Annotated in this window: 50 protein-coding genes (2 of these 50 only partly in view); 23 read left to right on the top strand and 27 right to left on the bottom strand. The window is 72.7% G+C overall.

Annotation, left to right across the window (positions count from 1 at the left end; translation table 11 throughout):
• Positions 1-1255, bottom strand: the 5' portion of a protein-coding gene (locus tag M8C17_RS23165; RefSeq protein WP_252418650.1) for a gluconokinase. Its footprint begins 296 nt before the window's first position; only the first 1255 of its 1551 coding nucleotides appear in the window; it begins with the start codon at positions 1253-1255; the stop codon falls past the left edge of the window.
• Positions 1256-1555: 300 nt separating this feature from the next.
• On the opposite strand from M8C17_RS23165, the gene M8C17_RS23160 reads away from it, so the two are divergent.
• From M8C17_RS23160 to M8C17_RS23135, 6 genes are all read left to right on the top strand, one after another.
• Positions 1556-2695, top strand: a complete 1140-nt coding sequence (locus tag M8C17_RS23160) for a hypothetical protein (RefSeq protein ID WP_252418648.1) — start codon at positions 1556-1558, stop codon at positions 2693-2695.
• Positions 2696-2740: 45 nt separating this feature from the next.
• Positions 2741-3286: a hypothetical protein gene (locus M8C17_RS23155; RefSeq protein ID WP_252418647.1), complete on the top strand. Its 546-nt coding sequence runs from the start codon at positions 2741-2743 to the stop codon at positions 3284-3286.
• A gap of 95 nt (positions 3287-3381) precedes the next feature.
• Positions 3382-4155: an alpha/beta fold hydrolase gene (locus M8C17_RS23150; RefSeq protein WP_252418645.1), complete on the top strand. Its 774-nt coding sequence runs from the start codon at positions 3382-3384 to the stop codon at positions 4153-4155.
• A 129-nt stretch (positions 4156-4284) separates the two neighbouring features.
• Positions 4285-5424, top strand: a complete 1140-nt coding sequence (locus tag M8C17_RS23145) for an epoxide hydrolase family protein (protein ID WP_252418643.1) — start codon at positions 4285-4287, stop codon at positions 5422-5424.
• Positions 5425-5502: 78 nt separating this feature from the next.
• Positions 5503-6279: a PPOX class F420-dependent oxidoreductase gene (locus tag M8C17_RS23140; protein WP_252418641.1), complete on the top strand. Its 777-nt coding sequence runs from the start codon at positions 5503-5505 to the stop codon at positions 6277-6279.
• A 92-nt stretch (positions 6280-6371) separates the two neighbouring features.
• A complete protein-coding gene (locus M8C17_RS23135; protein WP_252418640.1) occupies positions 6372-7625 on the top strand; it encodes a hypothetical protein in 1254 nt (417 codons plus the stop codon).
• 27 nt (positions 7626-7652) lie between these two features.
• On the opposite strand, the gene M8C17_RS23130 is transcribed toward M8C17_RS23135, so the two are convergent.
• The 4 genes from M8C17_RS23130 to M8C17_RS23115 form a co-directional block, all read right to left on the bottom strand.
• The gene (locus M8C17_RS23130; RefSeq protein WP_252418639.1) at positions 7653-8090 is read right to left on the bottom strand and encodes a VOC family protein; all 438 of its coding nucleotides are present in this window, start codon (positions 8088-8090) and stop codon (positions 7653-7655) included.
• A 14-nt stretch (positions 8091-8104) separates the two neighbouring features.
• Entirely contained in the window at positions 8105-8473 is a 369-nt protein-coding gene (locus tag M8C17_RS23125) for a VOC family protein (protein ID WP_252418637.1), read from the bottom strand.
• A 165-nt stretch (positions 8474-8638) separates the two neighbouring features.
• Entirely contained in the window at positions 8639-8959 is a 321-nt protein-coding gene (locus M8C17_RS23120) for a GYD domain-containing protein (RefSeq protein WP_252418636.1), read from the bottom strand.
• Positions 8960-9136: 177 nt separating this feature from the next.
• Positions 9137-11272 carry an MMPL family transporter gene (locus M8C17_RS23115; RefSeq protein WP_252418634.1) on the bottom strand — a complete coding sequence of 712 codons (2136 nt, stop codon included), beginning with the start codon at positions 11270-11272 and terminating at the stop codon, positions 9137-9139.
• Between the two features lie 109 nt (positions 11273-11381).
• Here M8C17_RS23115 and M8C17_RS23110 point away from each other — a divergent pair, with 109 nt between their 5' ends.
• The 4 genes from M8C17_RS23110 (at position 11382) to M8C17_RS23095 (ending at position 17163) form a co-directional block, all read left to right on the top strand.
• Positions 11382-12686, top strand: coding sequence for a histidine kinase (locus M8C17_RS23110; RefSeq protein WP_252418632.1), 1305 nt, complete (start codon positions 11382-11384; stop codon positions 12684-12686).
• Entirely contained in the window at positions 12638-13282 is a 645-nt protein-coding gene (locus M8C17_RS23105; RefSeq protein ID WP_252418630.1) for a response regulator transcription factor, read from the top strand. Before M8C17_RS23110 ends, M8C17_RS23105 begins: the two co-directional genes overlap by 49 nt.
• 157 nt (positions 13283-13439) lie before the next feature.
• Positions 13440-15593: an MMPL family transporter gene (locus tag M8C17_RS23100; RefSeq protein ID WP_252418629.1), complete on the top strand. Its 2154-nt coding sequence runs from the start codon at positions 13440-13442 to the stop codon at positions 15591-15593.
• A gap of 229 nt (positions 15594-15822) precedes the next feature.
• On the top strand, positions 15823-17163 hold the full coding sequence (locus M8C17_RS23095; protein ID WP_252418628.1) for a nicotinate phosphoribosyltransferase: 1341 nt from the start codon (positions 15823-15825) through the stop codon (positions 17161-17163).
• A 100-nt stretch (positions 17164-17263) separates the two neighbouring features.
• Here the strand turns inward: M8C17_RS23095 and M8C17_RS23090 are convergent, their stop codons facing one another.
• Both M8C17_RS23090 and M8C17_RS23085 read right to left on the bottom strand, forming a co-directional pair.
• Positions 17264-18349: an endonuclease/exonuclease/phosphatase family protein gene (locus M8C17_RS23090; RefSeq protein WP_252418626.1), complete on the bottom strand. Its 1086-nt coding sequence runs from the start codon at positions 18347-18349 to the stop codon at positions 17264-17266.
• Between the two features lie 428 nt (positions 18350-18777).
• Positions 18778-21852: a DUF3427 domain-containing protein gene (locus M8C17_RS23085; protein ID WP_252418624.1), complete on the bottom strand. Its 3075-nt coding sequence runs from the start codon at positions 21850-21852 to the stop codon at positions 18778-18780.
• A 295-nt stretch (positions 21853-22147) separates the two neighbouring features.
• Here M8C17_RS23085 and M8C17_RS23080 point away from each other — a divergent pair, with 295 nt between their 5' ends.
• Positions 22148-23443 carry a phosphodiester glycosidase family protein gene (locus tag M8C17_RS23080; protein ID WP_252418622.1) on the top strand — a complete coding sequence of 432 codons (1296 nt, stop codon included), beginning with the start codon at positions 22148-22150 and terminating at the stop codon, positions 23441-23443.
• 158 nt (positions 23444-23601) lie between these two features.
• Here M8C17_RS23080 and M8C17_RS23075 read toward each other — a convergent pair whose 3' ends face one another.
• On the bottom strand, positions 23602-24864 hold the full coding sequence (locus tag M8C17_RS23075; protein WP_252418621.1) for a phosphodiester glycosidase family protein: 1263 nt from the start codon (positions 24862-24864) through the stop codon (positions 23602-23604).
• 416 nt (positions 24865-25280) lie between these two features.
• Between M8C17_RS23075 and M8C17_RS23070 the strand changes: the two genes are divergently transcribed.
• A complete protein-coding gene (locus tag M8C17_RS23070; RefSeq protein WP_252418619.1) occupies positions 25281-26186 on the top strand; it encodes a hypothetical protein in 906 nt (301 codons plus the stop codon).
• Between the two features lie 470 nt (positions 26187-26656).
• Positions 26657-27280, top strand: coding sequence for a hypothetical protein (locus M8C17_RS23065; RefSeq protein WP_252418618.1), 624 nt, complete (start codon positions 26657-26659; stop codon positions 27278-27280).
• Here the strand turns inward: M8C17_RS23065 and M8C17_RS23060 are convergent.
• Together M8C17_RS23060 and M8C17_RS23055 are read right to left on the bottom strand one after the other, a co-directional pair.
• Positions 27268-27654, bottom strand: coding sequence for a DUF4180 domain-containing protein (locus tag M8C17_RS23060; RefSeq protein ID WP_252418616.1), 387 nt, complete (start codon positions 27652-27654; stop codon positions 27268-27270). The two genes, M8C17_RS23065 and M8C17_RS23060, sit on opposite strands and share 13 nt — an antisense overlap.
• Entirely contained in the window at positions 27647-28102 is a 456-nt protein-coding gene (locus tag M8C17_RS23055) for a helix-turn-helix domain-containing protein (RefSeq protein ID WP_252418615.1), read from the bottom strand. Before M8C17_RS23055 ends, M8C17_RS23060 begins: the two co-directional genes overlap by 8 nt.
• Before the next feature lie 199 nt (positions 28103-28301).
• Here M8C17_RS23055 and M8C17_RS23050 point away from each other — a divergent pair, with 199 nt between their 5' ends.
• Positions 28302-31766, top strand: a complete 3465-nt coding sequence (locus tag M8C17_RS23050; RefSeq protein WP_252418614.1) for an AAA family ATPase — start codon at positions 28302-28304, stop codon at positions 31764-31766.
• A 137-nt stretch (positions 31767-31903) separates the two neighbouring features.
• Here the strand turns inward: M8C17_RS23050 and M8C17_RS23045 are convergent, their stop codons facing one another.
• Genes M8C17_RS23045 through M8C17_RS23035 form a run of 3 tightly spaced genes read right to left on the bottom strand, consistent with a single transcriptional unit; the run spans position 31904 to position 34349 of the window.
• On the bottom strand, positions 31904-32758 hold the full coding sequence (locus M8C17_RS23045) for an ABC transporter permease (protein ID WP_252418613.1): 855 nt from the start codon (positions 32756-32758) through the stop codon (positions 31904-31906).
• Positions 32755-33768, bottom strand: a complete 1014-nt coding sequence (locus tag M8C17_RS23040) for an ATP-binding cassette domain-containing protein (RefSeq protein WP_252418612.1) — start codon at positions 33766-33768, stop codon at positions 32755-32757. Before M8C17_RS23040 ends, M8C17_RS23045 begins: the two co-directional genes overlap by 4 nt.
• Before the next feature lie 26 nt (positions 33769-33794).
• Positions 33795-34349: an NADPH-dependent FMN reductase gene (locus tag M8C17_RS23035; RefSeq protein ID WP_252418611.1), complete on the bottom strand. Its 555-nt coding sequence runs from the start codon at positions 34347-34349 to the stop codon at positions 33795-33797.
• A 130-nt stretch (positions 34350-34479) separates the two neighbouring features.
• Between M8C17_RS23035 and M8C17_RS23030 the strand changes: the two genes are divergently transcribed.
• Positions 34480-34995, top strand: a complete 516-nt coding sequence (locus tag M8C17_RS23030) for a GNAT family N-acetyltransferase (protein WP_252418610.1) — start codon at positions 34480-34482, stop codon at positions 34993-34995.
• A gap of 25 nt (positions 34996-35020) precedes the next feature.
• Here the strand turns inward: M8C17_RS23030 and M8C17_RS23025 are convergent, their stop codons facing one another.
• Both M8C17_RS23025 and M8C17_RS23020 read right to left on the bottom strand, forming a co-directional pair.
• Entirely contained in the window at positions 35021-36007 is a 987-nt protein-coding gene (locus M8C17_RS23025; RefSeq protein ID WP_252418609.1) for an aldo/keto reductase, read from the bottom strand.
• A gap of 79 nt (positions 36008-36086) precedes the next feature.
• On the bottom strand, positions 36087-36839 hold the full coding sequence (locus M8C17_RS23020; RefSeq protein ID WP_252418608.1) for an SDR family oxidoreductase: 753 nt from the start codon (positions 36837-36839) through the stop codon (positions 36087-36089).
• Between the two features lie 102 nt (positions 36840-36941).
• Here M8C17_RS23020 and M8C17_RS23015 point away from each other — a divergent pair, with 102 nt between their 5' ends.
• Positions 36942-37784 (top strand): helix-turn-helix transcriptional regulator, encoded by an 843-nt coding sequence (locus M8C17_RS23015; RefSeq protein WP_252418607.1) that lies wholly within the window; start codon positions 36942-36944, stop codon positions 37782-37784.
• Here M8C17_RS23015 and M8C17_RS23010 read toward each other — a convergent pair.
• The gene (locus M8C17_RS23010) at positions 37715-38749 is read right to left on the bottom strand and encodes a winged helix-turn-helix domain-containing protein (RefSeq protein ID WP_252418662.1); all 1035 of its coding nucleotides are present in this window, start codon (positions 38747-38749) and stop codon (positions 37715-37717) included. The two genes, M8C17_RS23015 and M8C17_RS23010, sit on opposite strands and share 70 nt — an antisense overlap.
• Positions 38750-38879: 130 nt before the next feature.
• On the opposite strand from M8C17_RS23010, the gene M8C17_RS23005 reads away from it, so the two are divergent.
• A complete protein-coding gene (locus M8C17_RS23005) occupies positions 38880-39410 on the top strand; it encodes a nuclear transport factor 2 family protein (protein ID WP_252418606.1) in 531 nt (176 codons plus the stop codon).
• A gap of 77 nt (positions 39411-39487) precedes the next feature.
• Here M8C17_RS23005 and M8C17_RS23000 read toward each other — a convergent pair whose 3' ends face one another.
• From M8C17_RS23000 to M8C17_RS22990, 3 genes are all read right to left on the bottom strand, one after another.
• Positions 39488-40174 (bottom strand): hypothetical protein, encoded by a 687-nt coding sequence (locus tag M8C17_RS23000; protein WP_252418605.1) that lies wholly within the window; start codon positions 40172-40174, stop codon positions 39488-39490.
• A gap of 78 nt (positions 40175-40252) precedes the next feature.
• Positions 40253-41104 carry an aldo/keto reductase gene (locus tag M8C17_RS22995; protein WP_252418604.1) on the bottom strand — a complete coding sequence of 284 codons (852 nt, stop codon included), beginning with the start codon at positions 41102-41104 and terminating at the stop codon, positions 40253-40255.
• A gap of 133 nt (positions 41105-41237) precedes the next feature.
• A complete protein-coding gene (locus M8C17_RS22990) occupies positions 41238-42206 on the bottom strand; it encodes a LysR family transcriptional regulator (RefSeq protein ID WP_252418603.1) in 969 nt (322 codons plus the stop codon).
• Between the two features lie 51 nt (positions 42207-42257).
• On the opposite strand from M8C17_RS22990, the gene M8C17_RS22985 reads away from it, so the two are divergent.
• Positions 42258-43181, top strand: a complete 924-nt coding sequence (locus tag M8C17_RS22985; RefSeq protein ID WP_252418602.1) for a serine hydrolase — start codon at positions 42258-42260, stop codon at positions 43179-43181.
• Between the two features lie 154 nt (positions 43182-43335).
• Complete coding sequence (locus M8C17_RS22980; protein ID WP_252418601.1) at positions 43336-44313, top strand: MBL fold metallo-hydrolase; 978 nt, start codon at positions 43336-43338, stop codon at positions 44311-44313.
• Positions 44314-44362: 49 nt separating this feature from the next.
• On the opposite strand, the gene M8C17_RS22975 is transcribed toward M8C17_RS22980, so the two are convergent.
• The 3 genes from M8C17_RS22975 to M8C17_RS22965 are packed head-to-tail and all read right to left on the bottom strand — an operon-like array spanning position 44363 to position 46757.
• The gene (locus M8C17_RS22975) at positions 44363-44902 is read right to left on the bottom strand and encodes a DUF1697 domain-containing protein (RefSeq protein ID WP_252418600.1); all 540 of its coding nucleotides are present in this window, start codon (positions 44900-44902) and stop codon (positions 44363-44365) included.
• A gap of 32 nt (positions 44903-44934) precedes the next feature.
• Positions 44935-45603: a response regulator transcription factor gene (locus M8C17_RS22970; RefSeq protein ID WP_252418599.1), complete on the bottom strand. Its 669-nt coding sequence runs from the start codon at positions 45601-45603 to the stop codon at positions 44935-44937.
• Complete coding sequence (locus M8C17_RS22965; RefSeq protein WP_252418598.1) at positions 45600-46757, bottom strand: sensor histidine kinase; 1158 nt, start codon at positions 46755-46757, stop codon at positions 45600-45602. The genes M8C17_RS22970 and M8C17_RS22965 overlap by 4 nt, the downstream gene beginning before the upstream one ends.
• Before the next feature lie 169 nt (positions 46758-46926).
• Here M8C17_RS22965 and M8C17_RS22960 point away from each other — a divergent pair, with 169 nt between their 5' ends.
• From M8C17_RS22960 to M8C17_RS22950, 3 genes are all read left to right on the top strand, one after another.
• Positions 46927-47712, top strand: coding sequence for an ABC transporter ATP-binding protein (locus tag M8C17_RS22960; RefSeq protein ID WP_252418597.1), 786 nt, complete (start codon positions 46927-46929; stop codon positions 47710-47712).
• The gene (locus M8C17_RS22955) at positions 47706-50144 is read left to right on the top strand and encodes an ABC transporter permease (RefSeq protein ID WP_252418596.1); all 2439 of its coding nucleotides are present in this window, start codon (positions 47706-47708) and stop codon (positions 50142-50144) included. Before M8C17_RS22960 ends, M8C17_RS22955 begins: the two co-directional genes overlap by 7 nt.
• Positions 50145-50210: 66 nt before the next feature.
• On the top strand, positions 50211-51278 hold the full coding sequence (locus M8C17_RS22950; protein WP_252418595.1) for a hypothetical protein: 1068 nt from the start codon (positions 50211-50213) through the stop codon (positions 51276-51278).
• On the opposite strand, the gene M8C17_RS22945 is transcribed toward M8C17_RS22950, so the two are convergent.
• The 5 genes from M8C17_RS22945 to M8C17_RS22925 all read right to left on the bottom strand — a co-directional run bounded on the left by M8C17_RS22945 (position 51182) and on the right by M8C17_RS22925 (position 55782).
• Positions 51182-52660 (bottom strand): amino acid permease, encoded by a 1479-nt coding sequence (locus M8C17_RS22945; protein WP_252418594.1) that lies wholly within the window; start codon positions 52658-52660, stop codon positions 51182-51184. The two genes, M8C17_RS22950 and M8C17_RS22945, sit on opposite strands and share 97 nt — an antisense overlap.
• A gap of 88 nt (positions 52661-52748) precedes the next feature.
• Complete coding sequence (locus M8C17_RS22940) at positions 52749-53309, bottom strand: heme-binding protein (protein ID WP_252418593.1); 561 nt, start codon at positions 53307-53309, stop codon at positions 52749-52751.
• Between the two features lie 30 nt (positions 53310-53339).
• On the bottom strand, positions 53340-54089 hold the full coding sequence (locus tag M8C17_RS22935) for a hypothetical protein (RefSeq protein ID WP_252418592.1): 750 nt from the start codon (positions 54087-54089) through the stop codon (positions 53340-53342).
• A 2-nt stretch (positions 54090-54091) separates the two neighbouring features.
• Positions 54092-54889 (bottom strand): ABC transporter permease, encoded by a 798-nt coding sequence (locus tag M8C17_RS22930; protein ID WP_374558905.1) that lies wholly within the window; start codon positions 54887-54889, stop codon positions 54092-54094.
• Positions 54886-55782, bottom strand: a complete 897-nt coding sequence (locus M8C17_RS22925; RefSeq protein ID WP_252418591.1) for an ABC transporter ATP-binding protein — start codon at positions 55780-55782, stop codon at positions 54886-54888. The genes M8C17_RS22930 and M8C17_RS22925 overlap by 4 nt, the downstream gene beginning before the upstream one ends.
• A gap of 132 nt (positions 55783-55914) precedes the next feature.
• On the opposite strand from M8C17_RS22925, the gene M8C17_RS22920 reads away from it, so the two are divergent.
• Positions 55915-56452, top strand: the beginning of a protein-coding gene (locus M8C17_RS22920) for a sensor histidine kinase (RefSeq protein ID WP_252418590.1). 716 nt of this gene lie beyond the right edge of the window; only the first 538 of its 1254 coding nucleotides appear in the window; the start codon lies at positions 55915-55917; its stop codon lies beyond the right edge, outside the window.

Here is a 56452-nt window from a genome sequence, read left to right as displayed (position 1 = left end):
GCATCTGCCGCCACAGGCCGCTGCGGGCGAAGCCGCCGCCGGCCCGGACCTCGCGGACCTCGTTGCCGGCCGCGCGCACGGAGGTGAGCACCAGCGCGAGTTGCTGACAGACCCCCTCCAGGGCGGCCCGCACCAGGTGCTCGCGGCGGTGCCCGTGGGTCAGCCCCACGTACGCGCCGCGCGGCAGGGCGCTCCAGTGCGGTGCCCGCTCGCTGTGCAGGTACGGCAGCATGATGAGCCCGCCCGAGCCGACCGGCGCCCGGGCGGCCAGCGCGACGAGCGCCGCCTCGGAGTGCGCGCCCAGGTCCGGGGCGAGCGCTTCGGCGGCCCACCGGAGGACGATGCCGCCGTTGTTGATCGCGCCGCCGACCGCCCAGCGGTCCTCGGTCAGCGCGTAGCAGAACACCCCACCGAGCGGGTCCACGCCGGGCCGTTCGACCATCACCCGCATCGCGCCGCTGGTGCCGATCGAGCAGGCCACCATGCCGGGGTGCACCGCGCCCAGGCCCAGGTTCGCCAGCGGCCCGTCGCCGGCGCCGACCACCACGGGGGTGCGCTGCGGCAGCCCGGTGGCCGCCGCGGCCTGCGGGGTGAGCCCGGGCAGTACGGCGGTGGTGGAGACCAATTGGGGGAGCTTTTCGTCGGTGATGCCGGCGATGGTCAGCGCCTCGCTGTCCCACTCCAGTCGGTGGATGTCCATCAAACCGGTGGCCGAGGCGATGGAGTGGTCGGTGACCAGGAGGCCGCAGAGCCGCAGCAGCACCCAGTCCTTGATGCCGACCCAGTGCACGACCTGTTCGAAGAGCTTCGGTTCCTGCTCGGCGAACCAGAGCAGCTTGGGCAGCGGCGACATCGGGTGCATCGGCGTCCCCGTCCGCCGGTGCAGGGCCAGGCCGGAGGGCACCGCCCGCAGGCGCTCGGCCTGTCGGGTGGATCGCGAGTCGGCCCAGGTCAACGACTGGGTCAGCGGGACACCGGCCCGGTCCAGCCCGATCAGGCTGTGCATGGCCGAGCCGAACGACAGCCCGGCCACCGGCGCGGCCAGATCGGCCACCACCGCGCGGATCGACTCCAGCACCGCGTCGAGGATGAGCTGCGGGTCCTGTTCGGCGTACCCGGGTTGCGGGTCGTCCAGCGGGTAGCCGGCGGTGTGGGCGGCGAGCTGTCGTCCACTGGTGTCGTACGCGACGACCTTGGTGCTGGTGGTGCCGATGTCGACCGCGACCACCACTCCGGGCCGGCTGTCCTGCGGCACGACCCTCACCCCCTCCGTACGGCGATGCGGCGGCATCGCCACCCGGCTGCGGCTGACGTTACCGAGGCAGCGGCCACCGCGTACGGCACGCCAAAAAGGTGGGTCTCCGCCGGCGGGTCGGTCTCCGCGCCGCGCGGCGACACTCCGAACCGCATGAACGTCGGCAGCAGTATCGCCCTATCGTGTGGATTGCTCCGCCGATCGGCCACTTCGCCCCGTTCTGGCGTGTCCGGGCGGCGCGTCGTTGCTGTTAACACGAGTGACACCCCGGTTGGTGGCCTGCGCGACGGAGGAGTCGGCGTGGCAAAGACTGATTCGACGGGTTCCACTTGGCGGTACCGGTGGGCGCGCCGGCAGAACGTTCGGCGGGTCAGCACGTTCCGCGGCGCTGAGGCGGCGTGGCGGCGACGCGACGACGAGCTACGGCGGCTGCGTGCCCTGGCCGCCGACTTCCAGGGCTCCGCGGCGGCCGGTGCCGGCCTGCCGCTGGAGCTGGCGGGCGACGAGGTGGTGCTCTGGGTGCTGCCCGCCGCACAGTTGGTCGAGGTGCGGCACACCACGGTGCTGCCCGCGCCGGACCTCACGGTCGCCCCGCCGGCCGGGCCGCTGCGCCCGCGTCGCCCAGACGGGGTCCGGGTCACCGACGCCGGCATGGCCGTGATCACCAGCCGTCGGCTGGTGCTGCTCGGCGGACGCGGCCGGCGCGACTGGGCGTACGGCCGGATGACCGGCCTGGGCCACGACCCGGCGGCGCCGGTGACCCTGATCCAGGTGCTGGACCGGCGGGGTACCTCCGGGTTGATGCTGCCCGCCGACGCGGCGGCGGACTTCCGGTTCACGCTCACCCTGGCCTTCGCCGACGCGATCGAGCAGCGGGCCGCGGTGCTCGCCCAGCTCGACGAGTTGATCGCCGAGCACGCCCAGCTCAAGCCGTTCCGGCCGGCGGCGGCCACTCCCGCGCAGGCCCGGCTCTCCGCGCTGGTGCCGGGCGGCCGGCGAACCGTCGCGGTCGCCGCGGCCGTCGCGCTGCTGGTGCCGGCGGCGCTGCTGGAATCGGACCCGTCCGACCCGACCGGCCGCTCGGAGGTCGCCGTCGCCGCCACCCCGGCGCCCACTCCCAGCGCGATCCCGGCGCTGGTCCTCCCGACGCCCGCGCGCAGTACCCCGTCGAAGTCGACGAAGTCGCCGCGCCCGTCGCCCACCCCAAGCCGGGACCCGCGTTGCGGCGCGCCGCAAAACCCGCTGGGGTACGACTTCTGCGGCGGAACCCGGATCCGCCGGCCCGCCACCGAGGTCTGCGACTGGTTCGACTGCGCGCCGCAGTTCTGGTCGGGTCGGGGCTACCTGGTGCAGTGCCGCGACGGCGCGGTCAGCCTGACCGGCGGCCGGTCGAACGCCTGCGCCGAGCACCGTGGCGTGCGGCGGACCATCTGGAAGTGACCGATTTGGGGGTGAACGTCCGCTTCGGTGAGCCAGAATGATCGGGTGGAGATCCGGTCCGACGATGGTGCCCGGGTGCGGATCCGCCCGATCGGCTACCAGCCCGGCATCGACCCGCCCGACGACCCCGACCGAGCCGTGCCCGGTTGGCGCGACTGGCTGCTCATCGAGGTGGACGCCCGCACCGCCGACGGTCAGACCTGGTCGCACCACTACCCGAGCCTGATGGTCGAGGAGGCCCGTGCGCTGGGCAGTTGGCTGCGCGGGCAGGCGGAGGCGGCCGTCGGCCCGAACCCGCCGGCCGCGGTTGTCCGCTTCACCGAGCCCAACCTGACCCTGCGGACCCGGGTCATCCGCCGTCGCCGGCTGGAGTTGACCGTCGAGTTCTCCGCCGAGTCGCTGCCACCGTGGATGCGCCGCCCGCCCACCGCGATCTACCCGCTGATCCTCACCGTCTCCGCGGACGCCCTCGCGGTGGCCGCCGAGCAGTGGGCCGGGCACTGCGAGGCGTACCCGCCGCGCACGCCGTCGCGGTTTCCGGCCCGAGGTCCGTCGCCAGGCCCGATGACGCACCGGAAGCGGGCCGGCTGACCGGCTCGGTACGCCGACAATGTCGGACGAGCGTGATACCTCTGCGGTGTCGATACGCCCGGGTGTGGGCGGTACCTCCGCTCGGAAGGAGCCCGATGTCCGGCTACGTGCAGCTCGGCGAGGTCAACACGTTCTACGAGCGCGACGGCGCGGGAGATCCGCTTGTGCTGCTGCACCCCGGCTTCGCCGACTCCCGGGCGTTCGGGCAGAACGTGCCGGGGCTGGCGGAACGGTTCACCGTCTACCGGCCCGACCGGCGCGGGCACGGTCGTACCCCCGACGTGGACGGCCCGATCAGCTACCAGCAGATGGCAGAGGACACCATCGCGTTCCTGGAGCAGGTGGTCCGCGGGCCGGCGTACCTGGCCGGGCACAGCGACGGTGCTCCGGTCGCGCTGCTGGTGGCGCTGCGCCGCCCCGACCTGGTCCGCCGGCTGGTGCTCGCCGCCGGCGTGTTCCACCACGACGGCTGGATCGACGGCGCCGTCGACCTCGACGAGGAGACCGTCGCCTTCTTCGTCCAGTACCACGGCGAGGTGTCACCGGACGGGCCGCAGCACTTCCCGATCGTCAAGGCCAAGCTGGACCGGATGCACCACGAGGAGCCCACGCTGACCGTCGCCGACCTGGCCGGATACCCCGGCCCGGCGTTGGTGATGGTCGCCGACGACGACGAGGTCCGTGTCGAGCACACCGTGGCGTTGCGCGACGGGCTGCCGCAGTCGCAGCTCGCCGTGGTGCCGGGCACCACCCACGGCCTGCTCGCCGACAAGCCCGACCTGTGCAACCGGCTCATCATCGACTTCCTCACCGAGCCGATCGGTTCGGCGGTCGCCCCGGCCGGGGCGGGCGGCAACGGGCAGGGGTAAGGTGACGTCCGTCAGCCAAGAGAGGAGGTGAGCCCGGTGACCACCAATCGTCATTCCTGGGCGCTCCTCTCGGCCGTCCCCCTCAGCTGACCTTTCGCGTCGGGGAGCGCCCTCCTTATCGGAGGATCAATGTCTTTCTCCCCGTTCCGCATCGACGTGTCCGATGCGGTCCTCGACGACCTGCGGGCCCGACTGGCCCGTACCCGATTCACCGACCGAAGCGGCAACGAGCCGTGGCAGGGCGGCGTCGACCCCGACTACCTGCGGGACCTGGTGTCCTACTGGCGTGACGGCTTCGACTGGCGGGCCCGCGAGGCCGAACTCAACGCGTACCCGCACCACCTGGCCGTCGTCGGCGGCCGGAAGCTGCACTTTCTGCACGTCCGCGCCGCCCGCCCGGCCGGCGCGCCCGCGCCGCTGCCGCTGATCCTCAGCCACGGCTGGCCCAGCAGCTTCGTCGAGATGCTGCCGCTGGTCGACCGGCTGACCGACCCCACCGGGCACGGCGGCGCGTTCGACGTGGTGGTGCCCTCGCTGCCCGGCTTCGGCTTCTCGGACGTACCGGACGAGCCGGTGACCCGGGCGCTCCTCGCCCGGACGATGCACGAGTTGATGACCGACGTGCTCGGCTACGAGCGTTACGGAGCCTTCGGCGGGGACGTCGGCGGGGTGGTCACCGGCTGGCTCGGTGCCCTGTACCCGGAGCAGGTCGCCGGCATCCACATGATCCACCCGCCGTTCCCGGCCAGCTTCGACGACCGACCGCTGTCGGCGGCCGAACAGGCGTACCTGGACGCCGAAACCGCGTACGACCAGACCGACGGCGGGTACAGCGCCATCATGGGCACCCGACCGGACACCCTCGCGGCGGCGCTCGCCGACTCCCCGGCCGGGCTGGCCGCCTGGCTCGTGGACAAGTACCGGGACTGGAGCGACAACCACGGAGACCTGGCGAACAGCGTCGATCGCGACACCCTGCTCACGATCATCACGCTGTACTGGGCCAGCGGAACGATCGGCTCATCGTTCCGGCAGTACGTCGACTTCGACCACAACACGCCACGACCCGACATCACCGTGCCCGCCGCGTTCACGGTGAGCACCGAACCCGCACTGGCCAGCTTTCCCCGCTCGATCGCCGAGCGGGCCTGCACCGACATCCGGCACTGGAGCGCGCCGGGCCGGGGCGGGCACTTCATGCCGCTGGAGGAGCCGGACCTGCTCGCCGGCGAGATGAGGCAGTTCTTCACGTCACTGCGCCCGTCGTAGGCAATGGTGGAGCCGGGCCGGTCGCCGGCCCGGCTCCACGGCGTGTCACGCCCGGGCTCGCCGTCTCGTCACGGGCATATGAGAACCATCGTGCGACCCGCCGCCGCCCTGCTCGGCCTGGCCACCGTGATCGTCGGCGTGTGGGCGCTGCTCTCACCGGCCTCGTTCAGCGACTGGGCGGGCTTCCCGCCACACCGGCACTTCGTGCACGACATCGGCGCGTTCCAGCTCGGCATCGGGGTGACCCTGCTGCTCGCCACCATCTGGGCCGACGCGCTCACCGTGGCCTTCGCCGGCTACGTGGTCGGCGGGACGGCCCACACGGTGGTGCACGTCGCCGACCGTAATCTGGGCGGCACCACCGGGCAGACCGTCGCCATCGCCGGTGCCGTGGTGGTGGCCGGAGCGGCGTTCGTGTACCGGTGGCGCGAGCAGGGCTGGGTGCTCGGCACGGTCTCGCCGACCGGTGTGCCGGCCTTGGCGCCGTTCGGCCGGCAGAAGACGGTGCTGCTGACCACGTACCGCCGGGACGGGCGACCGGTCGCAACGCCGGTGAGCATCGCGGTGGTCGACGACCGGGCGTACGTGCGCAGCTTCGAACGGGCCTGGAAGACCCGGCGGATCGGCAACAACTCGACGGTAACCGTGGCGGCCTCGACCGCGCGTGGCGTGCCGACCGGCCCGGCCGTGCAGGCCACCGCCCACCGGCTGAACGGCACGGAGTACGACGTGGCCGCCCGCACGCTGCGCCGCAAGTACCCGCTGCTGCACGGCGTGCTCGTGCCGCTGCTGCACCGCCTCGGGCGGCGCAGGACCGGCCGTACCGTGCACTTCGCGCTCGTGCCGAAACCCTAGTCTGTCAAATCTCTCCTTTCGGGAACAAAGGGAAGCATCGATCCCTCCGGCGTTCCCTGTCACGTACATGAGCGGTTGTACCGCGTGTGACCGTGACCTCACGCCCCACCGCTTTCGGGCCGCACTGGCGGATCGCCTGGGCCGAGCGCGAGAACGAACGGCGGCGACGCGCCTACCGCAGCGCGACCGACGCCTGGCTGCGACGCAACGACCACCTGACCCGGCTGCGGATCGAGGCCGCCGGGTTCCTCGGGTGCACCCAGCCGCGTACCGGCCTGCCGGTGGACCTCGCCCACGACGAACTCGTCTTCCGGGTCGTCCCCCTCGCGAAGCTGGTCGAGGCCGAGGCGCGGCACGTCACCGGCCTGCCCACACCCGGCCCGCTCACCTGCGCCGACACACCCGGCAACACCCTGCCGACCGGCCTGCGGGTCGTCGACGCCGGCCTGGCCGTCGTGACCAACCACCGAATCGCCTTCGCCGGGCGCGACCATCGTCGGGAGTGGAGGTACGCGGACCTGACCGGCCCCGCGCACCATCCCGACGTCCCCCTGACCCTGCTGCACGCCGACGACCGCGGTCCGCTCGCCGGGCTGCTCGTGCCGGCCACCGCCGCGGTGAACTTCCGCTTCTACCTGACCCTCGCCGTCGCCGCCCTCGCCGGAGAACGCGCCACCGTCGTCGCGCGACTCGACGCCCTGCTGGACGCCCACCGTCGCGCGCGGCCGACACCGCTGCCGTTCGTCGGCCCGGACGAAGCGCCCCTGACGGCCGTACGCCCCGATCGCCGGGTGATCGCCGTGGCCGCCGTCACGGCGATGGTGGTCGCGACGCTCGGTCCTGGGGCTTTCGGGCCGGAGACGGGCGGCCCGGTGCAGCGGGCGGATGCCGGAGTCATCGGCACGGTAGATCTGCCGCTGGACGCCGATGCCGTCCTTCCCGTCCTTCCCGTCGGGCCGGTGGTGCCGGAACGGGGCAGGGCCGGGTCGGTTGGCCGTGCGGCGCAGCCACCCGTAAGCGGGGCGCCGTCCGGGCGGTCGGCGTCAACGATGGGTGTGCCCGTGCGGCCGGTGGCTCCGTCGTCGTCTTCGGCACGGTCGACCGCTGTGCGCTCGTCGACCGCTCCGGCCCCGTCCGCCAGCTCGGCACCCGCTGCTCCGGCTCCGACCACGGAACCGCCCCCGGCAGCCCGCCCGACCCTGCCGACCGCATCGGCCTCGCCGACTGCACCGGCCCCGACGACGACGAGCCCGGCCTCGTCGGATCCCGCCCTGCTGAGGGTCTGCCTGGATCCCCTACAGCTCCCGCTGGTGGACCGGCTGCTCTGCCCACCAACCGGCGAGTGATCCGTTCCCAAGCCGATTTGAGCAGCGTCAGCCCGTGGTGCCGAAGTCGGGGACGGTGATGGAGCCGTCGGGGCCGAGCGGGAAGCCGGGGTTCCAGGCAATCTCCCAGACATGACCGTCCGGGTCGATGAAGTAGCCGGCGTAGCCGCCGTAGAACGTCTCCCGGGCCGGTTTGGTCACCTCGGCCCCGGCGGCCACCGCTGCGGCGATCACCTCGTCGACCTCCGCCCGCGAGCGGACGTTCTGCGCCAGGGTCACCCCGCCGAACCCGTCGGTGCCCGAATCGTCGACGCCCCCGTCCTCGGCCAGCTTGTCCCGCCCCCACAGCACCACCGCCAGGCCGCCGGCCTGGAAGAACACCGTTTCCTCGACCTCCTGGCCGCGCCAGCCGAGCTGTTCGTAGAACGCCTTGGACCGCGCTACGTCCGCGACGCCGAGGGTGACCAGGCTGATTCGCTGTTCCATGCCGGTGGATCCAATCACTCGGGGGCGTGGCAGACGGCTTCGACGTTGTTGCCGTCCGGATCGCGGACGAACGCGGCGAAGTAGGTCGGGTGGTACTCCGGCCAGACCCGGGGCGGGTGCAGCACCTCCGCGCCAGCCCTCATAGCGGCGTAGTGGAACGCCTCGACGGCGGCGCGGTCGTCGGCGGTGAAGGCCAGGTGCAGCTCGCGGGCCTCGCCGGGGGTTTCGGTCGGGCCCAGCCAGAAGTCGGGACGCTCGCGGCCGTAGCCGATGACGTTCGGGAACTCCAGCAGACGGCGGCCGCCGAGCGGGGCGAGCACGGCGTCGTAGAAGCCGGCGCTCGCCGCCACGTCGCGGACCTGCACCGACAGGTGGTCGATCATCGAGGGCTCCTCTGAGCGACTCCGGGCAGGGATGACGCCACGCTAACGGTGGGGTATGACGTGCCCCCGCGTTCGTAGCGGCCGCCACGGGACGGCGCCAAGTCGTTCCGCCCGGATGCACCCAGCCGCGCTGTCAACCGGCAGGTGCGCTGGATCGGCGGACGCTCACCTCCCCGGAGGCTGGTACTCGGCCTTCCGCTGGGTCGCCTCGTCGACCTCGCTCGGGGTCAGCACCGGCGTGATCTTCGTGTCCACGCCGCCCGCCGCCCGGATCGCAATGGCCAGCCCGGCCGCCGCGGCATTGTCCGGGAGGTCGCACAACACGTAGGTGTCGTGATCACCGAACCCGAAGTACAGCGACTCCATCTGCCCGCCGGCCGCCTCGATCGACTTGCGGACAACCTCGGCGCGCTTCGTGCCGCCGTCGTTGGCCAACCCCTTGACCCCGTCGACGGTGTAGGTCGACCTCAACAGGAACTTCGCCATCCGGATGTCTCCTCCCAAGAGGGATCGGCGCCTGCCCGGCCGCCACCACGATCGCGCGTACCCGGCGGCGGAGTGGCTAGTCATGAGCCCAGGGCCGGATCCGCGCCGGCGGGCGGAGCAGGTCGGCAGCCCGGCCCAGCGCGCGACCTGGCCGGGCTGCCGACTCCCGCGAGACTCCTACGACGCCGCCGGTGCCCGCTCGGTCGCCGGCGCCGCGACCGGCCGGAACGTTGTCCGCGCCAGGGCGCTCGGCCACCAGGTACGAGGGCCGATGTGCAGCGCCAGCGCCGGGACGAGCAGGCTGCGGATCAGGAACGTGTCGAGCAGCACCCCGACGCCGATGATGACCGCCGTCTGCACGGACGGCACCAGCGGCAGCACGCTGAGCGCGCCGAACGTGGCGGCCAGCACCACGCCCGCGCTGGTGATCACCCCGCCGGTGACCGTCAGCGCGTGCAGCACGCCGTTGCGGTGCCCGAGCAGCGCCGCCTCCTCCCGCGCCCGTGTGCTCAGGAAGATCGTGTAGTCCACGCCGAGGGCGACGAGGAACAGGAACGTCTGCAGCGGGATCCCGACGAACAGGTTCGGGTAGCCCATCGCGTCGAGGATCAACCCGGCCGCGCCCATCGCGGCGACGTAGGACAGGACCACGCTGGCCAGCAACACCAGCGGCGCGACCAGCGCGCGCAACAGCAGCACCAGGATGACGAAGACGACCGCCAGCACCAGCGGCACCACGACCCGGTTGTCCCGGCTGACGGTCCGCTCCTCGTCGATCAGGTACGCGGTGTCCCCGCCGACCAGCGCCTGCGCACCCGGCACGGCATGCACCGCCGCGCGGAGCCGCTCGACCGTGTCCAGCGCCGCGTCGCTGTCCGGTGTCTCCGCCAGGACCGCCGCGATGCGTACCCAACGGCCGTCCGGCGAGCGTTCCGGCTCGCCCACCTCGGCGACCCCCGGAACGGTACGGGCGGCGGCCACGACCTGCTCGGCCGGGCCGGCGGCCGCCAGGATCTCGGCGGGCGCGACCGACCCCCTGGGATAGTGCGCCTCGATCATCCGCTGGCCGGTGACGGAGCCGACCTCCTTGGTGAACGACTCGTCGTGCGGCATGCCGATGCTGAGGTTCACCATGCCGAAGCTCAGCGCGACCAGCACCGCCGTCGTACCCAGCCACACGGCGCGGGGTCGTCGGCCGACGAACCCGGCGATGCGGCGCCACAGCCCGTGCTCGGCCGCCACGTCGAGCCCGACCGCGTCCGGCGAGTACCGGGGCACGAACGGCCAGAACAGCCACCGCCCGAAGATGACCAGCACGGCCGGCAGCAGCGTGGTCATGGCCAGCAGCGCCGCGACGATCCCGACCGCGCCGACCGGCCCGAGCCCCCGGGTGGACGGCAACTGCGCGGCGAGCAGGCACAGCAGACCGAGCGCGACGGTCGCCGCCGACGCCGCGATCGCGCCGATCGACCGGCGCAGCGCCACGGCCATCGCCGTGTGCCGGTCGGCGTGCCGGCGCAGCTCCTCCCGGTAGCGGGCGATGAGCAGCAGGGCGTAGTCCACACCGACACCGAAGACCAGCACCGTCAGGATGCTCTGGCTCTGGAAGTCCACGGCCAGCCCGGCGTGTCGGGCCAGCAGGTACACCACCGCGCTGGCGAGCTGGTTGGCCAGCGCCACGGTGATGAGCGGGATCAACCACAGGATTGGGCTGCGGTAGGTGATGAGCAGCAGCAACGCGACGGTGGCCGCGGTCGCCAGCAGCAGCGCGGTGTCCATGCCGGCGAACGCGTCGAAGACGTCGTCCTCCCCGCCGGCGGGGCCGGTGAGCGCGGTCCGCAACCCATCCGGTACGTCCGCGGTCAGGCGGTCCTTGATGGCGGCCACGGCGTCGGCGCGCTGGTCGGCGTCCCCGGCGACGGGAAAGGAGAGCAGCAGCGCCTGCCCGTCGTCGCTGGGCACCGGCGGGGACACCTGACCGCCGTCGGCGTGCGGGGTGAACGCCGCCCGGTCGCCGTCCACCTTGGCGCGGTCGGCGTCGGTGAGCCCACCCTCGCGGGCGTAGACGGCGACCGCGAGGGGCTTCTGCGAGTCCGGGAACGCCTCCTCCGCCCGCTGCGTCGCCCTGCTCACCTCGGCGGTGGCGGGCAGCGCGCCGAGGCTGTCGTTGTCCTGCACCTCGGTCAGCTTGATCGCCAGCGGCCCGGCCGCCGCGACGAGGACGAGCCAGAAGACGAGCATCATGTACTTGCTGCGTCGGCCGGACGGCATTGCGGCCAGTCGGTGCCGCGCGGTTTCCTTGTGCCTGGTCATGCCTTCGATCCTTCGGCCGTCGCAGGTGGAAGGCAGGGGTGGCAGGTCCCGAAGGCAGGTGGTGGTAGCACCACCGATTCCGGTGGCGCATCGGGCGGAGAATGACGCCGTGGACAGCTCCGTACGCTCGACCATCTGGCAGCAGCTCCGGCCCGGCGCCCTCGCCGCCGTGCAGGGCCTGGCCGTGGCCCTGCTCAGCCTGGGCACCAACGTGGCGCTGTTCGCACTGTCGGTGGTCTCCCTCGCGCTCATCCCCGCACTCGGCATCGGGTTCGCGCTCTTTCCCGCGGTGACCGTGCTCGTACGGCTGTCGCTGACGGCGCAACGCCGGCTGAGCCGGTGGGCCGGCACGCCGATCGCGTCGCCGTACGCGCCGGTGCCCGCCGGCGCCCGGCTCGGCACCTGGCAGCGGTTCCGGTGGGTGGTCTCGGACCCGGCGACCTGGCGTGACTTCGCCTGGCTGATCCCCGGCACCATCACCGGCGGCGTCTGCCTACTCGCGTTCGCGCTGCCCGCCTACGGGCTGGAGGGCGCCCTGTTCGTGCCGCTGGTGCTCTACCTGACCATCGACTGGTACGGCTACGGCGTGTTCTGGCCGATGGACAACTTCGCGAAGGCGTGGCTGTCCGCGCCGCAGGGCTGGCTGCTCCTCGCCGGCGGGCTGGCCGTCGCGCACTGGCTGGTGTGGCTGCACTTCCGCTTCGCCGGCTTCTTCCTCGCCCCCACCCGGGCGCAGGAGTTGGCCCTGCGGGTCCGGCACCTCGCCGCCACCCGCGCCGACACCATCGACACCCAGGCCGCCGAGCTGCGCCGCATCGAACGCGACCTGCACGACGGGGCGCAGGCCCGGCTGGTCGCGCTGCGGATGAGCATCGGCCTGGCCGAGAAGCTCATGGCCGACGACCCGGCACGGGCGGCGCGACTGCTCAGCGAGGCGCAGGAGACCAGCGGTCACGCCCTCGCCGACCTGCGCAACCTCGTGCGCGGCATCTACCCGCCGGTGCTCGTCGAACGCGGCCTCCCCGGAGCGGTGGAAGCCCTCGCCCTGACCGCACCGCTGCCCGTGGACGTCGACGTGCAGCTGCCCGGCAGCCCACCCGCGGCGGTCGAATCCGCGGCGTACTTCGCGGTGGCCGAGGCACTGACCAACATCGCCAAACACAGCGGCGCTCGGCGTGCCTGGATTCACGTCGTGCACCGCGATGGCGTGCTGAGTCTGGTGGTCGGCGACGACGGCCGGGGCGGTGCGTCGCCGGACGCGGGGACCGGCCTGGCGGGTGTGCGACGCCGACTGGCAGCCTTCGATGGCACGATGACCGTGCAGAGTCCGCCCGGCGGACCCACCGTCGTGACCATGGAGCTGCCGTGCGAGTTGTCATCGCCGAGGACCTCGCCCTCCTCCGGGACGGGCTGACGCACATCCTCGACGCGTACGGACACCAGGTGGTCGAGGCGGTCGCCGACGGGCCGTCCGTCCTGCCGGCACTCACCCGCCACCGCCCCGACATCGCCGTCGTCGACGTACGCCTCCCGCCCACCTTCACCGACGAGGGCCTGCAGGCCGCCCTCGCGGCCCGTGTGGAGATGCCCGGGCTGCCGGTCCTCGTGCTGTCCCAACACGTCGAGCAGCTGTACGCCCGGGAACTCCTCGCCGACCGGAGCGGCGGAGTCGGCTACCTGCTCAAGGACCGGGTGTCCAACGTCGGCCAGTTCATCGACGCGCTCCGCCGGGTCGCCGACGGCGGCATGGTGATGGACCCCGAGGTGGTGTCCCAGCTCCTGGCCCGCAACAGCGGCGTTCAGCCGCTGCAGGACCTGACCGCCCGGGAGCGGGAGGTGCTGGGACTGATGGCCGAGGGACGGTCGAACGCGGCGATCGCCGGGCGGCTGTTCGTCACCGAGAAGGCCGTCAGCAAGCACATCAACAACATCTTCAGCAAGTTGGGCATGCCGCCGTCCGATGACGACAACCGGCGGGTGCTGGCGGTGCTCGCCTACCTGAACAGTTGAAACTCGCGCAACCCCCGGAGCCCAAGCATCCGAAAAGGAGTACCGGGCGACGGTAGTCTGCACAGCGGGTAGCGAAGACTGCCGGCAGAGTGACGGGCGGGTGCCCTGGGCGCTCCAGGCCCCAGACGTCGGTGGTGCCGAACACACGGGGGAAACCATGTTCGAGCGGCTGGGCAGATTCGTCGTGGGCAGAGCCTGGTGGGTGATTGCCGGGTGGGTGGTTGCGGCAGCCGCCATCATCGCCACCACACCGTCGCTGAGCGACATCACCTCCGCCGACCAGGAGAGCTTCCTGCCCCGCTCGTACGAGTCTGTGCAGGCCACCGAGCTCGGGCAGAAGGCGTTCCCGCAGCAGGCCACCGCGACGGCGATCATCGTGGTCAAGCGCGCCGACGGGCAGAAACTCACACCGGCGGACGAGGCGAAGGTGGGCCAGCTCGCCCAGGCGCTCAAGGCAAAGAACATCCCGCACACGTCCGGCTACCTGACCGGTCCGCCCGCGGTCGCGCCGGACAAGTCCGTGCAGATCATCAACGTCGGGCTCGACGCCCCCACCCCCGACGACCCGGCGCTGCTCGACGCCGTACGCGATATGCGGGCGGACATCGGCCCGGAGCTGGCGAACAGTGGGCTGACCGCGGGCGTGGCCGGCGACGTGGCGAGCTTCGTCGACAACGAGGACACCTTCAACAACGCCTTCGCCGTGGTCGGCATCGCGACGATCATCCTGATCATCGGACTGATCCTGATCATCTTCCGCAGCCCCATCGCCGCGCTGCTACCCGTGGTGGTCGTCGGCGTCGTCCTGAGCATCACGACGGGTCTCGTCGCCGCCGCCGGTAAGGCATTCGATCTCAGTGTCAGTCAGGATCTGCAGACGATCCTGCTGATCGTGCTGTTCGGCATCGGCACCGACTACATCCTGTTCCTGCTCTTCCGCTACCGGGAGCGGCTGCGCGCCGGCGACGACAAGCGCACCGCGATGATCGTCACCGTCCAGCGGGTCGGCGAGGTCATCACGTCGGCCGCCGGAGCGGTCATCGTCGCGTTCCTCGTGCTGCTCCTCGCCTCCCTGGGCTTCTTCGGCTCGCTCGGCCCGGCGCTCGCCATCGCCGTCGGCGTCATGCTGGTCACCTCGCTCACCCTCGTCCCGGCGGTCGTCTCCCTGCTCGGCCGGTACGTCTTCTGGCCGTCGAAGGCGTGGCAGCGTGCGCCCAAGGCCACCATCTCGCACCGACTCGGCACGGTCGTCGGGCGCAGGCCGGCACTCGTCGCGGCGGCATCCGGCGTACTCCTGGTCGCGCTCGCCGCAGGCGTGCTCGGCTACAAGGCCGACTACGACTTCAGCGCCGGCTTCCCGCAGGACACCGAGTCGGCGAAGGCCGCGCAGGACCTGCAGCGCGGGTTCGCCGCCGGTGCGCTCGCCCCTACCGAGGTCTACCTGACCACCAGCAACGGGTCGCCGCTGACCGAGCAACAGGTCAACGACTTCGCGGCGGCCGTAGCGAAAGCCCCGGGTGTGGGCCAGGCGCAGCCCCCGGAGCGCAGCACCGACCCGGGTGTGGCCCGGGTCAACCTGCTGCTCAACGAGAACCCGGTCTCCAACGAGGCGATCAACCTCGTCCGCGAGGACCTGCGCGATGCCGTGCACGCGGCGGCACCGCCCGGCACCCGGGCGCTGGTCGGCGGAACCACCGCGATCTTCGCGGACATCAACTCGGCGAACAACCGCGACCTCTCGGTGATCCTGCCCGTCGCGGCCGGCCTGATCGCGCTCATCCTCGCGCTGCTGCTGCGCAGCCTGGTCGCGCCGATCTACCTCGTGATCGCGGTGCTGCTCAACTTCGCCGCCACGCTGGGCGCCACGGTCTACCTCTTCCAGGGGCTGCAGGGCGAGCCCGGCGTCACCTTCCAACTGCCGATCATCCTCTACCTCTTCGTGGTGGCGATCGGGACCGACTACAACATCCTGATGATCGCCCGACTACGGGAGGAAGCGCGGGAAGGCAACGAACCACGCAAGGCTGCCGCCATCGGCGTGGAACACGCCGGCCCGACCGTCTCGGCAGCAGGATTGATCCTGGCCGGGACGTTCGCGGTGCTGCTGCTCGCGCCGATCTCGTTCCTGCAGCAGATGGGCTTCGCGGTGGCGATCGGCATCGTGCTGTCGGCGTTCGTCATGTCGATGTTCTTCGTTCCGGCGCTGACCGCGCTGATCGGGCACAAGGCGTGGTGGCCGGGCCACGGCGACGAGCGGCCGGCCGGCGGGCCGCACACCCCGCAGGAGCCGGCGACCATGGCGAACGGATAGCGCGAGTCGTCAACGAGGAGGGTCTCGACGCGGTGCGCCGAGCGGCGGACGGCGGCATGGTGATGGAGCCACCAAGCCTCGTAGCGGCGCGGCGACCTCGACAGTCTGATCGGCCAGGAGTGAGCGGACCCCGGCGAGGCGGCCGGCCGGCGTGTTCACCGCCGTCAGGTGTACCGGCGACCGGAAAGGGTAGCCGCGCCCAACTGCGCCCAGTGCCGATGGAGGAACCGTGACCGGGCTGCGTACCGACCTGTACGAGCTGCGGATGGCGGCCAGCTACCTGCGCCGGGACATGGTGGAGCGCGCGACGTTCAGCCTGTTCGTCCGCCGCCTACCGCCGCAGCGTGGCTTCCTGGTGGCCGCCGGGCTGGCCGAGGCGCTGGCGTTCCTGGAAGGGTTCGCGTTCGACGAGGGCGAACTCGGCTACCTGCGCGACACCGTCGGGCTCGACGAAGCGACGCTGGCAGCGCTCGCGGGGCTGCGGTTCACCGGTGATGTCTGGGCCGTGCCGGAGGGCCGCGTGGTGTTCGCCGACGAACCGCTGCTGGAGGTCACCGCGCCGATCGCCGAGGCGCAGCTCGTGGAGACCGGCGTGCTGAACCTGATCACCTTCCACACCACGGTCGCCAGCAAAGCCGCCCGATGCCGCCTCGCGGCCGGCGACGCGCAGCTGATCGACTTCGCGTTCCGCCGCACGCACGGCATCGAGGCCGGCGCGGCCGTGGCCCGGGCGTCCGCGATTGCCGGCTTCGCCGCGACCAGCGACGTCGAGGCCGCTCGACGCTACGGACTGCCGCCGTCCGGGACCATGGCCCACTCGTACGTCGAGGCGTTCCCGGACGAGCGCGCCGCGTTCCGTGCGTTCGCGACCGACTTCCCGACGAACCCGGTGTTCCTCGTCGACACCTACGACACGCCCGCCGGAGTGCGAGCCGCCGTCGAGGTGATCGCGGAGCTGGGACTGACCGGCCCGGTGGGCGTGCGGCTCGACTCCGGAGATCTCGCCGCGCTCGCCGTGCAGACCCGCGCGATCCTGGACGACGCCGGGCTGACTCAGGCCCAGATCGTGGCCAGTGGCAGCCTCGACGAGGATGTCATCGCGGCGCTCGTCGCCGCGGGCGCACCGATCGACGCGTACGGCGTGGGCACCCGCATGGGCGTCTCGTTCGACGCGCCGTCCCTGGACAGCGCCTACAAGCTGGTGGCCGTCGGCGACCGGCCGGTGCTCAAGCTGTCGCCCGGCAAGGCCACGCTGCCCGGTCCCAAGCAGGTCTTCCGCGATCCCGCCGGTGCCAACGGCGACGTGGTGGGGCTGCGCGACGAACCGCCAACGGGTGACCGCGAGCCGCTGCTCGTGCCGGTCATGCGCGGCGGCCGTCGCCTGGCCGTCGCCGACCCGGCCGGTGAGGTACGCGCCGCGCGCGGCCGGTTCGACGCGGACCTCGCCTGGCTACCGGAGCCGGCGCGTCGGCTGGCGGACCCGACGCCGCTCACCGCCGCCGTCAGCCCAGCCCTGGCCGCGCTGCACGAGCGGGTGGCCGCGCAGGTGGCGCGCGGCGGGACCTACTGACAGCCGGGCCGGGCGGACGCGTCGGGGCGGCGGTCATCGCGGCGTGTCTGTGGCAACCCCCGGGCTGGCGCGTCGGCGCCAGCCCGGAGCAGCGTTCGCGCTACCGCAACGCCAGCACGGCCAGGTAGCCGAGGTGGTCCGAAGCCCACCGGCCGTCGGGGGTCTGCCGCTCGGTGCCGAAGATGAGGCTCGAGACGGGCACGATCGCCCCCCGGAACAAGACCATGTCGATGCGGTGTTCGACGGCGTCGGCCGGTTGGTTCAGGTCGTCGCCCAGACCCGCGGTGTAGCCGGGTTCACCGGGATGCAGGATCTGCCACGTGTCCCGCATCCCGCCGGCCACCAGCGCGGCGTAGGCGAGCCGGTTCTCGGCGACGGGCAGGTCTGGGCCCGTGTTGAGGTCTCCGGCGAGGATGACGTCACCCGGCGCCGTGGCGAGGGGGCCGGCCAGCAGCTCGCGCGCCTGCAGCACCCGGACACCAGGGTGGAAGGCCTCCAGGTGGGTGTTCACGAACCGGAACGGGCGTTGCCCGTGCACCACGTCCACCGCGGTCCAACCGCGGGTGCTGGTCACGGTCCCGTTCGTTGCCGCGAGCGTGAAGGTGAGGTTGTTGACGAAGGTGCCGGACGAGGAGTCGGTCACCTTGACCCGGCCGCCGTGGCGCACCAGGATCACGTCGCGCATCGTGAGCCGTACGTCGAGGAAGTGCGGCGCACCCGCCGGCGCCTCCAGATCGGCCTCGGCCTGTACGACCGCGACGTCGTACGCGTGACCGGAGCGGCTCAGCTCGCCCATGAGCAGGGCCAGGTAGTCGTACCGGATCTCGGTGGCTGGTGCGGGGTCAGCGAACGTGCCGGTGCGCCACAGGGCGACCTCCTGCAGTCCGACCAGGTCCGGCTTGTTCTTGGTGATCTCCCGGGCGAGCAGCTTCGCCCGGGCGGGAAAGTCGACCAGGTCGACGTGGCCCAACAGCGCGGAGTTCGCGGCCAGGAACGCCCCTGGTGTCGGCGCGCCGATGGATGGCGTCAGATCGCCGCCCAGATAGAGGTTCCGGGTCATCACGGTGACCTTGGACTGTCCTTCGGCTTGGGCGGGTGCGCCGACAATGCCGAGGCTGACCAGAGCGATGGCGGCTGCGAGGGTGGCCCTCGCCGTTCGCCGGGAGGTGGTGGGTGTTGGGAGCATCCTCTTCGATCCTCTCTCCCGGCGACTACGCCGGCGTCGGACGTGAGATCGATCCGGTGGTGCGGATGGGGACGCGTGAGGCGGCGTCGCGACCTGTCGGCGGGGCGCGGCCCGGGGCGGTGCGTGCACCGTATCGCCGCGAGGCGGTCGGAGACAGCCGTGGATATCGGCGGTTCGGCCCCACCCGCCAACCGGTACGGGTACTCGACGGATCCACGGAACCCTTGTGGGCAGCGAACGCCGCGCGTCGTATGGCCCCGGCCGGACAGGGGCGCGGGCCGTAGGTCGGCAGTGCGCCCGGCGTACCTCAACAGCTTTCACGGACCTGTCCGGGTCGGCCTCCGGCGAGGGAACCGGCGACCGCCCCTGCACTCACACCAGCCACCCTGCGCAATGCCCGGCGTGGCGGAGAGGCCAGCCGGTCGATCTCAGGCGGCGATGGCCCGAGCGGCGGCGTACATGTCGGCGGGGAGCGGATTCTGCAGCCGCCAGATGATGCGCATGGGTCGATCGCCGCTGTGCTCCTGGTACGTCATCGGCCCGGCGTATAGGTACGGCGGCGCGCCCAGGTCGCGGTCGGCGAGCTTGGTCTCCCGGACGAACAGGTGCACCGTCGACCCGCGCTCGACGTGCTGGATGTAGCGCTGCCCGGTCCCCGACGCCGACGACGTGGTGCTCTGCGACTCCCACTGGAACAGGCTGTCGGTGATGGCCCGGTCGGCATACATCGTGGTGGGAGAGTAGTGCTCCTCGGACTTCACCAGGGTGACGAAGAAGAGGTCGGCCCGCTCGTCCGGCAGCCACTTCACGCCCTCGCGCAGCGACCCCGGGTTCGCCATCCCGAAGGCCGCGCACGCCTCGTTTCGGCTGTAGCGGGCGTGCACCCGCAGTGGCACCCGGTCCGACGCCGGCTCCGGTGTGACCCGGTGGATCCGATCCCGTAGGACCTCGACGACCTGGCGCAGTTCGGCGCAGCGCGCCGGCTCCGCCCAGAGCCGCTTCAGCCGGGCGTCGCGCTCGGTCAGCGACGCCGACGGCCCCCAGAGGCTGAAGTGCAGCATGTCCAGCAGTCGGCCGCCGCCGCGGTGTTCGCCGCCTGCGACCCGGGCCAGCAGGGACAGCCGGTCCACGTCGTCGATGTGCAACATTCGCCCGATGGCCCGGCCGAGCTCGCGGTCGTCCGGCCCGGCGGTCGAGGTCTCGATGCCAGCCAGGCGCCGCAGCCCGGCCCATCCGCCGATGCTCGCCGACCGGTAGATGTCCTCGATCTCCAGGCCGGTCTCCCGCAGCAACTCGGCCAGGCGGACGTCCCCGAGCTGCCGCAGCTCCGCCACCAGGCCGTTCTTCGAGATCGGTAGCGCCGACTTCAGGTTGGCGAGCACGACCTCCTTCGCCACCCGGTCCAGCTCGACGTGGCAGCCACTCGGCAGCGACGGGAAGTCATCCCGGACGGCCGCCTCGACGGCCCGCCGGCTGACTCCGGTCAACGCCCGCCACCGCAGGTCGAAGCGGAAGTTGGCGTGCTGCCCGCCGATGAAGTCGAGCACGGTGAGGCAGGGCTTATCGTCGTCGAGCCGCAGGCCACGACCGAGTTGCTGAAGGAAGATCGTCGCGCTCTCGGTGGGGCGCAGCATCAGGATGGTGTCGACCATCGGCAGGTCGACACCCTCGTTGAAGAGGTCCACGGTGAAGAGCACCCGCAGCTTGCCCGCTTTGAAGTCCCGCAGCAGCTCGCGTTGTCGCGGACGGTCGACTCCTGAGGTCACCGCCGCCGACGGTACGCCGTGTTCGGTGAACCAGTCGGCCATGAACGTGGCATGCGCGATGCTCACGCAGAACCCGAGCGCCCGCATTCGCCCGGGATCGACGGTCCTCTGGACCGCCCGCAGCACCGCCCGCGCCCGAGCATGGTTGCCGGTGTAGAGGCCGTTCAGCTCTGCTAGGTCGTACCCCTGTCCGCGCTTCCAGGACACCTGCGACAGGTCCACGTCGTCGTGCAGTCCGAAATACTGGAATGGCGCCAGCAACTGGCGGTCCAACGCCTCCCACAGGTGCAGCTCCACGGCCGCCCGGCCGTCGAACCAATGGCGCACGTCGCCGCCATCGGTCCGGTCGGGGGTCGCCGTCAGCCCCAGGAGTACGCGGGGCCGCAGCCGCTCCAGCAGCCTGGCGTACGTCGGCGCCTCCGCATGGTGGAACTCATCCACGATGACCACGTCGTACGCCTCGGGGTCGATCTCCCGCCGATGCAGGGACTGGATGGAGGCAAAGACGTGCCGCCAGTGCTGCGGCTCCTTACCCCCGACGAGCGTTTCGCCGAAGCTGCCGTCCCCCATCACCTGCCGGAACGTCGACAGGCTCTGCCGCAGGATCTGCTCCTGATGGGCGACGAAGAGCAGCGAGTCTGCCTGCCCCGCCTTGTGTAGCCGGCGGTAGTCGAGGGCGGCGACGACGGTCTTGCCGGTACCGGTCGCCATCACCACCAAGTTGCGCCAGCGGCCGTGCACCTGTCGCTCGGCGTCCAGGTCGGCCAGGATCTCGGCCTGGTACGGGTAGGGGCGCACGTCCAGATTCGAGATCTCAGTGGGCGCCTCGTCGCGCCGCTCGCCGCTGAGTGCCTGCCGCAGCCGCTCGGCGTCCCTGGCCGCGTCGTACTCCTCGAACGCCGGATCGTTCCAGTAGTCCTCGAACGTCGCCGTGAACGTGTCGATGACGTGCGGCTGCTCCATGTTCGAGATGCGGACGTTCCACTCCACGCCGTCTACCAGCGCGGTCTTCGACAGGTTCGACGAACCGACGTACGCGGTGGTGGTGCCGTTGCCCCGTCGGAAGAGCCACGCCTTGGCGTGTAGCCGCGTGGTCCTCGTTTCGTACGACACCTTGATCTCGGCGCCCAGCTCGGCGAGCCGGTCCAGGGCTCGCTGATCGGTGGCGCCGAGGTAGGTCGTGGTGATGACCCGGACACGGCCGCCACGCTCGATCAGGTCGCGGATGGCCGGCTCGACGATGCGCAGGCCGTACCACTTGATGAACGCGCAGAGCAGGTCGACCTGATCGGCGGAGGCCATCTCGTGGTTGACCTCATGGCCGATGCGGGGCTGGTGGCGGCCGTTGACCAGCAGCGCGCCGGTGGAGAGCGGCGTGGTGGGGCGCTGCGGGAACGCTGGCAGTGCGGGTGGCGTGGGCGGTGCGGCGATGGCGTGAAGCAGGTGCTTGGCGTCGGTTACCTGGTCCTGTTCCGTCGCTGCCTTCGGGCTCAGCGTGGCAATGGCTTCGGAGATGCGATTCGCCATCTCGACCTGGTGGTGGAGCTTGTCGTCGCCGTTGGGAAGGGCTTGCAGGGCGCGGGCGGCCAGGGTGGCGATGTGGCGGGCGAGGGTGTGGTGAGCGTCGGCGGGGTCGAGTCTGATGCGTTGGATCAGGGCGGCGTCAACCTCCTGGAGGCGGTCGGCCAGCTCGCGGGTAATCAGGTGCTCGTAGACACCCCGCTCAAGATCCGTCATGGCGGGCACGTTAGCTGGAATGGGCGGAGGGCGGCGCCCTCGACAACACGTGTGCATGTCGTTTGTCAGGTGCCCGACAGTTCGCCCAGGCATCCTGGCTCGCAGCCTCACCCACCACGCACATCCACTCGTCCGAGGGCTTCATCCGCTGATGGAGAGCGCCTCGCTGGATCCCACAGTAGTGAAGCTTCTTTTCAGCAAATGACTTACGCTTGGCGATCCTCTACATCAACAGTTTGCCCGGGTGTCAGGTGATGTCGGGTAGCTCGTTCCGTGCCGTCGCGACAGTCAGGGCATGACTGTTTCCCACTCTGGCCTCGCTGGCTTCCGCCGCGCCGGGGCGCTCGCCGCCGCCGCGCTGGCCGCGGTCACTCTCGGTGTCGTTCCGGGGGCCCAAGCCGAGGCCGCCGGCAGCACCCTGCCGATCGGCGACGCCGACCTGACCGAGGTCCGCACCAGCAGCACCCTGGCCGCCGGTGTCACCCTGACCCGGATCGTTCGGGGCGCCGAGCCGGCCCCCGCCGACCAGATCAACACGACCACGCGCGGCCCGTGGGTGGTCAACGTGCTCACCATCGACCCGCGCCGCGCGCGGGGGCACCTGAAGGCGACGTACGGCCCGGACCTCGGTCAGGTCGAGAAGACGACCGAACTGGTCCGCGCCTCGGGCGCCCTGGCCGGCGTCAACGCCTCGTTCTTCACCTTCACCGCCAGCCAGCAGTACCCAGGTGACCCAGTGGGCCTGGGGCTCTATGGCGGGAAGCTGCTCAGTGAGCCGACCACCGATCCGGCCGAGGTCAACTTCATCGTCGACGCCAACAGCAACCGGGCCCTCACCGGGAAGGTGGCGTGGTCGGGCAGCGTTCGGAATCGGCGGACCAACGCCACTCTGCCGCTGGAGTTCATCAACCACCCGCCGGTGGTCCCCGCCGACTGCGCCGCCCTCACCGACCAGACCCAGTGCGGTGTGCCCGGCGACGTCGCGCAGTTCACCCCCGAGTTCGGTGCGGCCACCCCGGCCGGCGCTGGCGTGGAGGTCGTACTGAACCGGCTGAACTGCGTGGTCCGCACCGCGACCACCCGGGGCACCACCCTCACCGCCGGCCAGACCTCGTTGCAGGCGACCGGAAAGGACACCGTTGCTCTGCTCGGCGTCGCCGGCAAGGGGTGCGTGGACCGGGACTCGACGCTCACCGACCAGCAGGGCCGGAAGCTTCCGCTGCGGCCCGGGCTCTTCGGCGTGAACGGCCGGTACCCGCTGACGGCGGACGGCCAGATCGTGGTGCCGGACGGCGCCCCCGGTGACAGCTTCTTCGCCCGCAACCCGCGCACCATCGCCGGCACCACGCGGGACGGGAAGATCGTGCTCGCCACCATCGACGGGCGGCAGACCACCAGCGTCGGCACCACCCTGGCCGAGACCGCCGCGGTCGCCCAGGCGCTCGGCATGGACGACGCGATCAACCTTGACGGCGGCGGGTCCACGGCGATGGCCGCCGCTGGCGCACTTGTCAGCCACCCGAGTGGGGCCGAGCGGGCCGTCGGTGACGCGCTCGTCTACGTCGCCGGCCGGTACCGCAGCGGCAACTGACGGATGTCGCAGCAGGCGTCCCGGTCCTAACCAGATCCGGTGCGGCCGGTCTCCGTGCGTCGGGGGCCGGGGCCGGCCGCATCGGCGGGCCGGAGCTGGAACGGCAGGAGCCTCGCCCAATGTCCGGGCGAGGCTCCTGCCGTTCAGCGATTGGCCGGTCAGTGGCGGCCGACGAAGATCCCGACGCCGTTGGCGACCGCGCGTTCGGTGCCGTCGGAGGGGTTGTTGCGGGCGGTGGCGGCCTGCTGGCCCGGCTCCCGTACGGCGATGGTGGTCGAGCCGCCCCCGTCGAGGTTCACCGCGTCGTGCGCACCGAGCGAGCGCATCAGGTCGGCCAGTTCGGCGATGGTGAAGCCCGCGCTGGCGGGCGCGCGGCCGGCCAGCGCGACGAGGTACACGGTCCCGCCGTCGGCGCTCGCGCCCGCGGAACTACGTACCGCGGCGGTCTTGGTGTCCAGGCCCGCCAGCGGTGCGCCGTCGCGCAGGATCGGGGCGCCGCCGACCGCGAACGTCAGCTTCGGCTTGCCCACGGAGACGAGCTTCTCGTCCACCTTCACCCGGTCGCCGACGACGAGGTCGTCGAGCTGGTCCGCGCCGTCCTCCCGGCCGACGAGCACCTGGGTGTCGCTGGGAATCTCACCCGCGCCGGGCGTCTGACCGACCGAGGTCACCACGCCGCCGCGGACGGTCACCTCATAGGTGTGGCTGCTGCACGGGGCGTCGCGGCTGGTGTCGCTGCCGCAGGTCGAGCGGACTCGGGAGGCGGTACCCCAGACGGAGGTGAAGAGGCCGATGCCGCCGACCGGCAGCGCGTACTGGTTGAGGCCGTCGAGGGTGATCGTGCCCTTGGCGCTGCGCACCTCGCCGGTCAGGCTCAGGGTGTCAACGCGCGCCCTGCCGTTCACCCCCACACCGAACACGTCGCGGGTCGAGGTGCCGGGGGCGAGTCCGGGGCCGAAGCGCTGCTTGTTCGGTACGGCGAACTTCAGGTCCTCGCCGTCCGCGACCTCCGGACCGGAGGCGGAGCCGGTCGGTGCCACCCCGGCGTGCGTCTCGCTGATGTTGAAGAAGTCGCCGTTCACGCCGGCGACGGCACCCTGCTCGTTCGTCATCGCCGAGACGACCTTCCGCTGTGCGACGGCATCGGGGTGCAGCAGGTCCACCGAGACCTGGTTCTTGTGCAGGTCCGCGGTGAGCAGGTAGCCGACGGTGACGCCGCGTGGCGTCTGCACCTGGAACGAGCCGTACGTCACGCCCGGCGCGAGTTGTTCGGTCGAGGTGACGGTGATCGCGGCGTCCGCCGTGGACGCCGCCGGTGTCGTGACCGCGGCCTGCGCGGTGTCGACGGGCGCCATGAGTGTGCTCAGTCCGGCGGCGAGCACCAGTGCCAGACTCGAGCGTACGAGCTTCGATGACCTCATCGTCGCTCCTTTCCTGGGGCGGTCCCGAGCCTTGCGCTCGGCGGTTCGAGCGGATCCGACGAAGGCCGGACCAGCGAAAGTTTCCTGGTCAGCCGATCACGCCGGGGTGAACGGGCGAGATGATCAAGCTGAACCGCCGGCGCGCGATGGTTCACCTGCCCGTCTCCCGAAGCTGACGGCCAGAGCCCGCATTCGACTGCGCTCTGGCCGTCAGCACGGGTGGAGCAGTGTGTGTTCGGTGGTCGCCAGGCCGCGCAGACCGATCGGAACGATCGATGACATGGTCCGTTACGCGACGTAGTCGGTTGGAGATAATGCCTGGTCAGGCCACTACCTACCGTCAACCCGTCATTACGAACGGCCTTGGCGTCGGCGTCGTAACACCTGCCGCCCAGGGCCTCAGACGGGAGAAATACATGCGTGCTCAGAAGGAATCCCGGCGGTTCGGTGCCCGAGCCTCCGTACTCGTGCTCGGTCTCGTCGTGGCCGGTGCGGTGATCGCCCCGGCGAGCCCGGCGTCCGCCGCGGTCCCCGGCCTGGTGCGGATCGCCGCGACCAGCGTCAGCGACTCCGCCGACTTCCACAGCGCCACCGCGACCTGCCCGGTGGGCAAGGTCCTGACCGGTACGGGCTACGAGCTGAACGGGGTGACCGGTGAGGGTGTCGTCGACGACCTGCGCCCCAACGGCGGCCCGGCCACCGCGCCAACGGCTGTCACGGTGGGCGCCTACGAGACGGAGGCGTTCGCCGGCAACTGGTCGGTGACGGCGTACGCGATCTGCGCCAACCCGGTAGCGGGCCTAGTGCGGATCGCCGCGACCAGCGTCAGCGACTCCGCCGACTTCCACAGCACCACCGCGAGCTGCCCGGTCGGGAAGGTCCTCACCGGTACGGGCTATGAGCTGAACGGTGTGACCGGTGAGGGCGTCGTCGACGACTTCCGCCCCAACGGCGGCGTCGCCGCAGCACCGACCTCAGTGAACGTCGGCGCCTACGAGTCGGACGCCACCGCCCTGAACTGGTCCGCGACCGCGTACGCCATCTGCGCCAACCCGCTGCCCGGCCTGGTGCGGGCATCCGCGGTGGGCGCCAGCAACTCCCTCGACTTCCGCAGCGTCGTCGCTACCTGCCCGGTCGGGAAGGTGCTGACCGGCGCCGGCTACGAGCTGAACGGGGTCACCGGCGAGGGCATCGTGGACGACTTCCGCCCCAACGGCGGTCCCGCGACCGCCCCGACGTCGGCCGCCTCGGGTGCGTACGAGGAGGACGCGTTCGCCGGCAACTGGTCCGACACGGCGTACGCCATCTGCGCAACCGCGTAGCAACCACTCATCCGGTGCAGCCGCCCCGCGAACGCGCGGGGCGGCTGCACCGGTGACGCGTCAGGTCAGGAGCCGCCCTGGCGCTGAATCCGCCCGTCGCCCGAGACCTTTGCCCGGCCCAGGTCGTGCTCCGTGCCGGCAGAGCCGGTCGCAGTACGGCGGTGCCGTTGGTCGGGCGAGTGCTCCATGGGCGAGCCCTGGCGGCCCGGAGCGCCGCTGCCCGCATGCCGCCGGCCTCGCGCCGACTCGCCGCCGCTGTCGTGTTTGTTCTGCTTGTGGCTACCCATGCATCGCGCGTACCCGGTCACCCTGCGACTAGTCGTGGGCCCAGGCCAGATGCCGCTCCACGGGGCCAAGTACAAACGTGGTGGAGGCGCAATACCCCGATATGGCGTCCTCGGGCAGTCGGGCGGAAGTGCCCGGCCATAGCGTGCGGAGAACTCCAAGCCCGTGACCTGAGGGAGGTAGCCGTGCAGAAACCGATACCGGGAGAGCAGGCCCCGATCACCGTGAACGTGGACCGGTGGCGGGCAGGCCTACCGCCGGACGCCTGGCCCGAGAGCTTCCCGTCGAGCGGCGACGTCTGGCGGCGCGACGTCTTCGCGGTGGCCGACGCGTACCGGGCCGGTTCCGCGAGCGCCCGCCAACTGCTGACCGCCGTGCTGATCTGGGGTTACGGACCCATCGGGTACGGGCCGTGGCGCGCCGCGAAGTCGCTCGGCGCCGACCCGGACGGCAAACGCTTGACGTACGCGCTTGAGGCGGTGTCCACATCGGAGCACGATGAGGACGCGCTACGCACGGCGTACCGCCGCTTGGGCGACCCCGACCACGCTCGCCTGCCGTGGTTGGGGCCGGGGCTTTTCACGAAGGTCCTCTATTTCGCCGGCTACCGCCGAGGGGTGGGTGGTGTACAGCCCTTGATCCTCGACCGCGTGGTGGCCAGCCGCCTCCCTGCCGAGGCCGGCGTCGGCCGTGCATCCGGCTGGTTGTCCGAGGAATGGCTCGCCTATCTGCGCTGGGCGGCTGAGCAGGCGCACGCCAGAGCCATCGAACCGGACGCGGTGGAGATGGCGGCCTTCTACGACCGGTGACGGGGCTGCGCCATGGCGCGCAGGCGGGCGTCGAGGGCGTCGAAGTCGGGCACGAACCAGATGTGCTCGGCCCGGTTCGACTCGTGCACCAGGGCGCGCAGCGCCGAACTCTCCGCGAGATGCGCCGAGATGTCGCCGACGACGGCCAGTCGCAGCCGGTAGTTGACGAACTTCTGCATCACCTCGCCGGCGAAGCGGGTGCCGAGCGAGAAGAATCGTTCGTCGAACCGGTTGGCGGGTACGGCCACCACCTGCGCACCGAGGAAGGCCGCGCCGATCAGGTCCAGTGCGTCCTGCTCGGTGGCCACCGGCGGGCCGGCCGGGTCGCAGACCAGCACCTGCACGCCGGCGCGTTCCTGCAGTTCGTCAGGCATGGGGGACCTCCCGGTCGAGCAGGCCGTTGTCGGCGTTGAGTACGGCGTCGAGCAGGTGCAGCAGCTCTGCGGTGGAGGCCGGGTCACCCAGGATGATGATCTTCATCCGGTGCCGTTCCTCGTCGTGCACGGTCTGCACCCGTAGCGGGTTGGCGGGGTCGTGGCCGGTGTTGGCGCTGGCGAGCACGAGCGTGCCGAGCCGGTCGGCGGCGGCCCGGTCGACGCCGTCGATCTGCACGATGCTCGACACCTCCGCCGCCCCCGTGAGGGTGCCGGTGGTGTCTCGGGTCTGACCGGTGAGCGCGTCGAGGTCGCTGGCGGCGATCCGGTACTGCTTGCCGATCCGCACCGCCCTCAGCCGCCCGGAGCGGATGTAGCCGCGCACGGTGCGGACGTGCAGCCCGAGCTGGTCGGCCACCTGCTCGACCGAGTACATGTCTTCCTTCATCACTCCCTATCCTACCCACACAAGGATGGTTGGGGAGCGATGGGGAAGGCGCACGACGTGAGTCGTTGACGACATCAGCTCCAAAGCGCCTGCACACCCCGGTGACGCCGCCCGCGACGGCATACGGCTTGAACTGCCAGGCACCGAGCGCCGCTGAAGATCCCCGGGTGTCAGACGGGTCCAGTACCGTCTGGAAACCATGGACGCGCGGCACGGCGACGCCATCATCGGGCGGGATCACCCCGCCGGTCTGCTGCGCGCTGAGCTGGACCGGGCCGCCACCAGCCACGGCGGTCTCGTCCTGGTCACCGGCGAACCGGGCATCGGCAAGACGACACTGGTCACGGCGGCGGCACGGGAGGCCCGGCAACGCGGGGCGCTGGTGCTCGGCGCCGCCTGCTGGGATTCCGACAGCGCCCCCGGCTACTGGCCGTGGGTGCAGGTGCTGCGCGGCCTGCAACGCTCTGCCGACGACTGGGCGGTGGCGGGGCAGACCGCGGAACCGGCCCTTGCGGCGCTGCTCGGCGAGGTTGGCGCCGCCGCCCAGCAGGCCGGCCGTGCCGCCGGCTGGGCCGGCGTCGACACGGGCCGGGACGCCGCCGACCGCGACGAGTTCGCCCTGTACGACTCGGTGACCGCCGCGCTGGTGACGGTCTCCCAGCACCGGCCGGTCGTGGTCGTCCTCGACGACCTGCACTGGGCCGACCCGGCATCGCTGCGGCTGCTGGCCTTCGCCGCGCAGCACACCTGGTTCGAACGGCTGCTGCTGATCGGCACCTACCGCGACGCGGAGGTCGAGTCGGGCGAGCATCCGCTGCGCCCACTGCTGATGCCGCTGGTCGCGAAGGCGACCACCATCACCCTCACCGGCCTGTCCCGGGACGACGTGGCCGCGCTGATGGCGCGTACCGCCGGGCGGGAGCCCGAGGCCGGCCTGGTCGACGAGGTGCACCGGCGTACCGGGGGCAACCCGTTCTTCATCGAGCAGACCGCGCGGTTGTGGCGCGCCGACGGCACCGGCGGCACCATCGCACCCGGCGTACGGGAGGCGGTGCGGCGCCGGCTCGCGCAGTTGCCCGCGCCGGTGGTCGAGGCGTTGACCGTCGCCGCCGTACTGGGCCGGGAGTTCCACCGTCAGGTCCTGGCGGCCGGCGCCGCTGCCCCGGCGGCGCAGGTCGACCGGCTGCTCGACCGGGCGGTGACCGCCCGGCTGGTGGTCGCCCGAGGCGGGGGCCGGTTCGCGTTCGCCCACGACCTGGTTCGGGAGACGCTCTACGACGGGCTCACCGAGGAGGACCGCCAAATCCGGCACGCGACTGTCGTCCGGGCGGTCGACACCTCGGCGGAGCTCACCGAGCGGCTGATCCCGGCCGACCTTGCCCGCCACGCCTACCTGGCCGGCCCCGCGCTCGACCCCGCCCGGGTCACCGAGCTGCTGGTCGCCGCCGGGCGGGACGCGTTCGCCCGGATGGCCACCGACGAGGCGGGCGTGCACTTCCAGCGGGCGTTGGAGGTCGTCGAGGACCGGACACAGCGGGTCCGGATTCTCGTCGATTTCGGCGAGGTGTGCTACAACCACGCCGGCCGGGACGAGGCCGCGCAACTCCTTGCCGAGGCGGCGGCGCTGGCCCGCACACTCGACGACCCGGTGCTGCTGGCCCGCGTCGCCCTCACCGTCCACCGCTCCCGCCAGGTGGAGACCAGGCGCTCGGTGCACGCGGCGGACCTGGTGCGGGAGGCGTACCGGCGGCTGATCGGGGAGCCGGACGTCGACGCCTCGGTGGGCACGCTGATCGCCGACCTGATCACCGCGACCGAGACGATCGCCCGGCGGGGCAGCGACGACGAGACGCTGACCTTCAGCCTGTGGGCCCGCCACGACACCACCTGGGGGTTGGGCACCGCAGCGGCCCGGGCGGCCCTCACCTCCGAGATCCGGGACGTGGCCCGCCGTACCGGCGACCGGGAGACGGAGCTCTGGGCGACCTCGCTGCGCTGGGTGGCGCTGCTGGAGCTGGGCGACCCCCGCTTCGTCGAGGAGTTCAGCACCTTCGTCAGGGTGGGTCAGCAGGGCGAGTTGGCCCGACCCCGGATGGCGGCGGCCGTCGACGGTGGGATCATCGCGGCGTTCCGGGGTGACTTCGCCGAGGCCGACGAACGGTTCGCCGTCCTCACCGACCTCGCCGACCCGGGTCACGCCGAGTTCGCGTTCATGGGCCATCACCTGCGCTGGTCCCGCCTGCTGCTCCAGGGGCGGTTCGACGAGGCCGACACACTGCTGGACGGGTTGGCCCCGACCGACTACCCCTATCGGGAGCTGCTGCGAGCGATCACCGCGGCGGAGCGCGGCGACGACGAGACGGCGGTCCGGCTGACCGCCGGCATCGAAGCCGCCGACATCAGATACCCACGTCCCGTGTCGCCGCTCTGGCTGCGGCTGCGCGCTCAGACCGCCGCCGCCTCCCGTGACCCGCAGCGCTGCGACGACGCACGGGCAGCGCTGGCCCCACACCGTGGAGAGTGGACAGTCGGGCTCTTTGGTTGTGACATCAGCGGTCCCGTCGACCACTGGGTGGCGGTGGTCGACGCCGCGCAGGAGCGCTGGGACGACGCCATCGCCGGTTTCACGGCGGCCCGCGACGCCGCCGAGCGGATGGACTCCCGGCCCTGGTCACTCATCGCCCGCGCCGGGCTGGCGAACGCCCTGGCCGGCCGTGGCGACCCTCGCGACGCCGCGACACTGGCCGCGCTGCGTGTCACCACCGTCCGGGAGGCCATCGCCCTCGGCATGGCCCAGGTGCTCGACCGGCTGGCCGTCCCGACGTCGACCGACCCCGCCGCGCCAGCCGCCGCGCCAGGCCAGGTCACCGCCCCGGTCGCCGAGCCGGACACGGTCGCTCGGCCGAGCCAACTGGTCCAGGCGGGCGGGAGCGTTGCGTCACGCCAGACCGTCGTGCCGAGCCGGGCCGCCCAGGCTGGCCATGCCGTCGTGCCAGGCAGCGCCGCCCAGTCGCGCCAGATCGTAGTGCCGGGCAGCGCCGCCCAGGCGGACCATGCCGTCGGGTCAGGCCATGCAGTCGGGAACCGCCAGGTCGCGCCGGCCGGAGCGCCGGTTGAGGGGTACGAGTTCCGCCGCGACGGCCTGGTCTGGCAGCTCACCTACGCCGGTGCCGTCGTGCACCTGCCCGACGCCAAAGGGCTGCACGACCTGCATCTGCTGCTGAGCCGGCCGGGCAGTGACGTGCCGGCGGTGGAGCTGCTCGACCCGGCGGCCGGGCCGGAGCTGGTCGCCGCCCGCCGGATGGGTGCCGACCCGGTCCTGGACGACGAGGCGAAGGCCCGCTACCGGCGGCACCTGGCGCGCCTCGACGAGGAGATCGACCGGGCTGCCGCGCGCGACGACGACCGGAAGGTGGCGGCGCTGGACGCCGAGCGCGGCGCGCTGCTCGACGAGCTTCGCGCCGCGGCGGGACTGGCGGGCCGGAGTCGCCGGCTGGGCGACGAGGCAGAACGCGCCCGAAAGACGGTCACCGCGCGCATCCGTGACTCGCTCCGCAAGCTCGACGAGCGGCACCCGGCACTCGCCGGCCACCTGCGGGAGGCCGTCTCGACCGGCAGCACCTGCCGTTACCTGCCGCCCGAGCCGCTGCCCTGGCGGCTCTGAACCACCCCACCCCCGCGATCTTGCACTTCCGGTCTCCGGTTGAGGCGGATTCGCCTCTTATGCCGGGACAGCAAGTGCAAGATCGCGGGGGAGAGCGGGGCGGGGACGGGGGTGGGGCGGGAGGTGAGCGGCAGGGGTCAGCGGCGGTTGTAGCGGTACATCGTGAGTGTGCCGAAGACGACGACGAACCCGGCGCTCCACGCCAGCAACCACATCACGCTGGACGGGTCCGACGAGCCGGACATCGAGGCGCGGACCGCGGCCACGAGCTGCGTCACCGGGTTGACGTTCACGAACGCCTGGAGCCAGCCGGGCATGGTGCTCGGCTCGACGAAGACGTTGCTCAGGAACGTCAGCGGGAACAGCACCATCATGCTGACGCCCATGACCGACTTCTCGCTGCGCAGGATCAGCCCGAAGAACGTCCACACCCAGGAGAACGCGAACGAGAAGACCACCAGCAGCCCGATCCCGGCGGCGACGCCGGCCACCCCACCGTCGGGGCGGAAACCGAGCGCCAGCCCGACGCCGAGGATGACCAGGGCGGCGAGGATGTAGCGCAGCACGTCGCCGAAGATCATGCCGACCAGGGCGGCCGGCCGCCAGACGGGCAGCGTCCGGAACCGGTCGAAGATGCCCTTCTCGATGTCGGTGTTGAGGCCGATGCCGGTGTACATGGTGATCATCACGACGCTGGTCACCATGATGCCGGGCAGGAAGAACTGCAGGTAGTCACGCGGGCTGTCGGCGAGCGCGCCGCCGAACAGGTACGTGAACATCAGCACCATGATGATCGGGAAGGCGGTCACGTCGAAGAGCTGCTCCGGCACGTGCTTGATCTTCAGCATGGCCCGCCAGCCGAAGGTCAGTGACGCTCCCAGCGCGCTCGGTCGGGGCGGTCGCGCACCGGGCGCGAGCACGGTCGCCAGCGCCTCGGCGGACGGGACGTAGACGGACGGCGCCCGTTCGGTCGTGGTGGTGGTGTCGCTCATCGGGCTGCCTCCAGCTGGTCGTCGCGCTCGTCGGCCGGCACGGCGGGGTGGTCGGTCAGGGCCAGGAAGACCTCGTCCAGGCTGGGCTGGCCGAGGGAGAAGTCGTCGACGACGATGCCGGCGCGGGCCAGGTCGCCGAGCGCGCGGGCCGCCTGCGCGCTGGCGTCGAGGTTGCTGCCGGCCTCGCCGACGCGGGCGAGCAACGCGACCGGATCGGGTTCGAGCTGCACCGGTACGCCGAGTGCCGCCTGGAGCACCTTCTCCGCCTCGGGTCGCTGCCCGGGGTCGCGCAGTCGCAGGTGGACGGTGCCGGAGCCGACCGACGACTTCAGCTCACCCGGGGTGCCCTCCGCGATCACCCGGCCGTGGTCGACAACCGCGATCCGTCCGGCGAGCTGGTCGGCCTCGTCCAGGTACTGCGTGGTCAGCAGCACCGTCGTGCCGTGTGACACGACCGCACGGATGATCTCCCACACCTGGTTGCGGCTGCGCGGGTCGAGCCCGGTGGTCGGCTCGTCGAGGAACAGCAGGTCGGGGGTGTTGAGGATGCTGGCCGCGATGTCGATGCGCCGCCGCATCCCACCCGAGTACTTCTTCACCTGGCGGTCGCTCGCCTCGGTCAGCCCGAACGCGGCGAGCAGGGCCGCCGCGCGCTCCCGGGCGGCCGGCTTGCGCAGGCCGAGCAGGCGCGCGAGGAGCACCAGGTTCTCCGTGCCGGTCAGGTCCTCGTCGACGGAGGCGTACTGGCCGGTGAGGCTGACCCGGCCGCGGACGGCGTCGGCCTCGGTGACCACGTCGTGGCCGAAGACGCGGGCCCGGCCGCCGTCGGGTCGCAGCAGCGTCGCGAGCACCCGCACGGCGGTGGTCTTGCCGGCCCCGTTGGGGCCGAGCAGGCCGTAGACGGTGCCGGCGGGCACCTGCAGGTCGATGCCGGCCAGGGCCTTGGTGTCCCCGAACGAGCGGGTGAGCCCTTCGGCCTCGATGGCCAGGCCGGTGGTGCGTCTACTCATCGTTCTTACCTTTCGTCGGACGTTTCTCAGGAGGCGTAGGGCCGGGCGGCGCGGGCGTCGCGCAGCGCCAGACCCCACCAGCGGAGCTGGTCGAGCAGGGCGCGGGTGTCGCGGCGCAGCTCGTCGGTGCAGTGCGGTGTCGGCTCACCGGCCAGCAGGTCGATGCCGACGACGTCGCGCACCGTCATCGCGTGCAGTGCGGTGAAGACGGTGCGCAGCTGGTCGACCGCGTGCATGCCGGTGGAACGGCAGCCGTACGACACGAAGCCGACCGGTTTGGCCTGCCACTCGTCATACGCGTAGTCGATCGCCTGTTTCAAGGGTGCCGGGAAGCTGTGGTTGTACTCGGGGGTGACCACGACGAACGCGTCCGCCCGCCCGACCTCGCGGACGAACGCCCGGATGGACGCGGTCGGCGCGGCCGGGTAGCTGGCCGGGAAGTCGTACTCGGTGAGGTCAACGACCGTCACCGTGAGGTCGTCGTGCCGCTCGGCCTGGTCGACGAACCAGCGAGCGACCCCGTCACCGGCCCGCCCCTCCCGGGTGCTGCCGATGATCACGGCGATCCTGAGCGGCGTCATCGTTCCCCCTCCCGGCTCGTGGTCTCAACCGTGAGGCGCGAGAGCGCGGCCGGCGGCCCGCTAGATCGGATCTAGCGGCCCGCGATGTCGGTGGCGTCGGCTTGAATGGGGTCGACGAACAGGGGGCGGGATGACGCAGGTACGCATCGAGCCGTGGCACGAGGGCGACCTCGACCTGCTGCAACAGCTCAATTCACCGGAGACGCGTCAGCACACCGGCGGCCCGGAGACCGACGAGCAGGTGCTCGCCCGGCACGACCGCTACGTGCACTTCGCCGAGGGCGGCCAGGGGTGCATGTTCACCCTGGTGCTGCCCGACGGCGCGCGGGCGGGCAGCGTCGGCTACTGGACCCGCGAGTGGCGCGACCAGCCGGTGTACGAGATGGGCTGGGCGGTGCTGCCCGCGTACCGGGGGCAGGGGCTGGCGACCGCGGCGGTGCGCGCGGTGGTCGACGTGGCGCGCGCCCGGCGGACCCACCGCTACGCGCACGCCTACCCGTCGGTCGACAATCCCGCCTCGAACGCGGTCTGCCGCAAGGTCGGCTTCACACTGCTGGGCGAGACGGGCTTCGAGTACCCGCCGGGGCACCTGATGCGCGCCAACGACTGGCAGCTCGACCTGACCGCCCCGCCGGCCGAGGGCTGACGCCGGCGGGGCGATCCATCGCAGGTCACCAGGTGGTGTCGAGGCGGTGCCGCTGCTCGTCGGTCAGTTCCAGGTCCACGGCCGCCAGGCTCTCGTCGAGCTGGGCCACCGAGGAGGCGCCCACCAGCGGGATCGTCGGCAGGTCGCCGCCGAGCAACCAGGCGAGCACCACCTGGTTGACCGTTGCCCCGGTCTGTCCGGCCACCTCCCTCAGCGCGGCCAGCCGGCGTGGCGCGCTCGGCAGGTCGTACTCCGGGCCGAGCGGCTTGTCCGCCCGGGTGAACGCACCCTTGAGCAGCGGGGAGTACGCCACCAGGGTGAGCTCGGGCTCGACGCGCAGGTAGCTGAGCAGGTCGGGGCCGGCGGAGCCCGGGTCGCCGTCCGGGTCGAGTGCGTTGGCCATGTCGGACCGCCGAGCCAGGTAGGTGTGGTGGTACTGGAGCACCTCGTACCCCGGCAGGCCGGCGGCGGCGGCCAGCGCCCGGGCCCGCTCGACCCGCCAGGCCCGGTGGTTGCTCGCCCCCAGCAGGCCCACCGTGCCCTCGGCGACCAGCTCGGCGAAGCCCTCGACGGTCTCCGCCAGCGGCACCGCGCGGTCCTCGATGTGCGCGTAGAGCAGGTCCAGCCGCTCCACGCCGAGCCGGTCCCGGCTGCGCTGCGCCGACTCGCGGATCACCTTCGCCGACAGGCCCTCGGCGTTGTCCAGGTAGCTGGTCCCCGGGGCCAGCGGGCGGGCGCCCAGCTTGGTGGCGATGACGATCTCGGCGCCGACGCCCCGGCTGCGCCGCCAGCGCCCGAGCAGCTCCTCGCTCTGCCCACCCTGGCCGCCGTCCACCCAGAACGCGTAGTTGTCCGACGTGTCGATGAAGGTGCCGCCGGCCTCGACGTACCGGTCGAGGATCGCGTACGAGGTGGCCTCGTCGGTGGCGCTGCCGAACAGCATCGCGCCGAGGCTGAGCACGCTGACCTCGCGCCGGGTCGCCGGGTCGGCGCCGATCGTGCGGTACCGCATGAGGATCTCCTCTCGTGCGCCCTACCGGTGGGCGCCCGCACACCACCCTGCCGGCTGGAGCGCACTCGAGGTCAAGCGTTCACCAGGGCAGCACCCCGTATCCGCCGCCGGCGTCCATCTGGAAGCCCCACAGCAGCCCGCTCGGCCCGTCCGCCGGGAGCGTCGCCAGGTGCACGCTCACCTCGGCGCCCTGCTCAGGGGTCCGGAAGCCGCTGTTGCCGTTGAAGTCGGTGGCGCAGTAACCCGGGTTCGCGGCGTTCACCTTGATCGGGGTGTCCCGCAGCTCCTTGGCGTACATGGCGGTGAGCATGTTCAGCGCCGCCTTCGACGACGGGTACGGCACCGAGGTCAGTGCGAACAGCGCACCCGCCGGGTCGGTCATCACCGCGATGGAGCCGACCTCGCTGGAGACGTTGACGATCCGCGCGGCCGGCGCTCGGCGCAGCAGCGGCAGCATCGCGTTGGTCACCGCCGCCACCCCGAACACGTTCGTCTCGAACACGCGGCGCAGCGTCGCCACGGTGGTGTCGCTGGGCAGTGCCCGCTGCCCGTCGCCGAGCACGATGCCGGCGTTGTTGACCAGCACGTCCAGCCGGCCGTGGTCCCGCTCGACCAGCTTCGCGGCGGCCGCCACCGATTCGGCGTCGGTGACATCCAGTGGCACGAACCGGGCGTCCGCCCCGCCGTCGCGCAGTTCCCGCTCCGCTGCCTGGCCTCGCTCGGCGTCCCGGGCGCCGACGAGCACGGTCATGCCCCGCGCGCCGAGCTGCCGGGCGGTGGCCAGGCCGATTCCCTTGTTGGCCCCGGTGATCAGGGCGATCATGTTCGTCATGCCCCGAGGCTGCCCACCCGGCCGAGCCGGCGGGAGAGACCGGCTGAGGCTGGGACCGGTGGTACCACCCTCACCGGCGGTGGCTGAGGCAAGCTTGAGGACATGACCCGCCCCTGCCTGCGACGCGACGAGCTGGCGGCGTTCCTGCGCAGCCGTCGCGCGCGACTGCGCCCCGCCGAGGTCGGCCTTCCCGACGGGGTACGGCGCCGCACCCCCGGGCTGCGCCGGCAGGAGGTGGCCCAACTGGCTGGCATGTCGGTCGACTACTACATCCGCATCGAGCAGGGTCGAGGGCCGCACCCGTCCCGGCAGGTGCTGTCCGCGCTGGCCCGGGCACTGCTGCTCAGCCGGGACGAGCGGGAGTACCTGTTCCGGGTGGCGGGGGAGAGCCCACCACCGGCCGCCGGGCCGAGCCGGGAGCTGACCCCGGGCCTGCGGCACCTCATCGACGCGATGACCGAGACCCCCGCGTACGTGGTCGACGCCAGCTACGACGTGCTGGCCTGGAACCGGCTGGCCACGTACTTCGTCGGGGACCTGGCGAGTGTGCCCGCCACGGACCGCAACATGATCCGCTGGATGTTCCGCCGGCCCGCCGACGACAGCCACTGGACCGACCCCGACCTGATGCGGTTCGTCCGCACCTCGGTCGCCGACCTGCGCGCCGCCTACGGCCGCTACCCCGGTGACCGGCAGGTTCAGCAGCTGGTCACCGAACTGCTCGGCACCTCGCCCCGGTTCGCCCAGCTCTGGGCCGAGCACGACGTGGCCGAACGGCGCCCGGTCGTCAAGCGGGTGCCACACCCCGAGCTGGGGCCGTTGGAGTTCGAGTGCCGGGTGCTGTACGTGCCGGAGACCGACCAGAAGATGATCGTCTACGTACCGGAGCCGGGCTCGCCGACCCAGGCGGCGTTCCGCCGGCTCGCCGAGCGCGTCGCTTCCTGACCCGGCCGGCAGCCGACCAGCGCGTCCCCGTGGGCGGATCGCCGGTAGAGCACGCTGTGCCGCTCCCGGCTGCGTGCCACGAGGCCGGAGCGCAGCAGCACGCCCAGGTGGTAGGAGACCGTGGCCGGGGCCAACTGGTGCCGCTCGCTGAGCTGCGCGGTGGAGCGGGGCACGTCCAGGTCCGCCAGGATCGCCGCCCGGCTCGCGCCGAGCAGGTCGTCCAGCCGGCCCGCCCGGCGCTGCTCCGCCCGCCCCACGCCGAGCGGATAGACCAGCACCGCGTTGCCCTCGTCGCAGAGCTGGGTGGACACCTGCGGCCAGGCCAGCGCCGACGGCGCGAGCACCAGCTCCGCACCGGTCAGGGCAGTGGTGATCCGGTACGAGCTGTCGATGGTCAGCGACCCGCCGGTCCAGCCGACCTTCGGGTGCAGGTTGTTCAGCATGCTGCCCACACCGACGGTGGCCATGGCGGTGGCCCGGACGGCCAGCTCGGCCTCCAGCGTGGCCCGCACCGCTGGCCACTGCTCGGCGAGCGCGGCCCGCCAGAAGTGCAGCAACCCGTCGGTGACCCGGCGGGCCAGGGTGCCGTCCTCGACCGCCGCGCGGACCCGCGCCGGCATCCCGCCCGCCCGGAACCGCTCGTTCACCTGCGTCGCCACCTCGTCGTCCGGTGTCGCCGCCATGGCCGCCAACTGCTGGTCGAAGACCGCGTCGAGCGGGCCCAGCGGCGGTTTCGGCGTGAGCAGGTCCGGCGTGTAGCCGACCCGGCCGGGCGGGGTCACCAGCTCCGCGACCAGGGCCACGTCGGGGTGCCGCAGCGCGGCGCGGGCGGCCGGGCCGGGATCGCCGTGCACCGGATGCCCGAACCGCGAGAGCGCGGCCCGCAGCCAGGACGTCACCTCCCAGGCCGGCGAGATCGCCAACCGGAGCCGGGCGAGGCTCGGGCCGTCCAGATGCGCGACCATCACAGCGCGGATCGTACAAGCGGTGGCGTCGACGCGCGCTCCGCATTCGAGCTGGTTCGAATCACTACCCGGTGGCGCGGCGGGTCGGGTTGGCTGCGACGGCAGAGCCACTCGACCCGAGGAGAACCCGATGCGCCCACCTGCCTCCGCCCGTCCCGCCGGCCGGCTCGGCCGCACGATCGCCCTGGTCGGGCTCACCGCCGGCCTGCTGGCCGCGGCTCCCGCAGCGGTGTCGGCCGCCACCCCCGGCGCGGATGACACACCAACCGGTGACGCGGCGGCCCGGGGCTGCGAGCGCGCCTTCGACCGTGCCGTCCGGGCGTACGTGGACACCACGGCCCGGCGTGACCTGGACGGTTTCGCCGCGCTGCTGCATCCCGACGTCACCAGCGTCTTCGCCTCCGACGGGGAGGTGCTGGACGGCAAGCGGGCCACCGTCGACTGGCTGCGGCGCTTCTTCGCCGACGACTCCTGGACGCAGTCGTTCAGCGTGGCCAAGCAGACCGTGGTGGGGTGCCAGACCGGCTTCGTGTTGTTCGACTCCGTCTACGCGGTGCCGGCCACCGGCACCAGGGTGCCGCTGCTGATCGGGGTGAGCTACACCTACCAGCACGGCCGGTGGCTGGTGCTGCAGAACCAGGACTCCGTGGGCCGGATCTGACCACGGAGGCTGGCGTGGGGCCGCCAGCCGGGGGAGGGGCGGGCGCGGCAGCAGCGGCGTCCGCCCCGCGGCGGCGTTCAGGCGATCTTCTCCATGGCGGCAACCGCGAGCGGGGCGATCTTCGCGATCAGCGCGGTGCCGGCCGCCAGGTCACCGTCGCTCGCCGAGGCGTCGACCTCCATGACGAAGTTGCCACGCACCAGGACCAGCGTGCACTGGTGGCGGGTCGTCTTGCCCTTCAACCGCTCGCAGAAGGTGATCACGTCGGGGCCGTTGGGCACCGGCGGGGGCGAGGGCCGCAGGACCGTCGACGTGCGCCCGTCGTCGGGCACCTCGTACTCCTTGCACGTCGCGAGGACGGACCGCAGCTCGTCGGCGAGCTTGCGGCCGGGCACCTTCAGGTAGCCGACGACGTACTGCCGGATCCACACGCTCTCGCCGTCCCAGGTCCGCTCCCGGTGCGCGGTGCGTTTGATGTCCGACGGCAGGCTCGCTTTGCACAGGGAGATCAGCTTCCACGCGTCGGTGTTCTCGTCGGTGTACTGGGCGGTCTCCGGGTGGAACTCCGCGTTCAGGTCCAGCATGGCTTTGCCCACCAGGCTGCGTACCTCGGCCGTGGAGGTCGGCGCGGGACGCGGCTCCGGTGGGGCCGACGTGGCCGGCGCGGACCAGCGGGGGGTCTCGGCGGCCTGGCTCGGCGCGCAGGCCGCGGGCACGAGCAGGAGCAACGACAGCAGAGCCGGGGTGGTACGGCGGAGCGACATCGCCGGGGGCGGTCCTTTCACACGGAAAGGGGGCCCGGTCGGGCCCCCTTTCTGTGTGCGCCGTCGCCGGCCGTCGCGTTACTCCGGCAGGTAGGCGAACGTGTCCGGGTTCGGGCCCTGCCGGCCGGCCTCGCCCTTGTCCAGCGCGGTGATCCGCTCCATCGCGGTGTCGTCCAGCTCGAAGTCGAAGATCCGGGTGTTCTCCTCGATCCGCTCCGGGGTCGTGGACTTCGGGAAGATGATGTCGCCGCGCTGCACGTGCCAGCGGAGCACCACCTGCGCCGGGGTCCGGCCGAGCTGCTCGGCGATGTCCACCACCGTCGGGTCGCCCAGCACCTTGCCCTGCGCGATCGGCGACCACGCCTCGGTGAGGATGTTGTGCTGGCGGCCGTAGGCGCGGACCTCCTCGTTGCCGAAGTACGGGTGCGCCTCGATCTGGTTCACCGCCGGCACCACGTCCGCCTCGGCGGCCAGCCGCTGCAGGTGCGACACCTGGAAGTTCGACACGCCGATCGAGCGGGCCCGGCCGTCGCGCTGGAACTCCTCCAGCACCTTCCAGGTGGAGACGAAGTCGCCGTCGTACAGGGTCGGCAGCGGCCAGTGGATGAGGAACAGGTCGATGTAGTCCATCTTCAGCGCCGCCAGCGTCGAGTCGAACGCCTTGCGGGCGTCGTCGGGGCGGTGGAAGGCGTTGTTCAGCTTGCTGGTCACGTAGACCGCGTCCCGGTCCAGGCCGGACACGCGTACGGCCTCGCCCACCTCGGCCTCGTTGCCGTACATCTCGGCGGTGTCGATGTGCCGGTAGCCCACCTCCAGCGCCTTGGTCACCGCCTCGACGGTGTCCTTCGGCTCGATCTGGAACACCCCGAAGCCGAGCTGCGGAATGGTGGTGCCGTCGTTCAGGCTGATGTCGGGAATCGTGTTGGCCACTGCGGCTCCTTCGCGTCTTCGTCCGAGGCACCCAGGCGTGCGATCACGTCCACGCGTGCCACCTGTTATCCCTACCCGAGCGGGAGGTGGATTCACCGCCGTTCTCAGGGTGACGAGCGCAACGTGGACCCGCTCACCCGGTCGTGTCGAAGAGCACCGGCCAGGGTCGCGCCGCCGGCACCGACGGTGGGCCGGCCGACGTGTGCGGTGCGGGCTCGGCGGCGGCCAGCACCTCGGCGGCGAGCTGCCCGAACATCGGCGCAGCCGGGTGCGCCGAGCGGTCCGGCCAGGCCGCCGAGGTGCGCTTGGCCAGGGGCGCGTCGGCGATGGGCCGCCACGCGATCCGGGGCTCCCGACGAGCCACCGTCGCCGGCTCCACGGCCACCGCGCCACCGGCCAGCACCAACCCGAAGAGGAACTCCGGGTTGCGCGCCGGGCGGACCCGGGCCGGCCGGTAGCCGTGCCGCCGGCACACCGCCAGCAGGTGGTCGTGCCAGCCCGGTGCGGTGGCCCGGGGCGCGGCCACCAGGTCCAGGCCGGCCAGCGCGGCGAGCGTCACCTCCCGGCCGCGCGCCAGCGGCGAGGTTCGCGGCAGCAGCACCCCCAGGGGTACGTCGACCGGGGCGCCGAAGCGCAGTCCGTCCGCCGTCACCGGGTGGTGTACCAGGCCCACGTCCAGGTTCCGTTCGGTGAGCATCCGCACCTGTTCGCCGGTGGTCAGCTCGTGCAGCTCCACGTCCAGCCCGGGTGCCCGGCTGGCGAGCTCGTCCAGCAGCGCCCGCAGGGTCACCGCGGGTGTCTCCGGTGGCACCCCGGCCCGCAGGACGCCCAGCTCGCCCGCGCGGACCTGCCCCATGAGGTTGCGCAGCCGACCCTCACCGGCGAGCAGTTCCTCCGCCTCACCGAGCAGCAGCTCACCGGCGGTGGTGAGCCGCACCTGGCGGCGGGACCGGTCGAACAGCTCGACGGTCAGCTCCCGTTCCAGCCGTTGGATCGACTGGCTCAGCGGCGGCTGGGCCATGCCGAGCTGCTCGGCCGCCCGCCCGAAGTGCAGCTCGTGGGCGACCACCACGAAGTGCCGCAGGTGCCGGAGCAGGTCCACGGCCGGACCCTACGCCAGCGCCGGCATCGCGCTGCTGGATACCGTGCCGGGGTGGACGTGGGGGAGCGCATCGAGGCCATCTTCGCCGGAGCGGGTGTGACGGCCAGCCTGCACGCCGTCGACCTGGACGCCGTCGACCTGACCGACGGTCCGGTCGACGGGTTGATCGGCGGCCGGGGGGAGGTCGGGTTGCGTGCCGACGAGCAGGTGGTGATCGCCTCGATCTTCAAGATCCTGCTGGTGCTGGAGTTCGCCCGGCAGGTCGTCGCCGGTCAGCTGGACCCGACCGAGCGGATCCTGGTCACCGCCGACGACCGGCTCGGCGGGTGGGGGCTGGCCGGCTGCACCGACGACGCCGAGGTGTCGCTGCGCGACCTGGCGTACTTCGCCATGTCGGTCAGCGACAACACCGCCGCCGACCTGCTGCTGCGCCGGGTCGGCCCGGACCTGCTGCCGATGCTCGCCGCCGAGTTGGGGCTGACCCGCACCCGGGTTCTCGGCGGCCCCCGGGACCTGGTCGAGGCGATGCTCGCCGACGTGGGCGCGCGGACCGAGGCGGAGTTCGCCCGGGTCTTCCCCACCTTGCCGGAGGACCGGGTCTGGGCCATGCGGGTGTTCGACCCGTCGCGCACCACGTCCAGCACCGCCCGGGAGATCACCCGGCTGCTCGCCCTCATCTGGCGCGACGAGGCGGGGCCGGCGGCGGCCTGCGCGATGGTCCGCACCTGGATGGCCGGGCAGATCTTCTGGACCCGGCTGGCCGCCGGGTTCCCGCCCGGTGTGCGGGTGTCCGGCAAGACCGGCACCCTGCCCGGGCTGCACCTGGAGGCCGGGGTCGCCGAGTATCCCGACGGCGGCCGGTACGCCATCGCCATCTTCGCCCGCGCGGACCGGCTCGCCCCGCGCCGGATCGACGTGGACATGGCGATGGGGTACGCGGCCCGGACGGCCGTCGAGGCGCTGCGCGGCGAGTGATTTTCCGAGCGCCGGAGCTTCGGGGCACCACCGCTGAGCTGGCCCGATATGCGCGGGCGTATCGGAGCCGACGGTGATGGATCTTGGACCTGGGCCGGGTGACGCTGATTGGCTCGTGTCGACCAATCGCCCGACCACGGGGAGCAGAACCGTCATGCCCAGTCTCGACCGCCGTCGCTTCCTCCGCGACGCCGCAGCCACCACCGCCCTCGTCTCCGCCGGCGGTCTCGCCGCCACCTCCGCCGCCCCGGCCCAGGCCGCGCCGCCGGCCGCCGCCCCCGCACCGACCAGCGGCCGCCGGGGCGCGGTCAGCTTCCGCTGGTGGGGTACGGCCGGCTGGCGCATCGACATCGGAAGCCGGACCGTGCTGGTCGACCCGTACCTCAGCCGGATCGACACCGGCCTGTTCACCGGCGCGTTCAACCAGGCGACCGCGCTGACCGTGCGGACCGACGTGATCGACCCGCGCGTCGACCGGGCCACGACGGTGCTGGTCACGCACACCCACTGGGACCACTTCATGGACGTGCCGTACATCGCCGGGCGCACCGGCGCGCGGGTGTTCGGCACGCTGACCGCGTACCACCTGGGGTTGGCCTACGGGATGCCGTCGACGCAGCTCAGCCCGGTGAAGGGCGGGGAGGTGCTGGACTTCGGCGATCACACCGTCGAGGTGGTCGGCTCGCTGCACAGCCGCAACCCCTCGTACTCGGTGGCGTTCCCCGGGGTGCGGGTGAGCCAGCCGGCGCTGCCGGCGACCATCGCCGACCTGCCCGAGGGGGACACGCTGAGTTACCTGCTGCGGGTCGACGGTGGCCCGTCGGTCTACCTCACGGGGGCCAGCGACGTCGCCGAGCGGAACCTCACCGGTCTGGCGCCGGACGTCGCCATGGTGGCCATGCAGAGCGCCACCACCACCGGCGACTACCTGCCCCGGCTGCTGGCGGGTCTGGACTACCCGAAGGTCGTGGTGCCGGTGCACTGGGACAACTTCGAGACCAGGTTGCAGAACCCGCCGGTCGTCGCACCGGCCGACCGCCCCCGACTGGACGACATGATCGCGGCGGTGCGCCGGATCTCGCCGCGCAGCCGGGTGCTGCTGCCGGAGTACGAGACCGCGTACCACTTCTGACCGGCCCGGCTGGGTGGTCGCGGCCGGGCCGTCGCGGCCACCTGCCGGCTCAGCCGGCCGCCAGCTCCGCGAGGGCGCGCACCGACTTCCAGTTGCGGGTGGTGGCCACCACGCCGAGCTTCTTCTCCAGGTACGCGTTGGTGAACTTCGACCGCCCGTAGCCGCCGTCCGGGAAGTGCAGGTAGACCTCCCGGCCGGTCACCGTGAACGCCACGTTCTCACCGCCCGGCACGGTCAGCGCGCCCACCGCCGACTGCTTCGGGGCCGTGGCCAGGAAGGCCACCAGCAGCCTCGTCGGGTCGTCCTCCCGCTCGGCGTACGGGTTGCCGCCGGCCACCGCCGCCAACTCGCGGGTGCTGCGGACCAGCACCGGCACGGTCAGCCCCAGCTCGTCGGCGAGCGCCCGCTCGATCCCACCGGCGAGTTTCCCGGCGTCGCGGACGCTGCTGCCGAACACCACGTTGCCGCTCTGCAGGTACGTCTGCACGTCGTCGTGCCCGAGGTCGGTGACCAGCCGGCGCAGGTCGGCCATCGCGAGCCGGGTGGAGCCGACGTTGACCCCGCGCAACAGGGCGACGTAGCGGGTCATGTGCTCCTCCTCAGCGCGCCGGGCCGACCCGCTCAGCCTAGGCCGCCCGGCCCGACCAGGCCCGTCTCGTAGGCGACGATGACGAGCTGCGCCCGGTCGCGTACCGCCAGCTTGGTCAGCAGCCGCCCGACGTGCGTCTTCACCGTGGCCAGGCTGAGGTTGAGGTGCGCGGCCAGCTCCGCGTTGGACAGGCCACGGGCGATCAGCGCGAGCACCTCCCGCTCGCGCTCGGTCACCCCGTCCAGCCGTCGCGGCAGCGGCCGGGCCGGCTCGGGCCGTCGGGCGAACTCGTCGATCAGCCGGCGGGTCACCGTCGGCGCGAGCAAACCCTCGCCGGCGGCGACCACCCGGATGCCGGCCAGCAGGTCCGCCGGTGGGGTGTCCTTGAGCAGGAAGCCGCTGGCCCCGGCGCGCAGCGCACCGTAGACGTACTCGTCCAGGTCGAACGTGGTCAGGATGAGCACCCGGGTGCCCGCCGTCGCCGGATCCGCGCAGATCCGCCGGGTCGCCTCGATGCCGTCCATCTCCGGCATCCGGACGTCCATCAGCACCACGTCCGGGCGGTGCTGGCCGGCCAACGCGACGGCCTGGACGCCGGTGCCCGCCTCGCCGACGGTCGTGCAGTCCGGGGTGAGGTCGACCAGCAGCCGGAAACTGCCGCGCAGCAGTGCCTGGTCGTCGGCGATCAGCACCCGGATCACGCGGCCACCCGGTACGGCAGCCGCGCCCGCACCGCGAAACCTCCGCCGGCCTGCGGTCCGGCACGGAGGTCCCCGCCGTGCAACGCCACCCGCTCCCGCATGCCGGTCAGACCGTGCCCGTCCCCTCCCGGCAGGACCGGGCGCCGGCCGTCGTCGGTCACCTCCACGCGCACCTCGCCGGGCGTCACGGTCACCGTCGCCCGACAGGACGCCGGGGCGGCGTGCTTCACGACGTTGGTCACCGCCTCCTGCACGATCCGGTACACCGCGAGGCCCACCGACTCCGGCACCGCGCCGTCCGTCTCCTCGCGTCGGACGTCGAGCCGGACGTCGACGCCACCGATCGCCGCCTGCTCGGCGAGGCCGGGCAACTCGTCCAGCCCGGGTGCCGGCGCGTACGGGGTGCCCTCGCGCAGCACGCCGAGCACCCGGCGGATGTCGGTCAGCGCGTTGCGGCCGGTCTCCTCGATCACCCGCAACGCGGCTCCCGCCTCACGCGGGTCGGCCTCGGCGACGTGGTTGGCGACGGCCGCCTTCACCACGATGAGGCTCATCGTGTGTGCCACCACGTCGTGCAGCTCCCGGGCCACCCGCAGCCGTTCCTCGGTGGCGGCCTGACGGACCAGGTGCTCGCCCTGCCGGGCGGCGAGCGCGCGTCGCTCCCGGATCAACCAGCCGGTCAGCCAGGCCGGCGTGATCATGACGGCGGCGTAGACGACCCCACCGGTCCGCGACCAGAGGTCGCCCGCTGTCAGCACCAGGGCGACGCTCACCAGAGCGAGACAACCGGCCGCGCAGAGCATCGACCGGCGGGTGGCCGTCGACACGGCCACGGTGTAGAAGGACAGGCCGATGGCGAGCGCCGGCGCGGCAGCGGCGTAGTTGGGAATCACGCCGGTGACCAGTGCCCCGGTGGTGCTGCCGCTGATCACGACGGCGACGGCGATCGGCCACCGCCGCCGAACGGCCAACGGCAGCCCGAGGGCCATCCCGACGAGCACGGACACCCAGAGCGGCTCGCGTACGCCGCCGTGCAGCGGCGACTCCAGCGCCGCGTACGGGCAGAGCAGCCCGCCGACCGCCACGGCCAGCACGGCGTCCACGATGTACAGATCCACCGGCCGCAGCCGCCGGGTCAGCAGGAGAGCGGTCACCTGTCAGACGGTATCGGCCGGCCGGGCTGGCCGCGTCCACCTGCGGGTGGTCATTCCCGAGGACGAGGTGCCGGCGCTTGCGGGCCTCCGACTCCACCCGTGGGATGGCCCGAAAGTGTCCGCGCCGGCACGACGCGCGGCACCCGCCCGAGCCGGCACCGTGGCGGTCATGACCACTGACACGGTGACCCTCACGGGGCTGCGCGCGGTGTACGGCACCGGAACCCGGCGGGTGACGGCGCTCGACGGCGTGACGACCAGCTTCGCCAGCGGCACGTTCACGGCGGTGATGGGCCCCTCGGGCTCGGGGAAGTCCACTCTGCTGCACTGCGCGGCGGGGCTGGACAGGCCGGCCGAGGGGACCGTCACGATCGACGGCACCAGCCTGAACGATCTGGGCGAGGACGCGCTGACCCGGCTGCGGCGCGACCGCATCGGCTTCGTGTTCCAGGCGTTCAACCTGGTGTCCACGCTGACCGCGGCGCAGAACGTCGAGTTACCGTTGCGCCTGGCCGGACGCCGCCCGCCGGCCCGGGACGTCGAAGCCGCGCTCGACGCGGTGGGACTGGCCGACCGGGCCCGGCACCGGCCGAGCGAACTGTCCGGCGGCGAGCAGCAGCGCGTCGCGGTGGCACGGGCGTTGATCACCCGTCCGGTGGTCGTCTTCGCCGACGAACCGACCGGGGCGTTGGACAGCGCCGCGTCCCGGCAGGTCCTGCGGCTGCTGCGAGGGCTCGTCGACGACCACGGGCAGACGGTCGTCATGGTGACCCACGATCCCGCCGCCGCCGCGTACGCCGACCGGGTCCTCCTGCTCGCCGACGGCCGCCTCGCCGACGAACTGACCGGCGGCATCACGGCCGCGGTCGTCGCCGCACGGATCGCCGAGCGGGACACCGATCCGACGGGTATCTCGCGGCCGGCGGCGGACGCGGCCGTGGAGCCGTCGTGCTGAGCGTCCGGCGGTCCGCTGGCGCGTTCGTGGCCGTCGCCATCGGGGTCGCGCTGGTCACGGCGGCCACCCTGCTGCTCGCCTCCGGGCGACCACAGGTGCCGGACCGGCTGGCGCGGGCGGCGGTCGTCGTGCAGAGCCCCGAGGCGGGTAGGGCCGACTCGTTCGCGCCGACCCGCCCCTGGTCCGCCGCGAGGGCGACGGAACTCGCCGGACGGCTGGCCGGCCTGCCCGGCGTCGCGGCGGCGATCCCCGACCGGACCTTCTACGCCCAGCCGCTCGTCGACGGCCGGCCCCCGGCCAGCGACGGCCAGCGGGAGGACGCCCACCAGGGGCATGGCTGGTCCAGTGCCCGGCTGGGTGGACTGCGTCTGACGGCCGGCGAGCCGCCCCGCCGGCCCGGCGAGGTCGTCGTCGACCGTGCGCTCGGGCTGCGGCCCGGCACGCCGGTCACCCTGCTGACCGCGGCCGGTCCGGAGCCGTACACGGTCACCGGTCTCCTCGACGCGCCGGGCGTCCACGTCGCGGACGACGTCGCCGCCACCCTCGCACCCGGCGTCCGGGCCATCGGGCTGATGCTGGCGGCGGGCGCCGACCCGGAACGGGTCGGGGCCGAGGCACGCGGAGTCGTCGGCGGTGACGGACGAGTGCTCACCGGCGACCGGCGCGGCGCGCTGGAGCCGCGTGGTGATGCCCGGACCCGCTGGATCGGGATGCAGGTCCTGACCGCAACGGCGGCCCTCGCCGGCTTCGTCACGGTCTTCGTGGCCGCCTCCACCTTCGCGTTCACCGTCGCGCAGCGCCGCCGCGAGCTGGGCCTGCTGCGTGCCGTCGGCGCCACGCCCCGCCAGATCCGTCGAATGGTGCACAGGGAGGCGCTCACCGTCGGCGGTGCGGCCGGGCTCGCCGGCCTCCTGGTCGGAGCGGCGCTCACCCCCGCGCTGGGCCGGGTGCTGGTCGACGTCGGCCTGGAGCCGGCGACCTTCCGGGTCCGGTACGTCCTGTGGCCGCTCGCGGCCTCGCTCGCCGTCGGGCCGGTCGTGGCGCTGCTCGCCGGGTGGTCGGCGGCGCGCCGGGCAGCGCGGATCCCCCCGTTGGAGGCGTTGCGCGAGGCGGCGGTGGAGCAGCGACCCATCGGGCGGCTGCGTGTCGCCGCCGGGGCGCTTCTCCTGGCGACCGGGGCCGCCCTCAGCCTCGGTACCGCCACCTCCGACGACGCCCGCGACGGTGCCACCTACGCCCTGTACGCGGTGATGGCCCTGGTCACCGGATCCACCGTGCTCGCACCGGCGATCGTCGGGCCGGCGGTGCGGCTGCTGCGTTCCCCGGTGCGGCGGCGCGGCGGCGCGATCGGGCTGCTGGTCCGGGCCGGGGCGCTGACCGCGACCCGACGGACCGCGTCGACCGCCGCGCCGGTGCTGCTCACGGTCGCCTTCGCGGTGCTGGTGTCCGGGATGGTGCTCACCACGACCGCGGCGTACACGGCGGGCCGGGCGGACAATGTGAACGCCGGCTGGATCATCGCGCCCGACCGGGCACCCGGCCTGTCGGACCGTGCCGTCGCCGCCACCGGCGGCACCGCGCTCCTGCCGACCACGGTGTTCGTCACCGAACCCGAACCGTCGACGGGGATCCGGCCGCTGAACGCGCTCGGCGTGGACCCGGCCGGCTTCGCCGAGGCGAACCGGGTGCTCGACGTCGTCGCCGGCTCGCTCGACGACCTGCGCGGCGACGACACGGTGGCGCTCACCGCCTCGGCGGCGCCGGCGCCCGGTCTGCCGCCGGAGCCGTACCCGGTGGTCTTCGCGGACGGGGAGCGGGTGCCGCTGCGCGTCGTCGCCGTGGTCACCGACATCTCGGTCCCCGGGGACCTTCTCCTGCCCCGTGCCGTCGTGCGGGCCTACGACCCTTCCGCGCTGACCTCCACGGTGTACGTCCGGGACCGGGTCGATCCTCCGCTCGGGGCGCGGATCATCGACGTCCCCGCCTGGGCCGCGGAGGCGGACCGCGCCGAGGACCGCCTCGTCTGGCTGTGCACCCTGCTGCTGATCGGTGTGTCGGCCGGCTACGGCGCCATCGCGGTGGCCAACACGCTGCTGTTGGCAGCCGCCGGCCGGGCAGCCGACCTGCGGCTGATCCGGCTGGCCGGCGCGACCCGCCGACAGGTCCTCTGGCTGGTCACGGCGGAGTCCGCCCTGGTGGTGCTGATCGGCGCGGTGCTCGGCGGCGCCGTCGCGTTCGCCGGCCTGCTGAGCATCCGCGCCGGCCTGGCCGAACAGGTCGGCGCCACGGTCGACCTGGTCGTGCCGTGGCCGGTGATCGGCGCGGTGGTGGGGCTCTGCCTGCTGCTCGCGGTGCTGGCGAGCGTGCTGCCGACGTGGCGGCTGCTGCGCCACCGCCCGGCCCGATCGGCGGTCGGCATCGTCGCCGGGTGACCCGTGTACGGCCCGACCGCCTCCCGAGGGCCGACGAGGGGGCGATCGGGCCGCTACCGTCCACGGATGCGATCCGCGCGCCCGGTCGGGCTGCTCCTCTCCGCCGCCGCCGTGCTGCTCTGGGCGATCGGCATGACCGTGCTGCAACCGCTGACCGAGCCGATCGGCCCGTGGTCGGAGCGGCTGCCGGGCAACAACACCTACTGGGCGCGGGATCTGCGGTTCGCGGCGATCGTCGCGGTGGTCCTCGGGCTGGTGCTGGCCGGCCGTGGGCACCTGAGGTGGAGCGGCCCGGGGGTGCTGCTCGGCGGTCTCTGGGTCGCCGCCGACGTGGCGATCGACCGGGCCGACCCGAGCGGTGTGGAGGCGACCGTGCTGCTCACCGCTGGCGGCTGCGCGGTGCTCGGCGCGGTGGCGGCGGTCCTGCTCCGCCGGGATCGGCGCGTACGGCCGGCCGCGGCGGACCGGTGGGCGCTGACCGGCGCGGCCTGCGTGGCGGGGGTGCTGGCGATGGTGGCCGCTGGCATCGAGTCACCAACCGACCGGGAGCCGGAGCTGAATCCGGCCGCCTCCGCCACCGGCGCGCTGCTGGTCGTTCTGACCGTCGGGGCGGCCCTGGCGGCGGCCCCGGCCCGCGGCCGGACCCGCTGGCTGCTGGCGGCGGGGCTCGGCGTGGCGGCGGTGTCCGGCGTCGGACTGGTCCGGGCCATCCCGCCCGGCCCGCGATCCCTGCCGCAGCTCGCCCTCGGGGCGGTGCTGCTCACCGGGGTCACCCTGCTCGCCTGGGACTGGCCGGGCGGTCGGCCCGCCTGGCGACACCACGCCCTGGCCGCCGTCGCCGCGCTGGTCGGTCCGGTGGCGATGCTGCTGGTCGTGGGCATCACCATGATGGTGCTGGTGCCGATCGGCGCGACGTTCACGGCGCTGGCCGGCAACAGCCCGATCAACGCGGCCGACTCCGACCTGCTGGTCTCCCTGGGCGGGGTGCTCGCCGGGCTCGGGATGGCGCTCCTGCTGGCCTGGCCGCCCGCGCTCGGCTACCGCCCCGATCCGCCGTCCCCGTCCGGGCCGGTCGGTCCGGACGGGCCGGACGGGGTCGCCGGTGGGCGGCCGGCCAGCGCCGAGCGCCGGTAACCGTAGAAGGCGTAGATCAGCGCGCCGATCAGGAACCAGACGGCGAAGCGCAGCCAGGTCTCCGGTGCCAGGTAGGTGATCAGCCACAGCGAGAAGAGCGCGCCGACCGCCGGCACCACCGGCATCCCCGGCAGCCGGAACGTCCGCGCCGCGTCCGGGCGGCGGTAGCGCAGCACGATCACCGCGACGCAGACCACCACGAAGGCGAGCAGGATGCCGATGTTGGTCAGCTCCGCCGCCTCCCGGATCGGCAGGAAGCCGGCGATCAGCGCGGAGGCCACCCCGACGATCCAGGTGACCCGGGTGGGCACCCGGCGGACCGGGTGGAGCTTGCCGAACCACGCCGGCAGCAGCCCGTCGCGGCTCATCGAGAACCAGACCCGCGTCACGCCCAGCATGAAGGTGAACATGACGGTCAGGATCCCGATGATGGCACCGACCGCGATCACGCTGGCCAGCCCGGACAGGCCCACCGACTCGAACGCCGAGGAGAAGCCGCTCTCCGCGTCGATGTTGCGGTAGTTCTGCATCCCGGTCAGCACCAGGGTGGCCAGCACGTACAGCACCATCGAGATGACCAGCGACCAGATGATCGCCTTCGGCATGTGCCGACGGGCGTCCCGGGACTCCTCCGCGGCGGTGCTCATCGCGTCGTAGCCGAAGACGGCGAAGAAGACCGTGGCCGCGCCGGTGAACGCCCCGCTCAGCCCGAACGGGAAGAACGGCGAGTAGTTGGCCGTCCGGATGTGGAAGAAGCCGACCACGATCACCAGCAGCACGACCGCCACCTTCAGCCCGACCACGAAGGTCTCGAACCGGGCGGCGGTCTTGATGCCCTGATTGAGCAGGTACGCGATGAGCAGGCAGAGCACCACCGCGAAGAGGTCCACGACGTGCCCCTCACCGGTGCCCGGGGCGCCGAGCATCCAGGCCGGCAGTTCCGCGCCCAGCTCGCCGACGAGGAAGCCGAAGTAGCCGGAGATGCCGATCGCCACCACCGCGACGATCGCGGTGTACTCCAGCAGCAGGTCCCAGCCGATGAACCAGCCGACCGCCTCGCCGAGCACCGCGTACCCGTAGGTGTAGGCCGAGCCGGCCTTGGGGATCATGCCGGCGAACTCGGCGTAGGACAGCGCGGCGGCGGCACTTGCCAGGCCGGCGATCAGGAACGACACCAGCACGGCCGGGCCGGCGGTCTCGTTGGCCACCGCGCCCGCCAGCGCGAAGATCCCGGCGCCGATGATGCCGCCCACCCCGATGGCGGTGAGCTGCCACAGACCGAGGGAGCGGGACAGGCCCTCCTCGCTCTCGTCCGCGATCTCCTCGACCGGTTTGCGGCGGAACACCCCGCTGCCACCGGGACTGGCGCCCGTGGAGGTCATCGTCGTCCCCCCTCTCGACCGCGCCCCGCGCGCGGTGCGTACCGCCACTGTTACCCATGCAGCGACAGAGGTAAATACCTCCGCCGGCTCACTCCACCACCGGCAGCACGACCTCGTTGCGGCGCAGGAACCACGGCTTCCACGGGGGGTCGAACCGGGCGTACCGGATCGCGCCGGTGGGTTGCAGCCCGGCGGCCGTGACCGACCGGCCGAGCGCGGTGGCCCGCTGCCCGAACGCCTTCTCCGTCCACCGGCCGGAGAAGCGCATCGCCGCCGCGAGCTGGGCCGGGATCTCCCGGATCCGCACCCGCGCGTCGACCGGCTCGGGGAGGGTGGCGGCGGTGGAGCCGGCGGGCATGACGAACTGCACCAGGTACGCGCCCGGCCGCTCACCCTCCTCCTGGACCACCGGCGCGGTCATCGGGATCTTCGTCGTGCCGGTGGCGTCCGGCGTCGCCGGTCCGGCCCCGATCGGGTGCCGCACCCGGTTGGCGCCCCCGATGTACGCGGCCAGCGGCCGGAACGCCTCCAGCGGCGCCCGGGTGAACGACGCCTGGACCTGCACCTCGGCCACCAGGTGGGCCGGGTACCGGCGCAGCTCGAAGCCGGGGTGTCGGGACACCACCCGGTACGGCTGCCGCTCAGTCATCGCCCGCTCCCAGGGTCTCTGGGACAGACGCTACCGCCCGTCGGGCCCCCGCTCGGCCGAAGTCGGCTCCTGCTGCCCGGGCGTGACGGCGCGCCCGTTCAGCCGCCAGTACTGCCGCTTCTCCTCGTCGCGCAGCACCACCCCGAGCCGGCCCAGCTCCCGGCGCAGTTCCCGGGCGTCGTCGCGGCGATCCTTCTGGACGGCCCGCTCCCGGGCGCGCAGCAGCGCGTCCGCGCCGGTGGGCAGCCCGGGCAGGTCGGGCACCCAGAGCCGGTACGACGACCGGTGCGGGTCGCCGTCCGCCCAGCCCCAGCCGTGTGTCCGGAACGCCGCTGCCAGCCGGTCGGCCGGCAGGTCCGTCGGTTCCCGGGTCAGCTCGGCGTTGTCGGCGTCGAGCAGCACCAGGTGCCCGTCGTCGACGAAGACCACCCGCGTCTCGGCCCGGCTGACGTGCCGGTCCTTGCCGGCGCGGCGCAGGCGGACCTGCGCCGCGTCGACGGTGACGATCAGCCGTTCGGCGGTGCCGATACCGGCCACCACCAGCCCGGCCAGTGCGCCCACCCCCGCCGTGCCGGCGGTGGCCTGCGGCTGGGGCAGCCGGTCCAGCAGCTCGAACAGCCCCTGCAGGGGCGCCCAGGGCAGACCGGCGACCCAGCCCGCCGCCAGCGCGAGCAGACCGCCGGCGGCGGCGCCGAGCAGTGGGAAGCCGCCCCACATGACCGCCAGCTCCACGCGGCCGCCGCTGACCACGGTGTGCGGGCGGCTGCCGGCGACGTCCATGGTCAGGACACCTCGCGGCGGAGCGTCCGGACCAGGCCGGCGGCCAGGGGGAGGACCATCCAGACCAGCAGGGACACCGCCATCCGCCCCCACTGCTCGCCGGTGACGGCGTCGCTGCTGAACAGCGGTTCCATGGTCTTGCTGGTGTCCAGCCACTCGGACGGGCCGCGCAGGGGTCGGACCATCTCGCCGAGCACTCCCCACAGGGTGGGCAGCAGCAGATAACCGACGATCGCCAGCGGCGGGTTGAGCAGCAGCAGACCGAAGGCGGCGCCCATCAGCACGCTGGTGACCTGGAGGATCACCGCGTTCACGATCAACGACGCGTCCATCCCCCACGTGCCCGCGCCGCCGGTGGCGGACGCCACCAGCGTCCCGACGGCGGCGACGGCGAGGCTGGCCAGCACCGAGGCGAGCGCGGTCAGCATCACGGCGATCAGCTTCGCCGCGACCACCCGCTCCCGGCGGGGCACCAGCGCGTACGTGGTGAGGGCAGTCCGCTGCGACCACTCGCTGGTGATCGACAGGATGCCGAGCACCGGTAGCAGCACCCCGACCGGCAGCAGCGAGGGGACGAAGAAGTTGACGAACGTCTGCTCGACGTCCTTCGCGTAGATCAACTGAAGGGTGACGATCACGGCGGCGACCAGGCCGATGGTGATCAGCAGCCAGCGGCCGGCTCGGGTGTCGACGAGCTTGCGCAACTCCACGACGGTGAGGCGGAGCATCGACGGGCGGCGTACCGGGGCGTGTTGCCGGGGCGCGACGGCGCCGGCGGTGGGTGCGGTGGCGGTGGTCATCGGACGGCCTCCTTGGTGGATTCGCCGGCGGTCAGGGTGAGGAAGAGCTGTTCCAGGCCACCGCCACCGGCGGGGCGTAGCTCGGCCAACGCGACACCGGCGTCCGCGGCGGCCTGGCCGACCGCTTCGGCGTCGGCCTGCACCAGCAGCCCTTCGGAGCTGTCGGCGGCGCTCAGGCCGGCCGCCTCCAGGGCCCGGCGCAGCGCCGCGCCGTCCCGCGCCCGGACCACCGTGCCGTCGCCGGCCAGCAACTCGTTCTTGTTGCCCTGGGCCACGATCCGGCCGCCCCCGATCACCACCAGCCGGTCCGCGACCGCCTCCACCTCGCGCAGCAGGTGGGAGGAGAGCAGCACGGTGCCGCCCCGGTCGGCGAAGTCGCGCAGCAGGCCGCGCATCCAGAAGATCCCCTCCGGGTCCAGGCCGTTGGCCGGCTCGTCGAGGATCAGCACGCGGGGGTTGCCGAGCAGCGCGTGCGCCAGCCCGAGCCGCTGGCGCATGCCCAGCGAGTACGCCCGCACCCGTCGCTTCGCGGCCACCGCGTTCAACCCGACCAGGTCGAGCTTCGCGGCGACCTCGCGCCGGTCCAACCCCATGGTGTACGCGGACAGCGTCAACGCCTCGCGGCCGGTGCGCCCGGCGTGCTGGGCGGAGGCGTCCAGCAGCACCCCGACCTCCCGCCCCGGGTTGGGCAGCTCCCGGTAGGCGCGCCCGGAGACGGTGGCGCGACCGGCGGTCGGTGCGGTGAGCCCGCAGATCATGCGCATGGTGGTGGACTTGCCGGCGCCGTTGGGGCCGAGGAAGCCGGTGACGGTTCCCGGCTCGCACTGGAACGACACGTCGTCCACCGCCGGGTGCGGTCCGTACCGCTTGGTGAGGTTCTCCACGGTGATCATGTCGATGAGCGTGCCCGCGCCGCCCGGCCATCCGCTGCGGCCACCGGTCGGTGCCGCACCGACCTTGGTCGACCGGCGGGTCTCGACTTTGGTAGCTGGTCGCGGCGCCCGTCGGCTGCCTAGCATGGCCTCGTGACCAGCCTCGCCGTGCCCGAACACCCCTGGCTGCTGCCCGGGGCGCTGGCCGGCGCCACCAGCCCGGACGCGGCGGCCCGGCGGCCGCGCCGCACCACCCGGGACTGGGCCGTGGACACCCTGGCCTTCCTGCTGTCCCTGCTCTGGGTGCTGTTCGTCACCGCGGACGCCCTGTCGCCCGACCCGGCGATCACGACCCCGTTGCCGCACGACTGGATGACCGGGGCGGACGCGCTGCTCGGGCTGGCCTGCTGCGGGCTGCTCTGGCTGCGCCGGCGGTGGCCGCTCGGGCTGGCGCTGGCGACCGCGCCGCTCACGCTGTTCTCGATGGCCTCGGCCGTCCCGCTGGTGATCCTCTACTTCACCGTGGTGGTGCACCGGCGTACCGCCGTGGCGGTGGCGGTGACCGGCGTGGGTCTGGTCACGAACATGGTCTTCAGTTGGCTGCGTCCGGACCCGAACATGTCGTACTGGGCCACGGCGGCGTGGGGCGTGGTGATCAGCTTCGCCGTGCTGGCCTGGGGGATGTTCGTGC

Source organism: Micromonospora sp. RHAY321, from assembly GCF_023896955.1.
Lineage (GTDB): Bacteria > Actinomycetota > Actinomycetes > Mycobacteriales > Micromonosporaceae > Micromonospora.
Note: the sequence above shows the minus strand (reverse complement) of the source record. Positions and strands in the feature narration are given on the sequence as shown.

What these genes read in the sequence shown, in the direction of transcription:
- M8C17_RS23040 (WP_252418612.1), bottom strand. Translation starts at nt 33,768, where the DNA reads ATGAGTAGACGCACCACCGGCCTGGCCATCGAGGCCGAAGGGCTCACC.
- M8C17_RS23025 (WP_252418609.1), bottom strand. Translation starts at nt 36,007, where the DNA reads ATGCGGTACCGCACGATCGGCGCCGACCCGGCGACCCGGCGCGAGGTC.
- M8C17_RS23035 (WP_252418611.1), bottom strand. Translation starts at nt 34,349, where the DNA reads ATGACGCCGCTCAGGATCGCCGTGATCATCGGCAGCACCCGGGAGGGG.
- M8C17_RS23045 (WP_252418613.1), bottom strand. Translation starts at nt 32,758, where the DNA reads ATGAGCGACACCACCACCACGACCGAACGGGCGCCGTCCGTCTACGTC.
- M8C17_RS23060 (WP_252418616.1), bottom strand. Translation starts at nt 27,654, where the DNA reads ATGCCTGACGAACTGCAGGAACGCGCCGGCGTGCAGGTGCTGGTCTGC.
- M8C17_RS23130 (WP_252418639.1), bottom strand. Translation starts at nt 8,090, where the DNA reads ATGGAACAGCGAATCAGCCTGGTCACCCTCGGCGTCGCGGACGTAGCG.
- M8C17_RS22935 (WP_252418592.1), bottom strand. Translation starts at nt 54,089, where the DNA reads ATGGACGTCGCCGGCAGCCGCCCGCACACCGTGGTCAGCGGCGGCCGC.
- M8C17_RS22925 (WP_252418591.1), bottom strand. Translation starts at nt 55,782, where the DNA reads ATGATCACCGTGGAGAACCTCACCAAGCGGTACGGACCGCACCCGGCG.
- M8C17_RS23100 (WP_252418629.1), top strand. Translation starts at nt 13,440, where the DNA reads ATGTTCGAGCGGCTGGGCAGATTCGTCGTGGGCAGAGCCTGGTGGGTG.
- M8C17_RS23000 (WP_252418605.1), bottom strand. Translation starts at nt 40,174, where the DNA reads ATGTCGCTCCGCCGTACCACCCCGGCTCTGCTGTCGTTGCTCCTGCTC.
- M8C17_RS22930 (WP_374558905.1), bottom strand. Translation starts at nt 54,889, where the DNA reads ATGACCACCGCCACCGCACCCACCGCCGGCGCCGTCGCGCCCCGGCAA.
- M8C17_RS23080 (WP_252418622.1), top strand. Translation starts at nt 22,148, where the DNA reads ATGACTGTTTCCCACTCTGGCCTCGCTGGCTTCCGCCGCGCCGGGGCG.
- M8C17_RS23055 (WP_252418615.1), bottom strand. Translation starts at nt 28,102, where the DNA reads ATGAAGGAAGACATGTACTCGGTCGAGCAGGTGGCCGACCAGCTCGGG.
- M8C17_RS23125 (WP_252418637.1), bottom strand. Translation starts at nt 8,473, where the DNA reads ATGATCGACCACCTGTCGGTGCAGGTCCGCGACGTGGCGGCGAGCGCC.
- M8C17_RS23140 (WP_252418641.1), top strand. Translation starts at nt 5,503, where the DNA reads ATGAGAACCATCGTGCGACCCGCCGCCGCCCTGCTCGGCCTGGCCACC.
- M8C17_RS23050 (WP_252418614.1), top strand. Translation starts at nt 28,302, where the DNA reads ATGGACGCGCGGCACGGCGACGCCATCATCGGGCGGGATCACCCCGCC.
- M8C17_RS23030 (WP_252418610.1), top strand. Translation starts at nt 34,480, where the DNA reads ATGACGCAGGTACGCATCGAGCCGTGGCACGAGGGCGACCTCGACCTG.
- M8C17_RS22975 (WP_252418600.1), bottom strand. Translation starts at nt 44,902, where the DNA reads ATGACCCGCTACGTCGCCCTGTTGCGCGGGGTCAACGTCGGCTCCACC.
- M8C17_RS22940 (WP_252418593.1), bottom strand. Translation starts at nt 53,309, where the DNA reads ATGACTGAGCGGCAGCCGTACCGGGTGGTGTCCCGACACCCCGGCTTC.
- M8C17_RS23015 (WP_252418607.1), top strand. Translation starts at nt 36,942, where the DNA reads ATGACCCGCCCCTGCCTGCGACGCGACGAGCTGGCGGCGTTCCTGCGC.
- M8C17_RS22950 (WP_252418595.1), top strand. Translation starts at nt 50,211, where the DNA reads ATGCGATCCGCGCGCCCGGTCGGGCTGCTCCTCTCCGCCGCCGCCGTG.
- M8C17_RS23005 (WP_252418606.1), top strand. Translation starts at nt 38,880, where the DNA reads ATGCGCCCACCTGCCTCCGCCCGTCCCGCCGGCCGGCTCGGCCGCACG.
- M8C17_RS23020 (WP_252418608.1), bottom strand. Translation starts at nt 36,839, where the DNA reads ATGACGAACATGATCGCCCTGATCACCGGGGCCAACAAGGGAATCGGC.
- M8C17_RS22945 (WP_252418594.1), bottom strand. Translation starts at nt 52,660, where the DNA reads ATGACCTCCACGGGCGCCAGTCCCGGTGGCAGCGGGGTGTTCCGCCGC.
- M8C17_RS23145 (WP_252418643.1), top strand. Translation starts at nt 4,285, where the DNA reads ATGTCTTTCTCCCCGTTCCGCATCGACGTGTCCGATGCGGTCCTCGAC.
- M8C17_RS23150 (WP_252418645.1), top strand. Translation starts at nt 3,382, where the DNA reads ATGTCCGGCTACGTGCAGCTCGGCGAGGTCAACACGTTCTACGAGCGC.
- M8C17_RS23120 (WP_252418636.1), bottom strand. Translation starts at nt 8,959, where the DNA reads ATGGCGAAGTTCCTGTTGAGGTCGACCTACACCGTCGACGGGGTCAAG.
- M8C17_RS23010 (WP_252418662.1), bottom strand. Translation starts at nt 38,749, where the DNA reads ATGGTCGCGCATCTGGACGGCCCGAGCCTCGCCCGGCTCCGGTTGGCG.
- M8C17_RS23070 (WP_252418619.1), top strand. Translation starts at nt 25,281, where the DNA reads ATGCGTGCTCAGAAGGAATCCCGGCGGTTCGGTGCCCGAGCCTCCGTA.
- M8C17_RS23085 (WP_252418624.1), bottom strand. Translation starts at nt 21,852, where the DNA reads ATGACGGATCTTGAGCGGGGTGTCTACGAGCACCTGATTACCCGCGAG.
- M8C17_RS23115 (WP_252418634.1), bottom strand. Translation starts at nt 11,272, where the DNA reads ATGACCAGGCACAAGGAAACCGCGCGGCACCGACTGGCCGCAATGCCG.
- M8C17_RS23075 (WP_252418621.1), bottom strand. Translation starts at nt 24,864, where the DNA reads ATGAGGTCATCGAAGCTCGTACGCTCGAGTCTGGCACTGGTGCTCGCC.
- M8C17_RS22980 (WP_252418601.1), top strand. Translation starts at nt 43,336, where the DNA reads ATGCCCAGTCTCGACCGCCGTCGCTTCCTCCGCGACGCCGCAGCCACC.
- M8C17_RS22960 (WP_252418597.1), top strand. Translation starts at nt 46,927, where the DNA reads ATGACCACTGACACGGTGACCCTCACGGGGCTGCGCGCGGTGTACGGC.
- M8C17_RS23090 (WP_252418626.1), bottom strand. Translation starts at nt 18,349, where the DNA reads ATGCTCCCAACACCCACCACCTCCCGGCGAACGGCGAGGGCCACCCTC.